Source organism: Streptomyces sp. M2CJ-2, assembly GCF_016757295.1.
GTDB lineage: Bacteria > Actinomycetota > Actinomycetes > Streptomycetales > Streptomycetaceae > Streptomyces.
The window spans coordinates 113,726-170,232 of sequence record NZ_JAESIF010000008.1; the positions used below are offsets into that span (position 1 = coordinate 113,726).

General features: G+C 71.1%; 50 protein-coding genes and 4 pseudogenes (1 of these 54 cut by a window edge). 30 read left to right on the plus strand and 24 right to left on the minus strand.

Going from position 1 to position 56,507, the window contains the following annotated elements:
- The first annotated feature begins 101 nt into the window (after positions 1–101).
- The 9 genes from JL475_RS09985 to pssA all read left to right on the plus strand — a co-directional run bounded on the left by JL475_RS09985 (position 102) and on the right by pssA (position 11,089).
- A complete protein-coding gene (locus tag JL475_RS09985; protein ID WP_202277087.1) occupies positions 102–1,916 on the plus strand; it encodes a 3-hydroxyacyl-CoA dehydrogenase family protein in 1,815 nt (604 codons plus the stop codon).
- 166 nt (positions 1,917–2,082) lie between these two features.
- Entirely contained in the window at positions 2,083–2,895 is an 813-nt protein-coding gene (locus JL475_RS09990) for a TetR family transcriptional regulator (RefSeq protein WP_202277198.1), read from the plus strand.
- A gap of 440 nt (positions 2,896–3,335) precedes the next feature.
- A complete protein-coding gene (gene ccrA / locus JL475_RS09995; RefSeq protein ID WP_202277088.1) occupies positions 3,336–4,679 on the plus strand; it encodes a crotonyl-CoA carboxylase/reductase in 1,344 nt (447 codons plus the stop codon).
- A gap of 10 nt (positions 4,680–4,689) precedes the next feature.
- Positions 4,690–6,741 carry a protein meaA gene (locus tag JL475_RS10000; protein ID WP_202277089.1) on the plus strand — a complete coding sequence of 684 codons (2,052 nt, stop codon included), beginning with the start codon at positions 4,690–4,692 and terminating at the stop codon, positions 6,739–6,741.
- Entirely contained in the window at positions 6,738–7,700 is a 963-nt protein-coding gene (locus tag JL475_RS10005; protein ID WP_202277090.1) for a CoA ester lyase, read from the plus strand. Before JL475_RS10000 ends, JL475_RS10005 begins: the two co-directional genes overlap by 4 nt.
- A 5-nt stretch (positions 7,701–7,705) precedes the next feature.
- Entirely contained in the window at positions 7,706–8,218 is a 513-nt protein-coding gene (locus JL475_RS10010) for a MaoC family dehydratase (RefSeq protein ID WP_202277091.1), read from the plus strand.
- Positions 8,219–9,424: an acyl-CoA dehydrogenase family protein gene (locus JL475_RS10015; protein WP_202277092.1), complete on the plus strand. Its 1,206-nt coding sequence runs from the start codon at positions 8,219–8,221 to the stop codon at positions 9,422–9,424.
- Positions 9,425–9,594: 170 nt separating this feature from the next.
- Positions 9,595–10,251 (plus strand): phosphatidylserine decarboxylase, encoded by a 657-nt coding sequence (locus JL475_RS10020; RefSeq protein WP_109376283.1) that lies wholly within the window; start codon positions 9,595–9,597, stop codon positions 10,249–10,251.
- A 22-nt stretch (positions 10,252–10,273) separates the two neighbouring features.
- Positions 10,274–11,089 (plus strand): CDP-diacylglycerol--serine O-phosphatidyltransferase, encoded by an 816-nt coding sequence (gene pssA, locus JL475_RS10025; protein WP_202277200.1) that lies wholly within the window; start codon positions 10,274–10,276, stop codon positions 11,087–11,089.
- 128 nt (positions 11,090–11,217) lie between these two features.
- On the opposite strand, the gene JL475_RS10030 is transcribed toward pssA, so the two are convergent.
- Positions 11,218–12,390 carry a glycerate kinase gene (locus JL475_RS10030; protein ID WP_202277093.1) on the minus strand — a complete coding sequence of 391 codons (1,173 nt, stop codon included), beginning with the start codon at positions 12,388–12,390 and terminating at the stop codon, positions 11,218–11,220.
- Positions 12,391–12,558: 168 nt separating this feature from the next.
- On the opposite strand from JL475_RS10030, the gene JL475_RS10035 reads away from it, so the two are divergent.
- The 3 genes from JL475_RS10035 (at position 12,559) to JL475_RS10045 (ending at position 15,094) form a co-directional block, all read left to right on the plus strand.
- Entirely contained in the window at positions 12,559–13,632 is a 1,074-nt protein-coding gene (locus JL475_RS10035) for an ADP-ribosylglycohydrolase family protein (RefSeq protein ID WP_202277094.1), read from the plus strand.
- Positions 13,633–13,790: 158 nt separating this feature from the next.
- Positions 13,791–14,294 carry an NUDIX hydrolase gene (locus JL475_RS10040; RefSeq protein ID WP_202277095.1) on the plus strand — a complete coding sequence of 168 codons (504 nt, stop codon included), beginning with the start codon at positions 13,791–13,793 and terminating at the stop codon, positions 14,292–14,294.
- Positions 14,295–14,368: 74 nt separating this feature from the next.
- Complete coding sequence (locus tag JL475_RS10045; RefSeq protein ID WP_202277096.1) at positions 14,369–15,094, plus strand: Sir2 family NAD-dependent protein deacetylase; 726 nt, start codon at positions 14,369–14,371, stop codon at positions 15,092–15,094.
- Positions 15,095–15,124: 30 nt separating this feature from the next.
- Here the strand turns inward: JL475_RS10045 and JL475_RS10050 are convergent, their stop codons facing one another.
- The 3 genes and pseudogenes from JL475_RS10050 to JL475_RS10060 form a co-directional block, all read right to left on the minus strand.
- Positions 15,125–15,607 (minus strand): methylated-DNA--[protein]-cysteine S-methyltransferase, encoded by a 483-nt coding sequence (locus JL475_RS10050; RefSeq protein ID WP_202277097.1) that lies wholly within the window; start codon positions 15,605–15,607, stop codon positions 15,125–15,127.
- Positions 15,608–15,628: 21 nt separating this feature from the next.
- Entirely contained in the window at positions 15,629–17,125 is a 1,497-nt protein-coding gene (locus tag JL475_RS10055; protein ID WP_272932914.1) for an AlkA N-terminal domain-containing protein, read from the minus strand.
- A gap of 65 nt (positions 17,126–17,190) precedes the next feature.
- Positions 17,191–19,166: pseudogene (locus JL475_RS10060) on the minus strand (heavy metal translocating P-type ATPase).
- Between the two features lie 56 nt (positions 19,167–19,222).
- On the opposite strand from JL475_RS10060, the gene JL475_RS10065 reads away from it, so the two are divergent.
- On the plus strand, positions 19,223–19,585 hold the full coding sequence (locus JL475_RS10065; RefSeq protein WP_202277098.1) for a metalloregulator ArsR/SmtB family transcription factor: 363 nt from the start codon (positions 19,223–19,225) through the stop codon (positions 19,583–19,585).
- Positions 19,586–19,685: 100 nt separating this feature from the next.
- Here JL475_RS10065 and JL475_RS10070 read toward each other — a convergent pair.
- The 4 genes and pseudogenes from JL475_RS10070 to JL475_RS39900 all read right to left on the minus strand — a co-directional run.
- Positions 19,686–20,222, minus strand: a pseudogene (locus JL475_RS10070) (cytosine permease); the annotation flags it as partial.
- 19 nt (positions 20,223–20,241) lie between these two features.
- Positions 20,242–21,451: pseudogene (locus JL475_RS10075) on the minus strand (RNA-guided endonuclease InsQ/TnpB family protein).
- Complete coding sequence (locus JL475_RS10080) at positions 21,448–21,609, minus strand: toxin-antitoxin system HicB family antitoxin (RefSeq protein ID WP_202277099.1); 162 nt, start codon at positions 21,607–21,609, stop codon at positions 21,448–21,450. Before JL475_RS10080 ends, JL475_RS10075 begins: the two are co-directional and overlap by 4 nt.
- Positions 21,610–21,645: 36 nt before the next feature.
- A complete protein-coding gene (locus JL475_RS39900) occupies positions 21,646–21,900 on the minus strand; it encodes a hypothetical protein (RefSeq protein ID WP_237406771.1) in 255 nt (84 codons plus the stop codon).
- A gap of 11 nt (positions 21,901–21,911) precedes the next feature.
- Here JL475_RS39900 and JL475_RS10085 point away from each other — a divergent pair, with 11 nt between their 5' ends.
- Entirely contained in the window at positions 21,912–22,637 is a 726-nt protein-coding gene (locus JL475_RS10085) for a helix-turn-helix domain-containing protein (protein WP_307825009.1), read from the plus strand.
- Between the two features lie 63 nt (positions 22,638–22,700).
- On the opposite strand, the gene JL475_RS10090 is transcribed toward JL475_RS10085, so the two are convergent.
- Complete coding sequence (locus tag JL475_RS10090) at positions 22,701–23,468, minus strand: HAD family phosphatase (protein WP_202277100.1); 768 nt, start codon at positions 23,466–23,468, stop codon at positions 22,701–22,703.
- A 518-nt stretch (positions 23,469–23,986) separates the two neighbouring features.
- Here JL475_RS10090 and JL475_RS10095 point away from each other — a divergent pair.
- Positions 23,987–24,622, plus strand: coding sequence for a ScbR family autoregulator-binding transcription factor (locus JL475_RS10095; protein WP_202277101.1), 636 nt, complete (start codon positions 23,987–23,989; stop codon positions 24,620–24,622).
- Here the strand turns inward: JL475_RS10095 and JL475_RS39905 are convergent.
- Positions 24,534–25,061: an ATP-binding protein gene (locus JL475_RS39905; protein ID WP_237406729.1), complete on the minus strand. Its 528-nt coding sequence runs from the start codon at positions 25,059–25,061 to the stop codon at positions 24,534–24,536. The two genes, JL475_RS10095 and JL475_RS39905, sit on opposite strands and share 89 nt — an antisense overlap.
- Positions 25,062–25,269: 208 nt before the next feature.
- On the opposite strand from JL475_RS39905, the gene JL475_RS10105 reads away from it, so the two are divergent.
- Together JL475_RS10105 and JL475_RS10110 are read left to right on the plus strand one after the other, a co-directional pair.
- Positions 25,270–26,124 (plus strand): helix-turn-helix transcriptional regulator, encoded by an 855-nt coding sequence (locus JL475_RS10105; RefSeq protein WP_202277103.1) that lies wholly within the window; start codon positions 25,270–25,272, stop codon positions 26,122–26,124.
- A complete protein-coding gene (locus JL475_RS10110) occupies positions 26,121–26,312 on the plus strand; it encodes a DUF397 domain-containing protein (RefSeq protein WP_202277104.1) in 192 nt (63 codons plus the stop codon). Before JL475_RS10105 ends, JL475_RS10110 begins: the two co-directional genes overlap by 4 nt.
- 136 nt (positions 26,313–26,448) lie before the next feature.
- Here the strand turns inward: JL475_RS10110 and JL475_RS10115 are convergent, their stop codons facing one another.
- Positions 26,449–26,724, minus strand: coding sequence for a hypothetical protein (locus tag JL475_RS10115; RefSeq protein WP_202277105.1), 276 nt, complete (start codon positions 26,722–26,724; stop codon positions 26,449–26,451).
- A 264-nt stretch (positions 26,725–26,988) separates the two neighbouring features.
- Between JL475_RS10115 and JL475_RS10120 the strand changes: the two genes are divergently transcribed.
- Together JL475_RS10120 and JL475_RS10125 are read left to right on the plus strand one after the other, a co-directional pair.
- Complete coding sequence (locus JL475_RS10120; RefSeq protein WP_202277107.1) at positions 26,989–27,888, plus strand: aminoglycoside phosphotransferase family protein; 900 nt, start codon at positions 26,989–26,991, stop codon at positions 27,886–27,888.
- Positions 27,889–28,410: 522 nt separating this feature from the next.
- The gene (locus JL475_RS10125; protein ID WP_202277109.1) at positions 28,411–29,754 is read left to right on the plus strand and encodes a globin domain-containing protein; all 1,344 of its coding nucleotides are present in this window, start codon (positions 28,411–28,413) and stop codon (positions 29,752–29,754) included.
- Positions 29,755–29,776: 22 nt separating this feature from the next.
- Here JL475_RS10125 and JL475_RS10130 read toward each other — a convergent pair whose 3' ends face one another.
- The 4 genes from JL475_RS10130 to JL475_RS10145 all read right to left on the minus strand — a co-directional run bounded on the left by JL475_RS10130 (position 29,777) and on the right by JL475_RS10145 (position 33,435).
- Positions 29,777–30,295 carry an O-acetyl-ADP-ribose deacetylase gene (locus tag JL475_RS10130; protein WP_202277111.1) on the minus strand — a complete coding sequence of 173 codons (519 nt, stop codon included), beginning with the start codon at positions 30,293–30,295 and terminating at the stop codon, positions 29,777–29,779.
- Entirely contained in the window at positions 30,292–31,701 is a 1,410-nt protein-coding gene (locus JL475_RS10135) for an NAD(P)/FAD-dependent oxidoreductase (RefSeq protein ID WP_202277112.1), read from the minus strand. The genes JL475_RS10130 and JL475_RS10135 overlap by 4 nt, the downstream gene beginning before the upstream one ends.
- Positions 31,702–31,847: 146 nt before the next feature.
- A complete protein-coding gene (locus JL475_RS10140; RefSeq protein WP_202277113.1) occupies positions 31,848–32,693 on the minus strand; it encodes an inositol monophosphatase family protein in 846 nt (281 codons plus the stop codon).
- 244 nt (positions 32,694–32,937) lie between these two features.
- Positions 32,938–33,435 (minus strand): MarR family winged helix-turn-helix transcriptional regulator, encoded by a 498-nt coding sequence (locus JL475_RS10145; protein ID WP_237406730.1) that lies wholly within the window; start codon positions 33,433–33,435, stop codon positions 32,938–32,940.
- Positions 33,436–33,509: 74 nt separating this feature from the next.
- Between JL475_RS10145 and JL475_RS10150 the strand changes: the two genes are divergently transcribed.
- From JL475_RS10150 to JL475_RS10170, 5 genes are all read left to right on the plus strand, one after another.
- Positions 33,510–35,633 carry an MMPL family transporter gene (locus tag JL475_RS10150; RefSeq protein ID WP_202277114.1) on the plus strand — a complete coding sequence of 708 codons (2,124 nt, stop codon included), beginning with the start codon at positions 33,510–33,512 and terminating at the stop codon, positions 35,631–35,633.
- Between the two features lie 92 nt (positions 35,634–35,725).
- Positions 35,726–36,520 carry a sulfite exporter TauE/SafE family protein gene (locus JL475_RS10155; protein ID WP_237406732.1) on the plus strand — a complete coding sequence of 265 codons (795 nt, stop codon included), beginning with the start codon at positions 35,726–35,728 and terminating at the stop codon, positions 36,518–36,520.
- Positions 36,521–36,673: 153 nt separating this feature from the next.
- On the plus strand, positions 36,674–37,489 hold the full coding sequence (locus JL475_RS10160) for an SAM-dependent methyltransferase (RefSeq protein ID WP_202277115.1): 816 nt from the start codon (positions 36,674–36,676) through the stop codon (positions 37,487–37,489).
- Positions 37,490–37,740: 251 nt separating this feature from the next.
- Positions 37,741–38,406 carry a hypothetical protein gene (locus JL475_RS10165; protein WP_202277116.1) on the plus strand — a complete coding sequence of 222 codons (666 nt, stop codon included), beginning with the start codon at positions 37,741–37,743 and terminating at the stop codon, positions 38,404–38,406.
- A gap of 406 nt (positions 38,407–38,812) precedes the next feature.
- Positions 38,813–39,676 carry a CAP domain-containing protein gene (locus JL475_RS10170; protein WP_202277117.1) on the plus strand — a complete coding sequence of 288 codons (864 nt, stop codon included), beginning with the start codon at positions 38,813–38,815 and terminating at the stop codon, positions 39,674–39,676.
- 25 nt (positions 39,677–39,701) lie between these two features.
- Here the strand turns inward: JL475_RS10170 and JL475_RS10175 are convergent.
- A pseudogene (locus tag JL475_RS10175) lies at positions 39,702–40,445 on the minus strand (TIGR03842 family LLM class F420-dependent oxidoreductase); the annotation flags it as partial.
- A gap of 87 nt (positions 40,446–40,532) precedes the next feature.
- On the opposite strand from JL475_RS10175, the gene JL475_RS10180 reads away from it, so the two are divergent.
- Complete coding sequence (locus tag JL475_RS10180; protein WP_202277118.1) at positions 40,533–40,703, plus strand: hypothetical protein; 171 nt, start codon at positions 40,533–40,535, stop codon at positions 40,701–40,703.
- A gap of 43 nt (positions 40,704–40,746) precedes the next feature.
- Here the strand turns inward: JL475_RS10180 and JL475_RS10185 are convergent, their stop codons facing one another.
- The 3 genes from JL475_RS10185 to JL475_RS10195 form a co-directional block, all read right to left on the minus strand.
- Complete coding sequence (locus tag JL475_RS10185) at positions 40,747–41,514, minus strand: S9 family peptidase (RefSeq protein WP_202277119.1); 768 nt, start codon at positions 41,512–41,514, stop codon at positions 40,747–40,749.
- A 7-nt stretch (positions 41,515–41,521) separates the two neighbouring features.
- Positions 41,522–43,066 carry an FMN-binding glutamate synthase family protein gene (locus JL475_RS10190; protein ID WP_202277120.1) on the minus strand — a complete coding sequence of 515 codons (1,545 nt, stop codon included), beginning with the start codon at positions 43,064–43,066 and terminating at the stop codon, positions 41,522–41,524.
- A gap of 797 nt (positions 43,067–43,863) precedes the next feature.
- The gene (locus JL475_RS10195; RefSeq protein WP_202277122.1) at positions 43,864–44,274 is read right to left on the minus strand and encodes a hypothetical protein; all 411 of its coding nucleotides are present in this window, start codon (positions 44,272–44,274) and stop codon (positions 43,864–43,866) included.
- A gap of 594 nt (positions 44,275–44,868) precedes the next feature.
- Here JL475_RS10195 and wrbA point away from each other — a divergent pair.
- The 3 genes from wrbA (at position 44,869) to JL475_RS10210 (ending at position 48,506) form a co-directional block, all read left to right on the plus strand.
- The gene (gene wrbA / locus JL475_RS10200) at positions 44,869–45,489 is read left to right on the plus strand and encodes an NAD(P)H:quinone oxidoreductase (protein WP_202277215.1); all 621 of its coding nucleotides are present in this window, start codon (positions 44,869–44,871) and stop codon (positions 45,487–45,489) included.
- Between the two features lie 702 nt (positions 45,490–46,191).
- Positions 46,192–46,707 (plus strand): VOC family protein, encoded by a 516-nt coding sequence (locus tag JL475_RS10205; RefSeq protein WP_202277124.1) that lies wholly within the window; start codon positions 46,192–46,194, stop codon positions 46,705–46,707.
- Positions 46,708–47,561: 854 nt separating this feature from the next.
- Positions 47,562–48,506, plus strand: coding sequence for an AraC family transcriptional regulator (locus JL475_RS10210; RefSeq protein ID WP_202277125.1), 945 nt, complete (start codon positions 47,562–47,564; stop codon positions 48,504–48,506).
- A gap of 57 nt (positions 48,507–48,563) precedes the next feature.
- Here the strand turns inward: JL475_RS10210 and JL475_RS10215 are convergent, their stop codons facing one another.
- From JL475_RS10215 to JL475_RS10225, 3 genes are read right to left on the minus strand one after another with little or no spacing between them, the layout of a single operon-like run.
- A complete protein-coding gene (locus tag JL475_RS10215; RefSeq protein ID WP_202277127.1) occupies positions 48,564–49,469 on the minus strand; it encodes an intradiol ring-cleavage dioxygenase in 906 nt (301 codons plus the stop codon).
- Entirely contained in the window at positions 49,466–50,521 is a 1,056-nt protein-coding gene (locus JL475_RS10220) for a maleylacetate reductase (RefSeq protein ID WP_202277129.1), read from the minus strand. Before JL475_RS10220 ends, JL475_RS10215 begins: the two co-directional genes overlap by 4 nt.
- A 6-nt stretch (positions 50,522–50,527) precedes the next feature.
- Positions 50,528–52,267: an FAD-dependent monooxygenase gene (locus JL475_RS10225; RefSeq protein ID WP_307825010.1), complete on the minus strand. Its 1,740-nt coding sequence runs from the start codon at positions 52,265–52,267 to the stop codon at positions 50,528–50,530.
- Between the two features lie 762 nt (positions 52,268–53,029).
- Here JL475_RS10225 and JL475_RS10230 point away from each other — a divergent pair.
- Together JL475_RS10230 and JL475_RS10235 are read left to right on the plus strand one after the other, a co-directional pair.
- Complete coding sequence (locus JL475_RS10230) at positions 53,030–53,983, plus strand: pirin family protein (RefSeq protein ID WP_202277133.1); 954 nt, start codon at positions 53,030–53,032, stop codon at positions 53,981–53,983.
- Between the two features lie 1,153 nt (positions 53,984–55,136).
- On the plus strand, positions 55,137–55,316 hold the full coding sequence (locus JL475_RS10235; RefSeq protein WP_202277135.1) for a hypothetical protein: 180 nt from the start codon (positions 55,137–55,139) through the stop codon (positions 55,314–55,316).
- Positions 55,317–55,533: 217 nt separating this feature from the next.
- Here JL475_RS10235 and JL475_RS10240 read toward each other — a convergent pair whose 3' ends face one another.
- Together JL475_RS10240 and JL475_RS10245 are read right to left on the minus strand one after the other, a co-directional pair.
- Entirely contained in the window at positions 55,534–55,953 is a 420-nt protein-coding gene (locus JL475_RS10240; protein ID WP_202277137.1) for an ATP-binding protein, read from the minus strand.
- A gap of 160 nt (positions 55,954–56,113) precedes the next feature.
- Positions 56,114–56,507, minus strand: the 3' portion of a protein-coding gene (locus JL475_RS10245) for a hypothetical protein (RefSeq protein ID WP_202277139.1). Its footprint extends 752 nt past the window's final position; the window shows 394 of its 1,146 coding nt (coding positions 753–1,146); the start codon falls outside the window, past its right edge; its stop codon occupies positions 56,114–56,116.

The following is a 56,507-nucleotide window of genomic DNA, read 5'->3' on the forward strand; positions in this document are numbered from 1 at the left end:
CGCTCGCAGCCCGGCATCACCCGCACTCCGCTCGCACCCCGTGCGCCCTCGGCGCATCCGGGCGCGGTTTCCGTCGTCACCCTCATTCCTGGAGTCCCTCGATGGCCACTCCCCTGTCCCCCCAGTCCGGCGCTCCCGCGTCCCCGTTCAGGACCATCGCCGTCGTCGGCCTCGGAACCATGGGCACCGGCATCGCCGAGGTCCTGGCCAAGGCCGGCCGCGAGGTCGTCGGCGTCGACATCAGCGCGGCCCAGGCCGCGCGGTGCGTCGCCACCCTGGAGTCCTCGACCGCCCGTGCCGTGGAGCGCGGACGGCTCACCGCGCAGGAGCGCACGGCCCTCCTCGCCCGCGTGACCACCTCGACCGACCTCACCGCGGCGGCCGACGCCGACCTGGTGATCGAGGTGGCGCCGGAGTCGTACGGGATCAAGCAGCAGATCTTCCGTGAACTCGACGCCGTCGTGCGGCCGGAGACGATTCTGGCGACCGGCACCAACGCCCTGTCGGTCACCCGCCTCGCCGCCGAATCGGCCCGCCCCGAGCGCGTGCTGGGCCTGCACTTCTTCAACCCCGCCCCGGCGATGAGGCTGGTGGAGGTCGTCTCCTCGGTGCTGACCGCGCCGGAGGCCGTCACCGCGGTCACCGACCTCGCCCTGGACCTGGGCAAGGAGCCGGTCGCGGTGGGCGACCGGCCCGGATTCGTCGCCGACGGGCTGCTGTTCGGCTACCTCAACCAGGCCGCCACGATGTACGAGGCGCACTACGCCTCCCGCGAGGACATCGACGCGGCGATGCGGCTGGGCTGCGGTCTGCCCATGGGGCCGCTGGCGCTGCTCGACCTGATCGGCGTGGACACCGCGCGTACGGTCCTGGAGGCCATGTACGCGGAGTCCCACGACCGGTTGCACGCGCCGGCCCCGATCCTCAGGCAGCTGAGCGAGGCGGGGCTGACGGGCCGCAAGGCCGGACGTGGTTTCTACACGTACGAGGAACCGGGCAGTGCCGTGGTCGTGCGGGACGCGCTGACCCCCCTGGCGGGCGGTTCCCCCGTCGCGGGCCGGCCGGTCCGCTCGGTGGGGGTGGCGGGCTCGGGCACCATGGCCTCCGGTATCGCCGAGGTGTTCGCGAAGGCCGGCTACGAGGTGGTCCTGGCCGCCCGCAGCGACGAGAAGGCACAGGGTGCCAAGGCGCGTATCGGCAAGTCCCTGGCGCGCTCCGTCGACAAGGGGCGGATGACCGCCGAGGCCGCCGCCCAGACCCTCGAGCGCGTCCGGCCGACGGGCACCTACGACGACTTCGCCGACGTGGACCTGGCGGTCGAGGCGGTCGCCGAGGAACTGGAGGTCAAGCAGCAGCTGTTCGCCGCGCTGGACAAGGTCTGCAAGCCGGGCGCGGTGCTCGCCACCACCACCTCGTCCCTGCCCGTGATCGCCTGTGCCCGGGCCACCTCGCGCCCGCAGGACGTGATCGGCATGCACTTCTTCAACCCGGCGCCGGCCATGAAGCTGGTCGAGGTGGTCCGCACGGTGCTGACCGCCGACGACGTCCACGCGACGGTACACGAGGTCTGCCGGGCGATCCGCAAGCACGCCGTGGACTGCGGCGACCGGGCCGGGTTCATCGTCAACGCGCTGCTGTTCCCGTATCTCAACAACGCGGTCAAGATGGTGCAGGAGCACTACGCCTCCCTCGACGAGATCGACGCCGCGATGAAGCTGGGCGGCGGCTACCCGATGGGCCCCTTCGAGCTGCTGGACGTCGTCGGGCTGGACGTCTCGCTCGCGATCGAGAAGGTCCTGCACCGCGAGTTCCGCGACCCGGGGCTCGCCCCGGCGCCGCTGCTGGAGCACCTGGTGGCCGCGGGCTGCCTCGGCCGCAAGACCGGCCGTGGCTTCCGCGAATATGTCAAGCGCTGAGCAGCACCGCCTGGACGACTGGTTCCGCGGCGCCGCCCAGTGGGGCGGGCTGCTGGATCCCGGCCGGTTCGCACAGCCCCCGGGCCGCACGGCTTCCCCGCCCCCGGAAGGCGGGGAAGCCGCAGGTCCCGCGCGCCGGGCCGCGCGCATGCAGTACGTTCGGGGCATGTCCCAGCCCGCCAAGTCCGCCCGTACACCAGCCACGACCGAGCCACCGGAGCGTTCCGCAGGCAGTCGCGCAGCCGCCCAGCGGCTCAAGATGCGCCGGGAACTGGCGGCCGCCGCGATGGAGCTGTTCGCGACCAAGGGGTACGAGGCCACCACCGTCGACGAGATCGCGGCCGCGGCCGGGGTCGCCCGCCGCACCTTCTTCCGGCACTTCCGCTCCAAGGAAGAGGCGATCTTCCCGGATCACGACGACACCCTGGTGCGCGCCGAGGCGGTGCTCAACGCCGCGCCGGCGCACGAGCATCCGCTCGACACGGTGTGCCGCGGCATCAAGGAGGTCATGCGGATGTACGCGGCGCAGCCGGAGATCTCCATCGCCCGCTACCGGCTGACGCGCGAGGTACCCACGCTGCGCGAGGCGGAGATCGCCTCGGTGGCCCGTTACGAGCGTCTCTTCACCCGTTATCTGCTCGGCCACTTCGACGAGCACGCGAACGACGAGGACACGGGCGACGAGCCGTTGCTGGCGGAGGTCGCGGCGTCCGCCGTGGTCACCGCGCACAACCATGTGCTCCGGCGCTGGCTCAGGGCGGACGGCCAGGGCGATGTGGAGGCGGAGCTCGACCACGCCTTCTCGATCGTCCGCAGGACCTTCGGGAGCGGGATCATGGCGGGCCGCCGCGCCGCGCCGCCGAAGCCGCCCGCCGCCTCGGTGTCCGACCGGGGTGAGGTGCTGGTGACGGTCGCCCGCACCGACGCCCCGCTCGACGAGGTGATGCGGACCATCGAACAGGCCCTCAAAGAGCGCTGAGAGAGCCCTGGCGCACGCTGAGCGCCTCTCCACCACTGTGACGACGGCCACCCCCCGGGGTGGCCGTTTTGCCATGCCGGGGCCCCTTTTGGCACCCCCTCCGGGCACCGTTCGATCGATCATCGCTCATTTGTCACGTAAAGATTTCATCTGAGACCGATTTCTGGCACCCAGTGCCTTGCGTACTGTCACGCCGTGCCATACGTTGAAGGAGTCCGGGCGGCCGGCGCGCAGAGACCATTCGTGCGCCGGCTGTCCCAGCAAGCCTCTCCAGGCCTGCCCGCCCGGACGCCTGCGTCACAGGCACCTCCCGCGCCACAAAGCGCTGCCGGAGCACCACCCCCGCCGAACCGACGGCACCCCCTCGAACCCTCAGCAGCACCGACGTAACCCTCAGCGCCCCTCCCTCATCAGGGCCGCTCATCGCCGGAGGCAACACCGTGACCGTCAAGGACATCCTGGCCGCGATCCAGTCGCCCGACTCCACGTCGGAGGACTTCGCCGCCCTGCCGCTGCCCGAGTCGTACCGTGCGATCACCGTGCACAAGGACGAGACGGAGATGTTCTCCGGACTCGCCACCCGCGACAAGGACCCCCGCAAGTCGATCCACCTCGACGACGTGCCCGTGCCCGAACTCGGCCCGGGTGAGGCCCTGGTGGCCGTCATGGCCTCCTCGGTCAACTACAACTCGGTGTGGACCTCGATCTTCGAGCCGCTGTCGACGTTCGGCTTCCTGGAGCGCTACGGCAAGGTCAGCGAGCTCACCAAGCGCCACGACCTGCCCTACCACATCATCGGCTCCGACCTCGCGGGCGTCGTCCTGCGCACCGGCCCCGGCGTCAACGCCTGGCAGCCCGGCGACGAGGTCGTCGCACACTGCCTCTCCGTCGAGCTGGAGTCCTCCGACGGACACAACGACACGATGCTCGACCCCGAGCAGCGCATCTGGGGCTTCGAGACCAACTTCGGCGGCCTCGCCGAGATCGCCCTGGTCAAGTCCAACCAGCTGATGCCCAAGCCGGGCCACCTCAGCTGGGAGGAGGCCGCCGCCCCGGGCCTGGTCAACTCCACCGCCTACCGCCAGCTGGTCTCCCGCAACGGCGCCCAGATGAAGCAGGGCGACAACGTGCTGATCTGGGGCGCCAGCGGCGGCCTGGGCTCGTACGCCACCCAGTTCGCGCTGGCCGGCGGCGCCACCCCGATCTGCGTGGTCTCCAGCGAGCAGAAGGCCGAGATCTGCCGGAGGATGGGCGCCGAGCTGATCATCGACCGCAGCGCCGAGGACTACAAGTTCTGGTCGGACGAGCACACCCAGAACCCGCGCGAGTGGAAGCGCCTCGGCAAGCGCATCCGCGAACTCACCGGCGGCGAGGACGTCGACATCGTCTTCGAGCACCCGGGCCGCGAGACCTTCGGCGCCTCGGTGTACGTCACGCGCAAGGGCGGCACCATCGTCACCTGCGCGTCGACCTCCGGCTACGACCACCAGTACGACAACCGCTACCTGTGGATGTCGCTGAAGCGGATCATCGGCTCCCACTTCGCCAACTACCGCGAGGCCTGGGAGGCCAACCGCCTGATCGCCAAGGGCAAGATCCACCCGACGCTGTCGAAGGTGTACTCCCTCGAGGACACCGGTCAGGCCGCGTACGACGTGCACCGCAACCTGCACCAGGGCAAGGTCGGCGTGCTGTGCCTGGCCCCCGAGGAGGGCCTGGGCGTGCGCGACGAGGAGATGCGCGCGCGGCACGTCGACGCCATCAACCGCTTCCGGAACATCTGAGGGCTGCCGGATGACTGAGCGTCAGACCGCGCCGCAGGCGCGAAGGGAACGGGACCGGCCGTGGCTCATGCGCACGTACGCCGGTCACTCCACGGCCGAGGCGTCCAACGAGCTGTACCGGCGCAACCTCGCCAAGGGCCAGACGGGCCTGTCGGTCGCCTTCGACCTGCCGACCCAGACCGGGTACGACTCCGACCACGTCCTCGCCCGCGGCGAGGTCGGCCGGGTCGGCGTGCCGGTCGCGCACCTCGGTGACATGCGCCGGCTGTTCCAGGACATCCCCCTGGAACAGATGAACACCTCGATGACGATCAACGCCACGGCCATGTGGCTGCTGGCGCTCTACCAGGTCGTCGCGGAGGAGCAGGGTGCGGACGTCACCGAGCTCCAGGGCACGACCCAGAACGACATCGTCAAGGAGTACCTGTCCCGGGGGACGCACGTCTTCCCTCCGGGGCCGTCGCTCCGCCTGACGACGGACATGATCGCGTACACGGTCTCCCACCTCCCCAAGTGGAACCCGATCAACATCTGCAGCTACCACCTGCAGGAGGCGGGCGCCACGCCGGTGCAGGAGATCGCGTACGCGATGTCCACCGCGATCGCCGTGCTGGACGCGGTGCGCGACAGCGGCCAGGTGCCGCAGGAGCGCATGGGCGACGTCGTCGGCCGCATCTCCTTCTTCGTGAACGCGGGCGTCCGCTTCATCGAGGAGATGTGCAAGATGCGCGCCTTCGGCCGGATCTGGGACCGCATCACCCGTGAGCGGTACGGCATCGAGAACCCCAAGCACCGCCGGTTCCGCTACGGCGTCCAGGTCAACTCCCTGGGCCTGACCGAGGCGCAGCCGGAGAACAACGTCCAGCGGATCGTGCTCGAGATGCTGGCCGTCACCCTCTCCAAGGACGCCCGCGCGCGTGCCGTGCAGCTGCCGGCCTGGAACGAGGCGCTGGGCCTGCCCCGGCCCTGGGACCAGCAGTGGTCGCTGCGCATCCAGCAGGTGCTGGCGCACGAGAGCGACCTGCTGGAGTACGAGGACATCTTCGAGGGCTCGAAGGTGATCGAGGCGAAGGTCGACGAGCTGGTCGAGTCGGCGTTCGCGGAGATCGAGCGCATCCAGGAGATGGGCGGCGCGATGGCCGCCGTCGAGTCCGGCTACCTGAAGTCGCAGCTGGTCGCCTCGCACGCCGAGCGCCGGGCCCGGATCGAGTCGGGCCAGGAGAAGATCATCGGCGTCAACGCCTTCGAGGGCACCGAGCCGAACCCGCTGACCGCCGACCTGGACACCGCGATCCAGACGGTCGACCCGGCGGTGGAGGCGCGCGTCGTCGCCGCGCTGCGGAACTGGCGCGACACCCGCTACCAGCCGCCCTTCAACCACCCGCGCCCCTGCAAGGCGCTGGAGAGGCTGAAGGAGGCCGCACGCGGCACCGAGAACCTGATGGAGGCCACCCTGGAGTGCGCCCGCGCCGGCGCCACGACCGGCGAGTGGGCCGGGGCCCTGCGCGAGGTGTTCGGCGAGTTCCGCGCGCCGACCGGCGTCTCGTCGGCGCCGGTCGCGGTCGCCGCCGAGGAGGGCTCGGCCCTGTCCGAGGTGCGCCGCAAGGTGGACCTGACGGCCAAGGACCTGGGCGTCGGCAAGCTGCGGTTCCTGGTCGGCAAGCCCGGCCTGGACGGCCACTCCAACGGCGCCGAGCAGATCGCCGTGCGGGCCCGCGACGCCGGGTTCGAGGTGGTCTACCAGGGCATCCGGCTCACCCCGGAGCAGATCGTGGACGCCGCCCTCGCCGAGGACGTGCACGCGGTGGGCCTGTCCATCCTCTCCGGCTCGCACGCCCAGCTCGTGCCGGACGTGCTGGAACGCCTCCATGTGGCCGGTGCCACAGATATACCGGTGATCGCCGGTGGCATCATCCCGAACGGTGACGCCGAAGAACTGCGGGCCGCGGGAGTCGCCGCGGTCTTCACCCCGAAGGACTTCGACATCACCGGCATCATCGGCCGGATCGTCGACGAGATCCGGAACGCGAACAAGCTCGACCCCCTGGAGGTCCCCGCATGACGACCGTCAATCGCCTTCGTCCCCGCCGCTCGTGTCTCGCGGTACCGGGCTCGAACCCGCGCTTCCTGGAGAAGGCGCAGGGCCTCCCGGCGGACCAGGTCTTCCTCGACCTGGAGGACGCCTGCGCACCGCTCGCCAAGCCCGAGGCGCGGCACACCATCGTCAAGTTCCTCAACGAGGGCGACTGGACCGGCAAGACCCGCGTCGTGCGCGTCAACGACTGGACGACCGAGTGGACGTACCGCGACGTCGTCACCGTGGTGGAGGGCGCCGGCCCGAACCTGGACTGCATCATGCTGCCGAAGGTCCAGGACGCGCGGCAGGTCGTGGCCCTGGACCTGCTGCTGACGCAGATCGAGAAGACGATGGGCTTCGAGGTCGGCCGGATCGGCATCGAGGCCCAGATCGAGAACGCCCAGGGCCTGAACAACGTCAACGAGATCGCGCAGGCGTCCCCGCGCGTCGAGACCATCATCTTCGGCCCGGCCGACTTCATGGCGTCCATCAACATGAAGTCCCTGGTCGTGGGCGAGCAGCCGCCCGGCTACCCGGCGGACGCCTACCACTACATCCTGATGAAGATCCTGATGGCCGCCCGCGCCAACAACCTCCAGGCGATCGACGGCCCCTACCTCCAGATCCGCAACGTCGACGGCTTCCGCGAGGTCGCCGGCCGCGCCGCCGCCCTCGGCTTCGACGGCAAGTGGGTGCTGCACCCCGGCCAGGTCGACGCCGCCAACGAGGTCTTCTCGCCCTCCCAGGAGGACTACGACCACGCCGAGCTGATCCTGGACGCGTACGAGTACTGCACCTCCGAGGCGGGCGGCAAGAAGGGCTCCGCGATGCTCGGCGACGAGATGATCGACGAGGCCAGCCGCAAGATGGCCCTGGTCATCGCGGGCAAGGGCCGCGCCGCCGGTATGCGGCGCACCAGCAAGTTCGAGATCCCGGAGGCGTGACGGCCATGCAGTTCGGACGCACCTACGAGGAGTTCGAGGTCGGGGCGGTGTACAAGCACTGGCCCGGCAAGACGGTCACCGAGTACGACGACCACCTGTTCTGCCTCCTCACCATGAACCACCACCCGCTCCACATGGACGCCCATTACGCCGAGAAGACGACGGACTTCGGCAAGAACGTGGTGGTCGGCAACTACATCTACTCGCTGCTGCTCGGCATGTCGGTGCCGGACGTCTCCGGCAAGGCGATCGCCAACCTGGAGATCGAGTCGCTCAAGCACGTGGCGCCGACCTTCCACGGCGACACGATCTACGGCGAGACGACCGTGCTCGACAAGTGGCCGTCGAAGTCGAAGAACGACCGGGGCATCGTCCACGTCGAGACCAGGGGCCACAAGCAGGACGGCACCCTCGTCTGCGTCTTCCGCCGCAAGGTGATGGTGCCGACCGAGACGTACATCAAGGAGCGCGGCGGCGAGCAGCCGGGCCGCCCCGAACCGAAGGAACAGGGGAAGTAGATGAGCCGTCTCGCCCAGACCCACGGCCTCACGGACATCCAGCAGGAGATCCTCTCCACCGTCCGGGACTTCGTGGACAAGGAGATCATCCCGGTCGCGACCGAGCTGGAGCACCGCGACGAGTACCCGCAGCAGATCGTCGACGGCCTGAAGGAGCTCGGCCTGTTCGGCCTGATGATCCCCGAGGAGTACGGGGGTCTGGGCGAGTCGCTGCTGACCTACGCGCTGTGCGTGGAGGAGATCGCCCGCGGCTGGATGTCGGTGTCCGGCATCATCAACACGCACTTCATCGTGGCGTACATGCTCAAGCAGCACGGCACGCAGGAGCAGAAGGACCACTTCCTGCCGCGCATGGCGGCCGGCGACATCCGCGGCGCCTTCTCCATGTCGGAGCCGGCCCTGGGCTCGGACGTGTCGGCGATCACCTCGAAGGCGGTGAAGGACGGCGACAGCTACGTCCTGAACGGCCAGAAGATGTGGCTGACGAACGGCGGTACGTCGTCCCTGGTGGCCGTTCTGGTCCGCAGTGACGAAGGACACCCGGAGGGAACGGCACCCCACAGGTCGATGACGACCTTCCTGGTGGAGAAGGAGCCCGGCTTCGGCGAGGTCCGCCCCGGTCTCACCATCCCCGGCAAGATCGACAAGATGGGCTACAAGGGGGTCGACACCACCGAGCTCATCATGGACGGCCTGCGGATTCCGGCCGACCGGGTGCTCGGCGGGGTCACCGGCCGCGGTTTTTACCAAATGATGGACGGCGTGGAGGTCGGCCGCGTCAATGTGGCGGCGCGTGGCTGCGGCGTCGCCCAGCGTGCGTTCGAACTCGGTGTCCAGTACGCCCAGCAGCGTCACACTTTCGGCAAGCAGATCGCCCACCACCAGGCCATTCAGTTCAAACTCGCGGAGATGGCCACCAAGGTGGAGGCCGCGCATGCGATGATGGTGAACGCCGCACGCAAAAAGGACTCCGGCGAACGAAACGACCTGGAAGCGGGGATGGCCAAGTACCTCGCGTCCGAGTACTGCAAGGAGGTCGTCGAGGACGCCTTCCGGATCCACGGCGGGTACGGCTTCTCCAAGGAGTACGAGATCGAGCGCCTCTACCGGGAGGCCCCGATGCTGCTGATCGGAGAGGGCACCGCCGAGATCCAGAAAATGATCATCGGTCGCAGACTGCTCGAAGAGTATCGATTCCAGGGCTGAATGTCCGGATACGGGGTGTTTTCTCGGAATAGCGGATCACACCCCGTCAACACTCTCCGGCCTTCGACTCGACTGCCTGGCTTACCCAGTTGTCACCTGGAGCCGCTACGATCGCCGGAAAGCCGCCGTCCCCCGTCAGTGCGCGGCACTATCCGCTACGAAGGTCATCCATGCCCCACAGCAAAACCTCTGCATCTCGCGACAGCCTCGCCGGTGTACGCCTCGCGCGCGGAGCATCGCCGTGGCTTCTGCCGACCGTCGCCACCGCAGCCGTCAGCCTGGTCCGTGCCCGCCGCTCGGGTGCCGCCAAGGCCGTAGCCGTCCCCGCCACCGCTCTCGCGGCGGGGATGCTGTGGTTCTTCCGCGACCCCGAGCGCGAGATCGCCCGGGGCCGGGTCATCTCGCCCGCCGACGGTGTGGTGCAGAGCATCATGCCGTGGAAGGACGGCCGGACCCGTGTCGCGATCTTCATGAGCCCGCTCAACGTCCACGTCAACCGGGCGCCGCTGGCCGGCACGGTGACGTCGGTCGAGCACGTCCCCGGTGGCTTCGTTCCCGCCTTCAACAAGGAGAGCGAGAACAACGAGCGCGTGGTCTGGCACTTCGACACCGAGCTCGGTGACATCGAGATGATCCAGATCGCCGGCGCGGTGGCCCGCCGCATCGTCCCCTACGTGCCCCAGGGCACCAAGGTCGAGCAGGGCGACCGGATCGGCCTCATCCGGTTCGGCTCCCGGGTGGATCTCTACCTGCCCGAGGGCGTCGAGATCGACGTCGAGGTGGGGCAGAAGACCGTGGCAGGGGTGACTCGAATTGACCGTGATTGATCCTGAGACACAGGCCGGCTGGGTGCCCGACGCCGACGAGGAGGACGACGAGGAGGAGATGCCTCTCTCGCTCCGCCTGTCGATAGCGGACACCCTCACCCTCGGCAACGCCACCTGCGGCTTCATGGCCGTGTACTTCACCACCACCGGCATCCTGATCCCGCACCTCACGGGCAGCCAGGAGTCCGGCATGGCTCGTCACAGCGCGGCCACCGCCGTGATCCTGATGCTGTGCGCGGCCGTCTTCGACCTGTTCGACGGCCTGGTGGCCCGGAAGCTGCGCTCCTCCCCGATGGGCGCGGAACTGGACAACCTCTCGGACCTGATCAGCTTCGGCCTGGCACCGGCGTACTTCGTCCTCGTGTACGGCATGGTCGCGGACGACGCGCACCAGAGAGTGGCCGCGGTCAGCGCGATCGTGGTGCTGCTGGCGGTGGTGCTGAGGCTGGCGAGGTTCTCCTGCGTCACGGTCAAGGACGGCACCTTCCAGGGCATGCCGTCACCGTTCGGCGCGCTGACCGTCGTCTCGATCGTGCTGCTGGAGCTGCCGTTCGTGGCGACGGTGCTGGCGGTCCTGGGCACCGCCTGGCTGATGGTGAGCCGGGTCGAGTACCCGAAGCCGCGGGGCCCCCTCGCGGTGGCGATGCTGGCCTGGATCGTGCTGAGCATGGGGATGCTGACGGCGTGGGCCTTCGACGCCCCCAGCGGCCAGCTGCTGCTGCAGACGGGGTGCGCGCTGCAGCTGGTGATGGGCGCGGTGATCCCGCTGTTCGCCACGGCCCGCCGGGTGAACAACTTCCGCGACAACCGCCGCGAGGCGCGGGCGGCACAGTCGTAACGGCACTGCGAAGGGCCCCGAACCGTTCTTGGGTTCGGGGCCCTTCGCTTTTCGGCGGCCTTCTCACCTGCCGATGCCGGTCGGGTGGCGGGTGGCGGAGCCCCCTGGCACGGCGCGACCGGGCGGCCTCAGCTCAGGAAGTCCCGGGCGATCCGCTCCGCGGTCCGCTCCAGGATCGGTCCCGCCTGCGCGATGCACGCCGCCACGTCCGGCTCGAGATCCGTCAGCGCGTACGCCTGCCGGATCCCCGCCCGCCCCAGCGCCTCCGGCGACAGGGTGAGCCGCCCGCACACCGCGACGACCTCCTTGCCGGCGGCGCGTGCCGCGGCGGCGACCCCCGCCGGGGCCTTGCCGTGCAGGGTCTGCTCGTCCAGCGAGCCCTCACCGGTGATCACGAGGTCGGCCCGCTCCAGTGCGGGCGCGAATCCGAGGACGTCCAGCATCACCTCGATACCGGGCCGGAACCCGGCCCCGAGGAGCAGCGCGCCGAGCCCGATGCCGCCGGCCGCACCCGCGCCCGCCGAGCCGGCGAGCTCCGCGGCGGCCCTCACCCCGGCCGACTCCTCCAGCACCCGCACGAAGTGCCCGAGCGCCGCGTCCAGCCGCTCCACGTCCTGCGGCGAGGCACCCTTCTGCGGCCCGTAGACCGCCGGGGCGCCCTTCGGGCCGGTCAGCGGGTTGTCGACGTCGCTGGCGAGCACGAACTCGACCCGGCCCAGACGCGGGTCCAGGCCCGACAGATCGGCCGAGGCCAGCTCGGCGAGACCGCCGCCGCCCGGCGCCACCGGCTCACCGTCGGCTTTCAGGAAGCGGGCGCCCAGCGCGGCCAGCATGCCGGCGCCGCCGTCCGTGGTGGCGCTGCCGCCGACCCCGAACACCAGGGTGCGCGCACCCGCGTCCAGCGCGGCCCGCAGCAGCTCGCCGGAACCGTACGTGGACGCCGTCAGCGGTGCCGGTACGCCGTCCGGAAGCCGCTGGAGCCCGCTGGCCTCCGCCATCTCCACCACGGCGGTGTCGCCGCGCAGCGCGAAGACCGCCGTCACCTCGTCGCCGACGGGGCCGGTGACCCGTACCTCCCGCCGGTCGAAGCCGGCCGCGACCGCCGCCGCCACCGTGCCGTCACCGCCGTCGGCCACGGGCAGCGCCTCGACCTCGAGGTCCTGCACCACCCGACGCAGCCCGGCCGTCACCCGCTCGGCGACCTGCACGGCCGTCAGCGACCCCTTGAACTTGTCCGCGGCGACGAGCACCCGCTGTGCCGACCGTGCTGACCGAGTACCGCTCACTGCAGCGTCCGCCACTTTCGCAATCCCCTTGTTCTCCGGGTTCTCCGGGTCCCGTACGCGTGTCGAGGCCGGTCGCGCGCCCCTGCGACCCTAACCGGCGGGCACCCGCGGCGTCGCCCCCCGGACCGGCGGACGCCCGGTCGGGAGGGCGCGGTCGCGGCCGGAATCGGGTAGACCGGACCCATGACCGCTGTGGAGACGGGACCGGGGCTCGCCGACCGCGTCCTCGGGGGCTGGCTGGGCCGGATCGCGGGCAACATGCTGGGCAAGCCGGTGGAGCAGGGCGAGGTGTGGACCCGTGAGCGCATCGACCGCTACCTGCGCCGTGCGGCGGCCCTCCCCCTCGACGACTACCTGCCCGAACCGCTCGCCGAGAGCGACCGCCGCGACCTGCGCCCCGAGTGGCGGTCCTGCGTCCGCGGCCGCGTCCACGGCAGCTGCCGGGACGACGACGTCGACTACGCGATCCTCGGCCTGCACCTGCTGGAGACCCACGGCTTCGGCTTCAGCACCGAGCAGGTGGGCGACCTGTGGCTGCTGCGGCTGCCGTACCTGCAGACGTTCACCGCGGAACGCGCGGCGTACCGGAACCTCGCGAACGGCCGCAGGCCGCCGCTGACGGCCACCTACGACAACCCGTACCAGGAGTGGATCGGCGCCCTGATCCGCGCCGACATCCACGGCTGGACGTCCCCCGGCGCCCCGCGCCGCGCGGCCTCGCTGGCCCGCCGGGACGCGGTGCTGTCGCACACCGGCAACGGGGTCTACGGCGCGATGTGGGCGGCGGCGCTGATCTCGGCGGCGTTCACGGCGTCCACGGTGCGCCACGCCGTGGACGAGGCGCTGACGGTGATCCCGGCGGGCTGCCGCCTGGCCCGCACCGTGCGCAGGGTATGCGCCCTGCACGACACCGGGCTGGCCTGGGAGGACACGCTCGCCACCGTCGAGGAGGAGACGGCGGGCCTCGGCTGGATCCACACCGTCCCGAACGCCGCCGTCCTCACCGCCGGTCTGCTGTACGGCGACGGTGACTTCACCCGCACCGTCGCCCTGACCGTGCGCGGTGGCCTGGACACCGACTCCAACGGGGCGACGGCGGGCTCGGTGGCCGGCGTCCTGTGCGGCGCGTCGGCCGTTCCGAACCAATGGAAGGACCCCCTTCAGGACACGGTACGCAGCGCGGTCTTCGGCTTCGACGGGGTACGCATCAGCGAGCTGGCGGAGCGGACGCTGCGGCTGGCACGGGCAGCGTCCTGATCCCGGCTCCGGATACGGGCGGTGCAGCCGGCGGCTCGTGCGCCCCGGCGCGTGCGCCGTCCGGTGTCGAGCCCGGGACCGGGGTGTGCTGCCGTGCGCCCTGGTCGGGCCGCTCCGGTCGCCACGGTGGCGTTCCCCGGCGCCACTACCCTGCCTGTATGACCACCACGCAGGACGTTCAGGACTTCGCCGCCTACCTCGCCTCGCTCCCCCGGATCTTCGCCGGCGCGGCCGCCCTCTTCCGGGACGACGAGGGCCGGGTGCTGCTCGTCGAGCCGAACTACCGGGAGGGGTGGACGCTGCCCGGCGGCACGATCGAGTCGGACGACGGGGAGACCCCGCGGCAGGGTGCGCGGCGCGAGACGGCCGAGGAGATCGGGCTCGACCGGCCGCTCGGGCGGCTGCTCGCGGTGGACTGGGTGCGGTGGCCCGGACGCCCCCCGATGGTGGCGTACCTGTACGACGGCGGGGTGCTCGGCGCGGACGACCTCGCGGCGATCCGGTTGCAGGAGGAGGAGCTGCTGTCCTGGCGGCTCGTACCGCGCGAGGAGCTGGCCGGGTACCTCCAGGGTTCCCTGGGGCGCCGGGTGCTGGTCGCCCTGGACGTCCTCGCCGACGGCTCGGACACCGCCGAGCTGGAGAACGGGCACCGGGTGCACTGACCCGTGCCCGCCCGGTGCCCCGCCCGTGGATATCGGCTCGCCGCGACGGTCGGCGTCCGCCTACCCTCGGCTGCATGAGCAAGCCTCTCGTCGCCCTTCTCAGCGGTGCCGGCGTCAGCACCGACTCCGGCATCCCCGACTACCGGGGCCCGAACGGGCTGTGGCGGCGGGACCCGGAGGCCGAGAAGCTCGTGACGTACGAGTACTACATGGGCGACCCGGACATCCGGCGCCGGTCCTGGCAGATGCGGCGCAAGAACCGCGCGCTCGCGGCGGAGCCGAACGCCGCGCACCGGGCCGTGGCCGAGCTGGAGCGGTCCGGGGTGCCGGTGCGGGTGATCACGCAGAACGTGGACGGGCTGCACCAGCTCGCCGGGATGCCCGCCCGCAAGGTGCTCGAGCTGCACGGCACGGTACGCGGTGTGGTGTGCACGGGCTGCCGGGCCCGAAGCCCCATGGAGGACGCGCTCGCCCGGGTCGAGGCCGGGGAGGAGGACCCGCCGTGCCTGGTGTGCGGCGGGATCCTCAAGTCGGCGACGGTGATGTTCGGCGAGCGGCTCGACCCTGTGGTGCTCGGCGACGCGCTCGCGATCAGCAAGGCCTGCACCGTCTTCATCGCCGTCGGCACCAGCCTCCAGGTCCATCCCGCCGCCGGCCTCGCGGGCGTCGCCGCCGACCACGGTGCCCGGCTCGTCATCGTCAACGCCGAGCCGACGCCGTACGACGACCGCGCCGACGAGATCATCCGGGAGCCGATCGGCACGGCCCTGCCCGCGCTGCTCGGCCGGATCGCGACCTAGCCCGGATCGTGGGACAGCCCGGATCGCCGCTCAGAACAGGGCCGTTCCCCGCTCGAAGTCCAGCAGGCGCTGCTTGCGGGCCAGGCCGCCGCCGTAGCCGGTGAGGCCGCCGCTCGCGCCGATGACACGGTGGCAGGGGACGATGATGCCGATCGGGTTGCGGCCGTTGGCGAGGCCGACCGCGCGGGAGGCCTTGGGGTTGCCGAGGACGTCGGCGAGTTGGCCGTAGGAGCGGGTCTCGCCGTACGGGATGCGCGTCAGCTGGTCCCAGACGCGACGCTGGAACGGGGTGCCGTGCAGGCGCAGTTCGAGGGTGAACTCCTTCAACTCGCCCGCGAAGTAGGCCTTCAGCTGTTCCTTCGCCGCGGGGCAGACGGTGTCGTCGCGGTCTCCGAAGGTCTCCTCCTGGGGGCGGTGGCGCTGGTCGGTCATGTAGAGGCCGCACAGGACGCCGTCGTCGGCGACGAGCGTCAGCAGGCCGTAGGGGCTGTCGATCACGGTGTGCTGTTTCATCGGCTGTGACTCTCTGTTTCGTTACGCCGGCAGGAAGTTGATCGGGTGGCTGTCCGTCGCCCACAGGTACTGGACCGCGTACGCCCGCCAGGGCCGCCAGGCCGCCGCGCGTGCGGTGAGCGCGGCCGGGGTGGACGGCAGACCGAGTTCGCGGGCGGCGCGGCGGATGCCGAGGTCGGTGGGGAGGAAGGCGTCGGGGTCGCCCAGGGCGCGCATGGCGATGACGTCGGCCGTCCAGGGGCCGAAGCCGGGGAGGGCGAGGAGCTTCTCGCGGGTCTCGGGCCAGTCGCTCCCGACGCCCAGCCGGAGGCCGCCGTCGGCGAGTTCGCGGACCAGGGTGGTGAAGGTGGTCCGGCGGGTGCGGGGCATGGCCAGGGTCTCGGGGTCCAGGGCGGCCAGTGCCTCGGGCGAAGGGAAGAGGTGGGTGAGGCCTCCTTCGGGGTCCGGGTCGTCCACCGGCTCGCCGTGCGCGGTGACCAGGCGGGCCGCGTGGGTGCGGGCGGCGGCCGTGGAGACCTGCTGGCCGAGCACGGCCCGGACGGCGAACTCCGCCTCGTCGACCGTACGCGGGACCCGGCGGCCGGGCGCCTTGTCGACCAGGGGTGCGAGCACCGGGTCGGTGCGCAGCCGGTCGTCGACGGCCACCGGGTCGGCGTCCAGGTCGAGGAGCCGGCGGCAGCGGCTGATGGCGACGGTGAGGTCGCGCGGGTCGGTGAGGGTGAGGCGGCAGGCGATGTGGTCGGGCCGCGGGGCCAGGGCCACGACGCCGTGCCCGTACGGCAGCCGCAGCGTGCGCCGGTAGGCGCCGTCCTTCCACTCCTCCACGCCGGGTACGGCGGTCGCGGCGAGGTGGCCGAAGAGGTTGTCGGGGTTGAGCGGCGCGCGGAACGGCAGGCGCAGGGACAGCGCGCCGGGGGTGCTCGTGGGGTTGCCGGAAGTCCGCTGCGGCGCGCGGGCGCGCAGGTCGCTCGGGGCGAGGGCGAAGACCTCGCGCACCGTGTCGTTGAAGGAGCGGACGGAGGAGAACCCGGCGGCGAAGGCGATCTCCGTCATCGGCAGGGCCGTCGTCTCGATGAGCAGCCGCGCGGTCTGGGCGCGCTGGGCCCGGGCGAGGGCGAGGGGGCCCGCGCCCAGTTCGGCGAGCAGTTGGCGTTCCACCTGCCGGGTGCTGTAGCCGAGCCGGGCGGCGAGGCCGGGCACGCCCTCCCGGTCCACGGTCCCGTCGGCGATCAGCCGCATGGCACGGGCCACGGCGTCGGCACGCCGGTTCCACTCCGGGGATCCGGGGCTGGTGTCGGGCCGGCACCGCTTGCAGGCCCGGAACCCCGCCTGCTGGCAGGCCGCCGCGCTCGGCTGGAAGACCATGTTCTCGGGCTTGGGCGGTACCGCCGGGCAGCTGGGCCGGCAGTAGATGCCGGTGGTCAGGACGGCGGTGAAGAACCAGCCGTCGAACCGCGCGTCCTTGGACCGGACGGCCCGCACGCAGCGTTCGGTGTCGGTGTGCATCCCCTTCTGCATGGGTCCAGCATCGGGGACGGGGCGGGCGGGGGCTCGCAGGAATCCGACATGAACCTCCGTGAACCTCAGTCGGTCTGCGCCGCCCCGGTTCGCCATGCCGACTCGCGCAGCAGCCGCAGTCCGTTGAGGCCGACCAGTACGGTCGAGCCCTCGTGGCCGGCGACGCCGAGCGGGAGCGGAAGGTGGCCGATCAGGTCCCACAGGACCAGGACGGTGATGGCCGTGCCCGCGATGACGAGGTTCTGCACGACCAGGCGGCGGGCGGTCCGGGACAGCCGTACGACCGCGGGCACGGCCGCGAGCTCGTCCCGCACGACGACCGCGTCCGCCGTCTCCAGGGCCAGGTCGGACCCCGCGCGTCCCATGGCGACGCCCGTGTGGGCGGCGGCGAGGGCGGGCGCGTCGTTGACGCCGTCACCGACGAAGAGGACCTTGCGGCCGGCGTCCTGGAGACCCCGGACGGCGTTCACCTTGTCCTCGGGCAGGAGTCCGGCGCGGACGTCGGTGAGACCGGTCGCGCCGGCCACGTGTGCGGCGGCCCGCGCGTTGTCGCCGGTGAGGAGGGCGGGCGCGGTTCCGGTGAGCGCGGTCAGTGCGGCGGCTGCCCCGGGGGCGTCGGGGCGGAGGCGGTCGGTGAGGACGAGGGTGCCCACGGGGGTGCCGTCACGGGTGACGCGGACGACGGTCCCGCCGTCGGCCACCGCCTCCCCCTCTGCCGCCTCTGCCCCCTTTGCCGCCTCTGCTGCTTCTGCCGCCTCTGCGCGCCCGACGGTCACCACGGCGCCCGCCACCGTGGCGGTGACGCCGCGGCCGGGCACGGCGGTGAAGTCCGCGGCGGGGGTGAGGGGCAGCTCGCGGGCGTGGGCGGCGGCCACCACGGCGCGGGCCAGCGGGTGCTCGCTGGAGTGCTCGGCGGACGCGGCCAGGGCGAGCAGGGCGTCCTCGTCGAGGCCGGAACCGGGCAGCGGGCGTATCGCCGTCACCTCGGGGGCGCCCTCGGTGAGGGTGCCGGTCTTGTCGAGGGCCGCCGCGTCGATCTCGCCGAGACGTTCCATGGCGACGGCCGACTTCACCAGTACGCCGTGCCGTCCGGCGTTGGCGATGGCGGACAGCAGGGGCGGCATCGTGGCGAGCACGATCGCGCACGGCGAGGCGACGATCATGAAGGTCATCGCGCGCAGCAGGGCGTCGGTGAGGTTCTCGCCGAAGGCGAGCGGGATGCCGAAGACGGCGAGGGTGGCCACGACCACGCCGACCGAGTACCGCTGCTCGACCTTCTCGATGAAGAGCTGGGTCGGCGCCTTGGTGCGGGACGCCTCCTCGACCAGGGCGACGATGCGGGCGATCACGGAGTCGGCCGGGTCGCGCTCGACGCGGACCTTCAGGGCGCCGGTGCCGTTGAGGGTGCCGGCGAAGACCTCGTCGCCGGGCGCTTGACGACCGGCAGCGACTCGCCGGTGATGGTGGCCTGGTCGGCCTCGCTGACGCCGTCCAGGACGGTGCCGTCGGCGCCGATGCGCTCTCCGGGGCGGACCAGCAGGACGTCGCCGGGGGTGAGTTCGGCGGTGGGTACGGACTCCTCGCCGGTGCCGGTCAGCCGGGTCGCCGTGGTGGGCGCGAGGTCGAGCAGGCCGCGCACGGAGTCGGCGGTGCGGGCGGTGGCCAGGGCCTCCAGGGCGCCCGAGGTGGCGAAGATGACGATCAGCAGGGCGCCGTCGAAGACCTGGCCGATCGCGGCGGCACCCAGCGCGGCGACGATCATCAGCAGGTCGACGTCGAGGGTCTTCTCACGCAGCGCCCGGAGTCCTTCGAGGGCCGGTTCCCAGCCGCCGCACCCGTAGGCGACCGCGTACAGGAGCCCCCACGCCCAGACCGGCGCACCGCCGAGATCGAGCGCGAGACCGAGCAGGAAGGCGACGAGCGCGGCCAGGGCCCAGCGCGCCTCCGGCAGGGCGAGGGCGCGGGTGCGGCGCCGCGCCACCGGGGCACCGGCGGACGACGGGGACGTGGGAGCGAGAGTCACGGACACGCGCAGCACCATACAGGAACACATGAAGACTCGTTCATGCCTACATGCGCACTGAGTAGGATGTCCGCATGGGTCATGGAGCCGTCATCCCCGCGCAGGGCGACGCCGAGCGCGTCCGTCTGGACGCGGACAACGTCGCGAAGGTCGCCACCACGCTTCAGGCCCTGTCCACCCCGTCCCGGCTGCTGATCCTGGCCCGGCTGCGCGAAGGACCGCTGCCGGCCACGGAGTTGGCCGCGGAGGTGGGCATGGAGCAGTCGGCGTGCTCGCACCAGCTGCGGCTGTTGCGCAACCTCGGCCTGGTGGTGGGCGAACGCCGGGGCCGCTCCGTCGTGTACGCGCTGCACGACCACCATGTCGCCAGCCTGCTCGACCAGGCCGTGTACCACGTGGAGCATCTGCGACTCGGGATCACCGACGCGGCCGAGTGACCGCGCCGCCCCGTCCGCCGGGGAAAGCCGACGGGGCGGGCCCGCGGTTGCGCGGGCCCGCCCCGTGGTCCACGGCGCGCGGTTCGGCCGTCCGGACGGGTCAACCGACCGGTGCCGGCTCCGCCGGTGCCTCCTGCGCCTCCTGCGGGCCGCCGCTGATCGGCAGGACCTCGGCGTCGGAGGCCCGCACGAGGCGGGGTCCCGCCGGTCCGTACACCCCGCGCGGCTCGGGGAACAGGGCGAGGAGGACCAGGTAGAGCACCGCCGCGAGGACCAGACCGACCGGCAGCGAGATGTCCATGCCGTCGGCCAGGTTGCCGAGCGGTCCGACGAACTGGCCGGGCAGGTTGGTGAAGAGCAGGGCCACCGCGGCGGAGACCAGCCAGGTGGCCAGGCCGCGCCAGTTCCAGCCGTGGCTGAACCAGTAGCGCCCGCCCGTGCGGCGCTGGTTGAAGACCTGGAGCGCCTCCGGGTCGTACCAGCCCCGGCGGGTGACGTAGCCGAGGGCCATCACGATCATCCACGGCGCGGTGCAGGTGATGATCAGGGTGGCGAAGGTGGAGATCGACTGCGTGAGGTTCAGCCAGAACCGGCCGACGAAGATGAACACGGTGACTCCACCCACCGCCAAAGCGGCGGGCTTCCTGTGTCAGTGGCTAGGCCGCCGCACAGAGGGCCAGCCCGGCCCTGTTGAGGATGTTCACCGCGCCGACGTGGTCCGCGTTCGAGGTGAACCCACACGCCGTGCACTGGAACTTTGCCTGAGTGGTGCGGTTCTCCGCTGCGACATGCCCGCACTCGGGGCAGGTGCGGGAGGTGTTGCGGGGCTCCACGGCAATGACGGTCCGACCGGCGCTTTCAGCCTTGTGGGTGAGGATCGCGAGGAACACCCCCCCAACCCGCGTCGAGGATGGATCGGTTGAGTCCGGCCTTCGCGGCCCGCTGGTTGGGCAGGAACACGCCGGGCCGGTCCGGGTCGGGCTTCGGTTTCGGAGCGCGGGTCATGCCCGCGGTGTTGAGTCTTTCGTGGGCGATCGTGTCGTGCCCGGCCACGAGGTGGCGGGCGGTCTTGTGGGTGTGGTCGAGGCGTTGGCGGCGAATCTTCGCGTGGATCTTCGCGACACGGCGGGCGGCGGCCCGGTGCTTCTTCGTGCGCTGCCGGGTGCGTTTCGGGAACGTCGCGAGATGCCGCTGTGCTTCGGTCAGGTCCTCCGCCGCCGCTTTGAGGAAGCGGGGGTTGGGGACGTGTTCGCCGTCGGAGGTGGTGAGGAAGTATGTGACGCCCATGTCGATGCCGATGGCCGCGCCCGTGGCTGGAAGAGGGCCGGCGGGCACGTTGTCGCAGGCGAGGACCACGTACCAGTTCTTGCCTTCGCGCTTTACGGAGACGGTCTTGACGCGGCCCTCGACCGGCCGGTGCTGGTGGACACGGACGTGCCCGACGTCCTGGAGGCGGACACGGGTGTGCCGGTCGTTGGGGGTGGAGTCCCAGCGGCAGCCGTCGCCGTCCTTCGGAAAGACGACGGTGTCGAAGTGCCCGACGCCCTTGAACCGGGGGTACCCCGGCGTCTGCCGGGCCTTGATCCGGCGGAAGAACGCCTGGAATGCCTTGTCGAGGCGGCGCAGGGTGGCCTGCTGGGAGGAGAACGACCAGCGGCCCTGACGCTCCGGGTCGAACGCCCTGATCTCCTTCAGCTGTGCCGACTGCTCCCCGTATCGGACTGTGGTCTTCGAGGCGTGCCGGTAGGCGTCCCGCCGCTCCTGGAGTGCGGCGTTGTACAGCGAGCAGTGATCCCGCAGCATTTCGCCCAGCGCGACCGACTGACGGGCTGTGGGTCGCAGGAGGAACTTGTACGCGCGGATCACGACCGGCGCCTCCGCTCAAGGCGCAGGGCGTCGGCCAGGAGGACACACGCGGCGGCGTTGATCGAGATGCCCGCCCGGTGGGCGTACTCCTCGACCTGCCGCTTCAGCTCCGGGGGGACACGCAGGTTCAGCGACTCCCGGGCATCTCCTCCAGCCACAACCAAAACGCTACCACTTCTGACGGACACTCATATTTATGATCCACCGCCGCGCGACTCCATGGCGCGGCGACGGATTCGATCCCTCACCGGCTGGAGTCGGTGGTCCCCCGAAAGGACACTGATGGCCAGGACGCCGATGAGGATCGCCACCTGGACGCGGCTGAAGCGGGTGAAGACGCTGCAGAAGTCCAGCCCGGTGCCGTACAGCGCGGTCGTGCCGGTGGACAGGCACCGATCAGCGCGATGAGGCAGGGCGCCCAGCCCGCCGGTCTGGCGGTCGTCCAGCACACATCGCCACGGTGGCGGCGCTGCAAGTGGCGATGGTGCGCAACGAGCGCGAGACACTGCGCCGCGAGGGCGCCGAGACCCTGGCGGAGCTGCTTCAGGAGGTGCTCGACCCGGCGGCCGCCCGCCGCAGGCTCGCCCGGCACTCCATCGAGGGCGACGCCGTCCTGTTCGTGGTCCGGCACGCTCCCGACGAGGCGCTGCTGCACTGCCTCGAGGACCATCCCCACCTGCTGCTCACCCGCGGCGGCGACCGTTATGTGCTCGGCGCCCCGGAACTGGCCGACGCCATCGGCGGGCTGCCGGCCGTGGCGGCCGGGATGAGCCGCCCCTTCCGTCCGGGCGCGGCCCTGAAGGTCGCCCAGCGCGAAGCCCTGTGGGCGGTCTCGAAGGCGGTCGAGTCGGCCCGCCCACTGGTCCGTTACGGTGCCGACGCGACGGGCCGCTGGCTGCCCGAGGACCCCGCGGTGCTGACCGCGCTGGTCGACCACGTGCTCGGCGAGGTGTTGCGCTACGACGCGGCCCACGACTCCCAGCTGCTCCTCTCCGTCCGCACCTGGATGGAGCGCGACCGCCGCACCGAGACCGCCGCGGCGGCGCTGCACATCCACCCGAACACGCTCGCCTACCGCCTGCGCCGCTTCGGCGCCCTCTCCGGCCGCGACCTGTCCTCCACCGGTGCCCTGACGGAGGTGTGGCTCGCCATCCAGGCGGCGGGCGCCCTGGGCCTCACCGACTGACGCCCTCCGCCGGAGGCCCTCGCCGGACGTCGCGGGCCGGACGGGCCCTTCACGAGGGGCCCCTCACGACGGGTCCTGTCCCCTTCCGCCGCCCGGGGCCGGACCGGGCACCCGGGTCCGGGCCCACGCCAGGAGCTCGGGAGCGTCCAGGGAGGTCACCCACAGGTCGGCCCCTCCCCCGTCCTCGCCGTCCGGCCGGGGGCCGACGCCGAGCACCCGCAGTCCGGCCCGGCGGGCCGACTCCACACCGGTCAGGGAGTCCTCGACCGCCAGCGCCCGCCCGGGACGGACACCGCACAGCCGGGCCGCCTCGGCGTAGACGTCGGGCCACGGCTTGGGCCGTACCGCTTCCGCCGCGGGCGCTCCGGCCGGGCCGTCCGCCTCCCGCGGTGCCTCGGACGGAACGACGACGTGCTGGAAGCGTTCCCGCAGTCCGGCCCGGGCGAGGCTCTCCTCGACCACCTCCAGCGGGCAGTTGCTGGCCACCGCCAGGGGCAGCCGGCCGGAGAGCAGCCGCACCAGTTCGACGGCGCCCGGCATCGTCACCGGGTCGTCGGCGACGAGGGACAGGAAGTGGCCGAGGAGCGAGGCGGTCAGGTCGGCCGTCAGTTCGGGCTTGCGCACCGACTCCGCCATCAGCCGCCCGCAGTGGGCGTAGTGCACGCCCTTGGCCTGCTCCGCGAACCCCGGCGGAGCCTTGAACCCGAAGCTCCGGAAGGCCCGGCGACGCGCTTCCTGCCAGTGGCGTTCGCTGTCCATCAACGTGCCGTCGCAGTCGAAGACGACTGCCTCGGGGGACCAGTCGAGCAAAGGGCGTACCGGAGTGGTCACAGCGGCCTCCTGAAGGGGCGGGCGGTCACACGCGGCGTGACCGCGGTCCAGGTCTGGCGGCATCTCGTGCCGGGCGCGCCGCAGGCCGGCGCGTGTCAGGGCTCAACCGGAGCGCGGAATTGCGCGCATTCCTGACTTTCGACAGCAACCGGAAACATCACGCCCGTTACGTTATTTCCGCTCCGGAGAGTGCGGCAATGACCGCAAGGAGTTATCGACGGTGAGGGTGGCCCGGGTGTATGGGCCCCTGGGCGCCGACCGGGCCGGCCAGAAACGCGAGCCTTCAACGCGACTGCCCGTCAGTCCAGTTGGGGCATATTCACCAGGCAACCCGCACCAGCGGCGCCGGGCCCTGCGGCGGCCGAGCGAAGCCGGAAAAACAGCGGACCGGCCCCATTACCACTCGCCCGCGTTCACCCTCGAAAGAAATACGCAATTACCGCGTGAGCGTGACCCTTATTTGCTCCCGGCGTACGCGGGCGCACTACATTCGTCGCTGTCGGAGAAATTGAGCGAAGGTGGACAGGACGTTGCAGGAACGGGCCAGAGCAACCCGCAGAGCACTCCTGGAAGCGGCAGCCTTCCTCTTCGCCGAACGCGGCTACGCGGGCACCAGCGTCAACGACATAAGCACCAGGTCGGGGCGGACCAGCGGCTCCGTCTACTTCCACTACGCCAGCAAGGAGGGCGTCGCCCTCGCCGTGGTCCAGGACCGCTTCGCCACCTGGCCGGACCTCGCCGCACTGTACACGGACGAGACGGTCCCGCCGCTGGACCGCCTCGTCGCCCTGAGCTACGACATCGCCCATGCCCTCGCCGGGGACCCCGTCACGCGCGCGGGCGCACGCCTGTGGGCCGAACGCGACACCATCAACACCGCGCTCCCCGACCCTTTCCCCCTGTGGACCGCCGCCGCCACCCGCCTCCTCGCCCAGGCGCGCAGCGCGGGCCACCTGGCGCCCCACGTCCGCCCCGCCCGCACCGCCCGCACCCTGGTCCGCGCGTTCTTCGGTCTCTGCTCCCTGACCGAGGCGCTCGAAGGCGCGGCCACCGTCCCCGACCGCCTCACCGACTGGTGGCACCTGACCCTGCCCTCGCTCCAGCCGCCCCCCTTTCCGACGGCAGCCCCGGGCGAAGCACCGAGGGGCACGTGAGGTTCCGGGGCGCCGTCGCGCACTCGGCCCATACGGTCTTGCCGGGGCCCGGGCGGTCGCGTACGCCCCAGTCGACGGCAAGCGCGTCGACGAGGACCAACCCACGGCCCCCGTCCTCGTCCGCGCCGGGAGCCTTGCACGTCGGCAGGGCGGGGTGGGTGTCGGACACCTCGATCCGGATCAGGCCCTTGCCGTCGTCGTGGACGAGACGGAGGGCGAAGTCCCGCCCTGGAACAAGGCCGTGAAGAACCGCGTTCGCAGTGAACTCCCCGACGACGAGGACGACGGTGTCGTGCGCTTCGGTGCCGTGCGGGTGCCCCCACTCGGTGAGTTGGTGCGCGGCGAGCAGCCGGGCTAGGCGCGCACCGCGCCGGGTGGCGGAGAAGCGCTGCACGAAGGAGCGGACCGGAGCCGGTGTTGAGGCATAGGGGGCTGACATGGGGCTCAGCCTGCTGGGCGTTGACGCCCCGTTGGCAGGTCCGCCACCGATACAGATCACGCTGTACTGGCGCATCCGCTGGACCGGGTCGGTCGCTGTACGTGACGATGAACGTGCCGAGCGTGGCGCAGCGCGCCCGGCACACAGTACGGCACGCGTTCGGGCCCGGCACGGACACGGCCCGGCGGCACAGGGGAAGGCGACTGCGATGGCGACGGACAACGGCGGCGGGGCGGCAGGCGGGAACTGCGAGCCGGAACTCTCGGAGAGCCTGAAGACCTTCGGCGCGGTCCTCAAGGCCCTACGGGAAGAAGCCCGCCTGACGCAGGAGCAGTTCGCGCCGCTGGTGCGGTACTCGACCGCGTACATCGCCAAGATCGAACAGGGGAAGCGCTTCCCGCCCAGGGACCTGTTGGACCGCTCGGAGGAGGTCCTGGGCGCGACCGCGGCACGCGTACTGGCAGCGGCGGCACGAAGCCTCACCCGCAAGGCGGGGCTGGCGTCCTGGTTCCGGCAGTGGGCGGGGATCGAGGAGGAGGCGATCTCGCTGTATGCGTATGAGTGCGCTGTGATTCCGGGCTTGCTCCAGCCCGAGCCGTACATTCGCACCCTCTTCGACCGGCGCCTACCGCCCCTGTCGGAAGAACAGTTCGAGCAGCAGGTCACGGCTCGGCTCGAACGCCAGCGCCTCCTGACGGAGCGGCCGAACAGCACGTTCAGCTTCGTCGTCGAACAAGCACTGCTGGACCGCCGCATGGCGGGCGCCGAGGTCACGCACGCACTGCTCAGCAACCTCCTGGATGCGGGCCGTCTCCGAAACGTGGAGATTCAGCTCATGCCTCGGATCCAGGAGGATCACTCCGGCTTCGAGGGCCCTCTCTACCTCGCTGAGACGGCGGAGAACCGATGGGTGGGCTACGTCGAAGCGCATGACTGCAGCATGCTCGTCACCGACGCAAAAGCCGCAAGCGCCATGCTTCAGCGCTATGGCAAGATGCGCTCGCAGGCTCTGAGTCATCAAGCCACCGCGAGCCTGCTGGAGCAGATGCGAGGAGCGCTATGAGCACCACCGAACTTGCTTGGTTCAAGAGCAGCTACAGCGGCGGTGGGGGCGGCAACTGCGTGGAGGTCGCTCTGTGTCCTGAGTCCGTTTTCGTCCGGGACTCGAAGGACACCCAGAGGCAGTCCCTGACCATCTCCTTCGACGCCTGGGCGGCGTTCACAACGCTGGCAGCCGAATCGCGCGTCTGAACCTCCGGTGGGCCAGCGCCCCTCGTTGCCCCACCGAACCTCTCACGACTACTCGACATCCAGCGCGAACTGCTTCGCTGCCTCGCCCCGAGCCGAGCCCCGCTCCGGCACTCGCCGTCTCGCCCTCCCGCGGGTTTCAGTTGGTGCGGAGGTCGGTGCGGGTGCCTCGGCGTGCGCGGATTTCGCGCAGTGACAGCACGAGGGCGGCAAGGTTGAGGGGGAACGCGACGGCGTTGGCGATCTGTGGAATGTCGAAGGCACGCAGCAGGCTGGCGGTGGTCGCGATAAGGAAGAGGGTCAAGGGGAGATATCTACGCCATGTGGGGAGGTCTCGCATCCGGGCGACGGTGACCGAGCACCAGAGGGTGAGGCAGAAGATCGTGATGCCCAGGGCAGCGATTGCGATCAACATAGGGAGGTCGTCTCTCTAACGAGCTCGTGCATGGTGGTGCCCATGTGCGTCCTCCCTGCGGGCGCCGCTACGGGCATGTCGCCCGTACCCCTCCGAAACACTTACCAGAACCCTGACCATGGCAAAAGTTCAGGGGGCCACTTCCGGGACCAGCCCCCGACCTCGGCGCGCCAGGCGTTCCGGAGCCGGCTGCCACGCGGGCCGTGTTCATCGGCCGGAAAAGCGTTTGACGCTCACCGGCGTTCGGCGATCGGATGGTGCCCCATGCGCACAGGGCAGATGCATCCCGGCCAACATCCCGTCGACGACGACCTCGTACGGCGGCTGATCGTCGGGCAGTTCCCGCAGTGGGCCGGGCTGCCGCTGGAGCGCCACCCCTCCGGCGGCACGGTCAACGCCATGTACCGGCTGGGCGCTGCCATGGTTGTGCGGCTGCCGCTGGTGCAGGGCGGAGCCAAGGACGTGGCGATGGAGCAGGAGTGGCTGCCCCGCCTCGCGCCCCTGCTGCCCACGGCCATCCCGGAGGTGCTCGGGGCCGGGGAGCCCGCCGAGGGGTATCCGTGGCGGTGGTCGGTGTACCGGTGGCTGGCGGGGGAGCTTCCCGAAGCCGGGGCACTGAGCGAGCCGGTGCTGTTGGCCAAGGATCTGGCCGAGTTCGTGGCGGCGATGCGGAGCATCAGCCTGCCGGAGGCACCGCGGGCTCACCGCGGCGGGCCGGTCGCCTCGCTCGACGTGGAGACCCGGGCGGCGATCGAGGAACTGCGTGGGATCCCGCAGGAGGACGTCGACTGCGACGCCGCGTCCGCCGTGTGGGAGGACGCGCTGCGGGCCCCCGGCTGGGACGGGCCGCCGGTGTGGCTGCACGCCGATCTGATGCCGGGCAACCTGCTGGTCGACGGCGGCAGGCTGACCTCGGTGATCGACTTCGGGTGCGTGGGAGTGGGAGATCCGGCCTGCGATCTGTTCCCGGCGTGGAATCTGCTGCCGCCCGATGCGCGGGAGGTCTTCCACGAGGCGCTGGGTGTGGACGACGCGACCTGGGTCCGCGGTCAGGGGCGGACGCTGTCGCAGGCGCTGATCGCGCTGCCGTACTACCGAAGGACGAACCCGGCGATGGCGCACAACGCCCGGCACGTGATCCGGGCGGTGCTGGGAGACGGCTGAGGCCTCCCGAGGTTCCGCCCGCAACGCTTCGAGTCCGAGCCGCCGGCGTCGCCGCCCCGAGGTTGACAAACCGGATGCCGCAGAATCGCCTGCCCCCTGCACGACCGTGACCTCCAGCGCAAGATCCAAGAAGGGCTGAACGCTGTCGAGAGCTGGAACGGCGGGGACTCTCCGCCTGCGCGCGTACAGGCAGGTGTGCACACCTGCTCCCCTTCTGCCAGGGCCCAAGGTCCCTGTCCCCCAGGGACCTTGGGGCATATACCCCTGATGCCATACTGACCTGCGATTTCTCCCGTCAGAAACCGGCGGTTCGGCGTCCGTTCGCCGTCGAGCCGCCCTCGCACCCTCGACACGTCGCTCAAGGAGCCCAGCCATGTCCCGACTCTTCCGCCCGCTTCCGGCGAGGGCCTCGCGCCGACCGGACCGGCGGGCTCCCGTTCCGGCCGCCGACCGGGGCTGGACCGGGCCCGGCTCCGTACAGGTACCCGTCGTCGGACCCGAGTCGGGAAGGACCCGCTGACCATGAGCGCGGAAGACAGGACGTACCACACACTCCTCGCCCGGCACGACGCGATGCGGCTGCGTCAGCAGTTGCTCTCCCCCGGGAATGCCCCGGGCACCGGCCGCGGCGTCCGGCCCCCGGCCGAAGAGGCGTACGACACGGCCGCGGACCAGCAGATCATCCTGCGTGACCTGGACCTGGTGGCTCCGCTCGACGAGCTGATCGACGACCTGTACCGGGCGCTGTTCGCACGGCATCCCTCCCTGCGGTCGCTCTTCCCCGACACGATGGCATTCCAACAGGCGCACCTGGCGCGGGCGTTCTGGTACCTGATCGATCACCTGCACCGCCCCGAGGAGATCACCGGGACCTTCACCCAGCTCGGCCGCGACCACCGCAAACTCGGCGTGCGCCCTGCGCAGTACACGGCGTTCAAGGACGCGTTGTGCGAAGCGCTGCGGGGCCGTGCGGGCGAGTACTGGAGCCCCGGGCTCGAGCGGGCCTGGATGCGGATGCTGCAGCTCGGTGTCACCGCCATGGTCCGGGGCGCGGAGGCCGCGCTGCACGAACCACCGTGCTGGCGCGCCACGGTGACGGACCACCGGCTGTACGGGCCCGACCTGGCGGTGCTCCGTCTCCTGCCGCACGAGACGTTCCGGTACCGGGCCGGCCAGTACACCACGCTGGAGTCCGCCCGGCTGCCGCACACCTGGCGTCCGTACTACCTGGCCGACGGGCCCGGCCCGGACGGGGAGCTCGAGTTGCACGTCCGGCGCAGTGGCCCCGGCGGGGTCAGCGAGATGCTGGTGCGCCACACCGCACCCGGGGACGAGGTACGGCTCGGACCGCCGAAGGGCAACCTGACGCTCGACGCGGAGCCCCCGGGCACCTTGCGGTTGGTCGTCCGGGACACCGGCTGGGCCGCGGTGAAGGCGCTGCTGCAGGAGCTGGACAGCGGTGTGCGGCGGTCGTCCGCACACCGTGTGCGCCGCCGTGTACAGCTCTTCCTGGGCGCCGACTCGCTGTCCGACCTGTACGACATCGGGTATCCGACGGGCCTCGCACAACGCCACTCATGGCTGACCGTGGTCCCGGTGACGGGCGGTGCGCCGGCCGGGGGCAGGTACGACCGGTTGGTCCACGCGGTGACCCGGAGCACCCCCCTCACCGAGGGGCGCACCCTGATCGCCGGGCCGTCGGACATGGTCCGTTCGGTGGCGGCCGGGCTCGTCCACGCCGGGCATCCCGCCGAACGCATCGGCCACGACCTGTTGCCGGCCGGTCCGCACGTCCTGCCACGGTCCACGGAGGGGCACGGGGCGGCCGGGGACTTCACGCCCCCGGGGCAGCAGGTCCCCGCCTGAACCGGCCGCCGCGACAGGCGGCTCATGAGGGTCGGCGGACCTGCGCGGCGAACGCCTCGTGGGCCTGGTCGTCGAAGAGGACGAACCGCACTTCCTCCACCGACGTCTCCGCCGCCCGCACCGTCTCCACGGCGATCCGGGCGGCGTCCTCCATGGGCCACCCGTAGATGCCCGCGGAGACCGCCGGGAAGGCGACCGTACGGGCCCCGAGTTCGTCCGCCACCCGCAACGACTCCCGGTAGCACGAGGCCAGCAGCTCCGACCGGTCCTCCTCCCGGGTGTACCGCGGGCCCACCGTGTGGATCACCCAGCGGGCGTCCAGGTCGCCCGAGGTGGTGGCGACGGCCTGACCGGTGGGCAGGCCCTTGCCGTAGGAGGAGGCGCGCAGGCGGCGGCACTCCTCGAGGATCGCGGGGCCGCCGCGGCGGTGGATCGCGCCGTCGACGCCGCCTCCGCCGAGCAGGGAGGAGTTGGCCGCGTTGACGAGGGCGTCGACGTGCTGGCGGGTGATGTCGCCCTGGACGAGGGTGATGGTGGTCATGTCTGGCGCAGCCTCCTCCAGACGGCCTTCGCCGCGTTGTGCCCCGACATGCCGTGCACGCCGGGGCCGGGCGGGGTGGCCGACGAGCAGATGAACACGGCCGGGTGCGGGGTGGAGTACGGGAAGAGGGACAGTTTGGGGCGCAGCAGGAGCTGGAGGCCGCTGGCCGCGCCGGAGGCGATGTCGCCACCGACGTAGTTGGCGTTGCGGGCGGCGAGTTGGGGCGGGCCGGCGGTGGCGCGGGCCAGGACGCGGTCGCGGAACCCCGGGGCGAAGCGCTCCAGTTGGCGTTCGATGGTGTCGGTGAGGTCGCCGGTCCAGCCGTTGGGGACGTGGCCGTAGGCCCAGAAGGTGTGCTTGCCGGCCGGGGCCCGGGTGGGGTCGGCGACGCTGGGCTGGACGGTGATGAGGAACGGCCGGTCAGGGGCGCGGCCCTCGCGGGAGGCGGCGCGCAGCGCGGTGCCGATCTCGGCGCTGTCCGCGCCGATCTGCACGGTGGAGGCCCGGCGGGCCTCGGGCGCGGTCCACGGCACCGGGCCGTCCAGCGCGTAGTCGATCTTGAAGACGCCGGGGCCGTAGCGGTAGTTCGCGTAGTGGTCGCCGAAGCCGGCGATGCGGGCCAGGGCGGTGGGCGAGGTGTCGAAGACGTACGCGCGGGCCGGGGGCAGGTCGTCCAGGCGCTTGACCTCGTAGTCGGTGTGGATCGCGCCGCCGAGGTCCTTCAGGTATCCGGCGAGGGCGTCCGAGACGGCTTGGGAGCCGCCGCGGGCGACGGGCCAGCCGCGGGCGTGCGCGGCGAGGGCGAAGACCAGGCCGATGGCGCCGGTGGCCAGACCGCCGAGGGGGGCGATCACATGGGCGACGAGGCCGGCGAACAGGGTCCTGGCCCGCTCGTCGCGGAAGCGACGCATCAGCCAGGTGGAGGGCGGCAGTCCGACGAGGCCGAAGCGGGCGAGGGTGACCGGGTCGCGGGGCAGCGCGGTGAGCGGCAGGGACATGAAGTCGCGGGCCAGGGTGTCCCATCGGGGCAGGAAGGGTGCGACCAGGCGGCGGTACGAGCCGGCGTCGCGCGGGCCGAAGGAGGCGGCCGTCTCGCCGACCGACCGGGACAGCACGGCCGCCGTGCCGTCCCGGAAGGGGTGGGCCATGGGCAGGTCCGCGTGCAGCCACTCGAGCCCGTAGCGCTCCAGCGGGAGGGCGCGGAAGGCGGGTGAGTTGATGCCCAGCGGGTGCGCCGCGGAGCACGGGTCGTGCCGGAAGCCGGGCAGGGTCAGCTCCTCGGTGCGGGCGCCGCCGCCGACGGTGCCCTTCGCTTCGAACAGCGCGACGGAGAAGCCGCGCCGGGCCAGCTCCGCGGCGGCGGTCAGTCCGTTCGGCCCCGCCCCCACCACGACCACATCGAGCATCGACACCACCTTCGGGCTCCTTCGTCAGCCGACGGCAACCGGAGGATCAGGATATGCCGGTGCGCCGACACCGCCCCGGGTTCGGGGCAACTCCCGCGGGGCCCGGGGCGACGGCGTCCCGGCCGACCGCGCCGCCGGCCGGGAGGTCAGGCCCCGGCCGAGAGCAGTCCCACCACCCGGCGGGCCGTGGCCTCGTCGCGGGCCGCGGTGAACGGGAGGTCGTTGCCGCCCGTGATGCGGAAGGGCTCGCCGGAGCGGGTCAGGTGGGTGCCGCCCGCCTCCTCGACGAGGAGCAGGCCCGCCGCGTGGTCCCAGGCGGCCTCCCAGCAGAACGCGGTCGCGTCCGACTCGCCGCGGGCGACGGCCAGGTACTCCAGTCCGGCCGAGCCGCAGGAACGGGGCGCCACACCGTCCGTTCGCAGGCCGAGGAGGGAACGTTTCTGTTCCTCCGTGGTGAAGTCCGGGTGGGAGGTGGCCACCCGCAGGTCGCGGCCGGGTTCCGGGGAGCCCGCGCGCAGCCGCGTCCCGTCCAGGAAGGCGCCCTGTCCGCGGACGGCGGTGGCGAGTTCCTCGCGGGCGGGGGCGTAGGTCCACGACGCGTGGATCACTCCCCCCTGGGCGAGCGCGACCAGGGTGCAGAATCCGGTGTCGCCCTGCACGAACTGCCGGGTGCCGTCGACGGGGTCGACGATCCACACCGGCGCCTCCCCGCGTATCCCGTCGTACGACGCCGGGTTGGCGTGCACCGCCTCCTCGCCCACCACGACGGAGCCGGGCAGCAGGGCGAGCAGCGCCTCGGTCAGGTACAGCTCGGACTGCCGGTCGGCGTCGGTCACCAGGTCGTGCGGGCCGGACTTGCGGTCGATCTCGTGCTCGGCGAGCCGGCGCCAGCGCGGCATGATCTCCTGTGCGGCCGCCTTGCGGACGGCCTCCTCGACGTCGACGGCGTGCTGGGTGAGAAACTCTTCGATGGTTTCGTTGTCCTCGATCATGTCCCCCATCAGAACATGCCCCACTGACAAACCCCACCCGTCTGGTGCACTCCAGGTGGTATCCGCATGAATATGGGTCCTCGGCCCGGGGGAGTATGGGCTCGGCGGCCCACCGCGCGGCCCTGCGTGCCGCGCGGGTCGAAGGAGCCGGGGGCACTGCCGTTGCGCCGGGTCGGGCGTCGAGTCGGCCGGGAGGCTTCCGCATCAGTCGTGATCAGCCGAGATCGGTCGTGATCAGCCGTGATCAGTCGCGGCGCAGCAGGACGAGCTCCCGGTTCATCTCCGCGAGGAACCGGACGACCACGGTGAGCTCCTCGGGCGTGAAGCGCCCCCGCGCAGTGTCCGTGCTCCGCGCGAGCGGCCGGAAGTAGTCCCTGATCAGCTCTCTGGCCGTCTCCGCGAAGTGCAGGTGGACCACGCGGCGGTCGTCGGCGGCCCTGACCCGCTGGATGTGCCCCGCCCTCTCCAGGCGGTCGACGCACGCGGTGACGGCGCCGGAGGTGAGGTTGAGCTGTCTGCGCAGCCGACCGGGCGTCATGGGCTCGTCCGAGCCGTCCTGGCCGGCGTCCAGGACCGCGATCAGGGCCTGGACGTCGGTGAGATGCAGGCCGTGCGCCTGGGCGAACTCGTCGGCGATGCGGTTGAACTCGCCGTTCATCCGGCGCAGCAGGACGGCGAACGACTGCAACCCCGTGGGGTCGTCACCGAGAAGAGGTGCCGAAGGGGCACCTGAGTCATTCATGACCCCAGTATAAGATCACTCGACGATCGAGATACTCATTCATCGACTTACTTCTTCCACTGTGGGGAATGCTCATGAGAACCGCACCGCGCCGGGCCCGGTGGCTCGTACCTCTCGTCCTCCTGCTGGTCTGGCTGGGTGTGGGCGGAACGCTCGGGCCGTACGCGGGCAAGCTGGGCGAGGTGGCCACCAACGACCAGGCGTCGTTCCTGCCGCAGAGCGCCGAGTCCACCAAGGTCCTCGAGGCCCGTGAGGCGTTCGCCCAGTCCGAGACGCTCCCGGCCGTCGTGGTCTGGACGGCGGACGGGGCCCGGGTCACCGAGGCCCAGCAGGCAGCCGCCACCGAATCCGTGGGCGCGCTCGCCGGAAGCACCGGTGTCGTCGGCAGGCCGTCGCCCGCCCTGCTCTCCGACGACGGCCAGGCCCTGCAGGCCGTCGTCCAACTCCAGCCCGACCTGGGCGAGGAGTTGCCCACGGTCCTCGCCGGGGTGCGCGCGGCGGCGCAGAAGGTACCGGGTGCCGAGGCGCAGATCGCCGGCCCGGCAGCGAGCCAGGCCGACCTGTCGGACGCGTTCGCGGGTATCGACGGACTGCTGCTGGGCGTGGCGCTCGCCGCCGTGCTGGTGATCCTTCTGCTCGTCTACCGCAGCGTCCTGCTGCCGTTCGTGATCATCCTCGGCTCCGTCTTCGCCCTGGGACTGGCCTGTGCCGTGGTGTACGCGCTGGCGCAGCGGGACGTGGTCCAGGTCGACGGGCAGGTGCAGGGCATCCTGTCCATCCTGGTGATCGGCGCCGCGACCGACTACGCCCTGCTCCTGACCGCGCGCTTCCGCGAGGAACTCGCCGTGCGCGGGGACCGGGCCGCGGCCGCCCTGGTGGCGGTGCGGCGCTCGTTCGGTGCGATCACCGCCAGTGCCGCCACGGTGGCGCTCGGGCTGCTGGCCCTGCTGGCGAGCGACCTCACGAACAACCGCGCTCTCGGACCGGTGGGCGCCATCGGCATCGTGTGCGCCGTACTCACCACGCTCACCTTCCTGCCTGCCGTGCTGGCCCTGCTGGGCCGTACCGCCTACTGGCCCTCCCGCCCGAAGGAGTCGGACGCGTCCGCGGAGGGCCACACGGTGTGGCTCCGGGTCGCCGCGCGGGTGAACGCGCGTCCGCGCTTCGTCTGGCTCGTGACCGGACTCGTCCTCACCGCCCTGGCGGCCTTCTCGCCCACGCTGTCCGCCAAGGGCGTGCCGCTCGACGAGATCTTCGTGAACGACGCCCCCTCCGTCGCCGCCCAGGAGACGGTCGGCAGGCACTTCCCCGGCGGCTCGGGCAATCCGGCCGTCATCATCGCCGACGCCGACCGTGCCGACGCGGTGACGGCCGCCGCCGAGGGCACCGAGGGCGTGGCATCGGCAGGCGCGGTCTCCGCCTCGGGGCGGCCCGGGGCCGGTGAGCCGCAGGTCGTCGACGGACGTGTCCGCATCGACGCCACGCTCGACGCGGCAGCGGACAGCGATGCGGCCAAGGAGACCGTCGAGCGGCTGCGTGAGAACGTGCACGCGGTCCCGGGAGCCGACGCGCTGGTCGGCGGGTACACGGCGCAGCAGTACGACACCCAGCAGACCGCCGCGCACGACCGCACGGTGATCGTTCCCGTCGTGCTCGGCATCATCCTGCTGATCCTGATCGTCCTGCTGCGCTCGCTGCTCGTACCGGTGCTGCTGGTGGCGACCGTCGCGCTCAACTTCCTGGCGACGCTGGGGGTCTCGTCCCTCGTCTTCGAGCATCTCCTCGGGTTCGGCGGCACGGACGCCTCCGTCCCGCTGTACGGATTCGTGTTCCTGGTGGCCCTCGGCGTCGACTACAACATCTTCCTGATGTCCCGGGTACGCGAGGAGGCGCTCGCGCACGGCTCGCGGCAGGGTGTGCTGCGCGGGCTGACCACGACCGGCGGGGTGATCACCTCGGCGGGTGTGGTGCTCGCCGCGACGTTCGCGGCCCTGATGGTCATCCCGTTGGCGTTCCTCGTGCAGATCGCCTTCATCGTGGCCTTCGGTGTACTGCTCGACACGCTCGTGGTCCGCTCGCTGCTGGTGCCCGCGCTCGTGATCGACATCGGACCCCGGGCGTGGTGGCCCAGCGCCTTGGCCCGCGGCGACAGTCGTCCGGAGGCGGCGGCACACACGGCGGACCGGCAGTCGGCTTAGCGACGGCCGAGCTCGTGGTCCGTCCCCGTGCGGGGTCTCCCCGTGTGACGTCCGTTCCCTGACGCGCCGGTCTCCGGCATGCTCCAGGCGGAATGCTCCAGGCGGAGGTGGGGGACGGCATGTCGGTGTCGGTGTCGGCGTCGGTGGTGGTGGCGCTGGGGTTGCTGGGGCTGGTGGGAGGCATCGGTATCACCGCCGTCGGCCCCGGTGGGGTGCTGCCCACGATCGGGCTGTTCACCCTGACCGGCCTGTCCCCCGCCGAGGTGGCCGGCACCGCCATCGTCACCCATGTCGCCACCGGTGTGCTGGGCACCGCGGCCTACACCCGTTCCGGCCAGTTGCGCGAGCCGGGAACACGCCGCACCGCCGGGATCCTGGCCGGCACGGCCGTGCTCGGGACTCCCGTCGGGGTACTGCTCAACACCCTTGTGTCCGCACGTTCGTTCGGGGTGGTGCTCGGTGTGCTCGTGGCCGTGGTGGCCGCCCTGGTGTGGCACCGCGAGCGCCACCGGCCCGCGGCCGCGCTCACCCACCCGCCCGCCCCCGTGGTGGCCGGACTCGGGTTCGTCGTCGCCGTCGTCTCCGGCGTCGTCGGCATCGGGGGCCCGATGCTCACCGTCCCGCTGCTGGTCGCGCTCGGCGTGCCCGTGCTGGAGTCCCTGGCCTCCGCCCAGGCCCAGTCGATCGTCATCGCCGGGGTGGGCACCGTGGGCTATCTCGCCCACGGTGCCGTCGACTGGCCCCTGGCCGCCCTGGTCGGCGTCCCGGAACTGGCCGGCGTGCTCCTGGGCTGGCGGATCGCCCACGCCCTGCCTGCCCGCAGCCTCAAGTACGCGCTCGTCATCACGTTGTTCGCGCTGGCGCCCTACCTCGCCCTGCACGGCTGAGAGGGCGCGTCCCGGCGCCGAGCGGCAAGCGTCCGCACGCATCGCACCGGAGATACGAACTGAAGTGCGTGACAGCACTGTTGGGACGTAAGTTGTGCGGAACACACCTGTTGGCTGAACACACCTGCCTCGGCTGAGAGACGGACCGCACCCATGAGCGACCCTGCGACGACGCCCGGACCCGCTGCGCACCAGAAGATCGACACCTCGGTGCCGCATTCGGCCCGGATCTGGAACTACTGGCTGGGCGGGAAGGACAACTACCCCGTCGACGAGGAGGCGGGCGACGCGTACACCGCCGTCTTCCCCGGCATCGTCACCATCGCCCGCAGCAGCCGGGCCTTCCTGCGCCGCAACATCACGTATCTGGTCTCCGAGGCCGGCATCCGGCAGTTCCTGGACATCGGGACCGGCCTGCCGACCGCCGACAACACCCATGAGGTCGCCCAGCGCATCGCGCCGGAGAGCAGGATCGTCTACGTCGACAACGACCCGATGGTCCTGGCGCACGCCCGCGCGCTGCTCTACTCCACCCCCGAGGGTGCGACCGCCTACGTCGACTCCAGCGTGCTGGACCCGGAGCGCGTCCTGGCCGCCGCCGCGAAGACGCTGGACTTCAGCCGCCCCACCGCCCTCATCCTCAGCAACATCCTGGGGCACATCGCCGACCACGACCAGGCCCGTTCCATCGTCACGCGGCTGATGGACGCGCTGCCGTCCGGCAGCTACCTCTCCGTCAACGACGGTTCCCGGGGCGTCGACCCGGGCTTCGAGCAGGCCCAGGACGGCTACAACAAGAGCGGCGCCATCCCGTACAACCTGCGCACCGTCGACGAGATCACGTCGTTCTTCGACGGCCTGGAGCTCCTGGAGCCCGGCGTCGTCTCGGTCCCCCTGTGGCGTCCGGAGGCCGAGACCCCCGACTCCGCGCCCGTCGCCGAGCACGGCGGTCTCGCCCGCAAGCCGTGACCCGTTGACGCCCCGCGCGGTCGCGGTGGGAACACCGCGACCGCCCTCGGCCCGCGCCCGACGGCCCCGCGCTGCCGCAATTCGCCTGAACGCAGGGGAAGTACGGCAAAACCCCGCCCTCGCCGGTACGTCCCTGTCACCCTCCGCCCACGGAGCGAGTTCGCACTTCCGCCCCACCCGGAAGCGTGTGACACTGGCGTCCCGTCCTCTGTGCGGGCCCCTTCCGCACCGACCCCCACGAGAAGTGCGACGTGCGTTCTTTCCCTCTGCCGATAGCGCTGGCCGCGCGCCTGTCCCCGGTGGTCGTCCTCGCCGCGGCGGGCTGGGCACTGTCCTCCGGACCGTCCTCCGAGCCGCAGGCGGCGGAGAAGAGAACGGCCGAGGGGACGCCGACCCGATCCGCCTCCGCTCCGTCGACGACGACGGTGCCCATGACGTACACCACCGCTCCCGCCCCCTGCGACAGCGTCGCCGAGAAGACCGTCAAGTCCCTCGTGCCGGGGGCCAAGACGTCCGGCAAGGAGATCAAGTCCACCGACTCCAAGCTGCGCAGGACCTGTTCCTGGAACGCGCTCGAGGGCTACGAGTACCGCTGGCTCGACGTCTCCTTCGAGATTCTGCAGTCGGACGACGCGGCCGGGCAGTCCTACGGGAGACGACTGAAGGACAAGAGCGGCGGCGGCCCGGTCCCCGGGCTCGGTGACGCGGCGTACTCCGTCGTGAACCTCGCCACCGAGGACAAGCAGGAGACCCGTGAGGGCGTGGTGGTGGCCCGCGCCGCCAACGCGGTGGTGGTCGTGACGTACAACGGCAGCGACTTCGAGTCGAAGAAGGCGCCCTCCACGGACGAGATCAACAAGGGCGCCATCAAGGCCGCCAAGGAGGCGATGGCGGCGCTGCTGGAGGGACGGGGCTGACCCGGCCGCCCCCGAAGCGCGCCGGGCGCTCCCCGGCCTCCGGCAGCAGGCCGGAATTCATGATTCCGTGACATCCCTCACGCACGTCCTCGATCTACGCAGGCCGCTTAGTAGGACCCGCTCCGGCGACATGGGGGATTTATCCGTCTTGCCACGAAAAAGGGGCGAGCCGAGGCGGATGATGATCCGGCGGGGAGCCGAGATCCACGGTTCTCGCGCCGAGCGACGGCTCCTGACGAGGCGGCAGGCCTCCCGAGGGGCCCGCCGCGAGCGGGTCGGCACGCTCTTCCGCTCGCCGCAAGGGCCCCGCAGACCTACGAAGCGCAGTAGTGCGACGGCCCTTTGCGCCCCGTGCCGGGCCGTCCCAAGAATGACCAATCTCCGGACAACAGGGGTGAGGTCACTCATGGGAAAGCATCGTCGTCAGCAGCGGTACCGGCGGACGGTCGTCACCGCAGTCGCCATGGGCGTCGTAGGGATACCCTCGGTCGCCATGGCCTGTGCCGACTGGCCCGGCAGCGGACAACGGCAGCAGGACACCGCCGCCCCCGCCGCGGCCCAGGACAAGTGGGGCGACACCGACCGGTACCACCGGTGGGGCGGCAAGCAGCACGGTGAGTCCACGGCGGCGCCGTCGCACACACCGACCGCCACCGCGGGCGCTTCGAAGGCCGGGGCACCGCGGCACAGCGGCGCCGAGCCGACGCACAAGCCGAAGACGCACAAGCCGAAGAAGACGGTCCGCGAGGCTTCCGTCGCCAAGCCCACCACGGCTCCGAAGCCCACCACGGCCGCTCCGAAGCCCACCGCCGCGGCTCCCGAGCCCACCACCGCGGCCCCGAAGCCCACCACCGCGGCTCCGAGCCCCGCCCCGACGGGCGGCGCCGAGGCCTCCGGAGCCGTCGCCGAGGTCGTGGAACTCGTCAACGCCGAGCGCGGCAAGGCCGGTTGCTCCCCGGTGAAGGTGAACGCCACCCTGACCGAGGCCGCGCAGAACCACAGCGAGGACATGGCGGCGAGCCGCAACATGTCGCACACCGGCTCGGACGGCTCCTCGCCCGCCGACCGCATCACCCGCGCCGGCTACAGCTGGAGCACCTACGGCGAGAACGTCGCCTACGGCTACTCCACTCCCGAGCAGGTGATGGCCGGCTGGATGTCCAGCCCCGGCCACAAGGAGAACATCCTCAACTGCGCGTTCGAGGAGATCGGTGTCGGTCTCGCGCAGCCCGGCGACTACTGGACCCAGAACTTCGGCACGGCCCGGTAGCCGCCACAGGGACCGCAGGGACCGGTCAGCGGTCGAGTGCCGGGATGATCTCCGCGCCGTACGCGTCGATCGTCGCTTCCTGCGCGTCGTGCATGTCGTACACGGCGAACTGGTCCACACCCAGCCCGCGCAGCGCCTCCAGCTTCTCGACGTGCGCCTCGGCCGGGCCGAGCAGGCAGAACCGGTCGACGATCTCGTCGGTGACGAAGTCCGTGGACGGGTTGCCGGCCCGTCCGTGGTGGCTGTAGTCGTAGCCGTGCCGTTCCTTGATGTACGACGTCAGCGCCTCGGGGACCATGCCCGAGTGCTCGCCGTAGCGGGCGACCAGGTCCGCGACGTGGTTGCCGACCATGCCGCCGAACCAGCGGCACTGGTCGCGGGCGTGCGCCAGATCGTCGCCGACGTACGCCGGGGCGGCGACGCAGATGGTCACGGAGGCGGGGTCGCGCCCCGCCTCCGCGGCCGCGGCCCGTACGGCCTTCACCATCCACTCGGTCAGATACGGGTCGGCCAGCTGGAGGATGAAGCCGTCGGCCTTCTGCCCGGCGAGGGCCAGCGCCTTCGGCCCGTACCCCGCCATCCAGACGGGCAGCCTGCCGTTCCTCACCCACGGGATCCGCAGCGGCTGCCCGTCGACCTCGGTCTCCCGGCCCTCGGCGAGGTCGCGGATGACCTCGATGGCCTCGCCGAGCCGGGCCAGGGTGTCGGGCTTGCGGCCGGCGACCCGCATCGCGGAGTCGCCGCGGCCGATGCCGCAGACGGTGCGGTTGTCGTCACATGCCGTGCTCAGCAGGCAAACCGCCCACCTCGCCACTTCTCAAAGACCCTGTGGCGGGAGCGGGCCCTGGTCGCCGTGATGCACAAACTTGCCATCGCCATCTGGCACGTCCTGCACGACAAGACCCACTACCGGGAACTCGGCGCCGACCACTTCACCCGACGAGATCCCGAACGCGCTATGCGGCGCATGCTCAAGGAAGCCAACAGCCTGGGTCTGACCATCCGCTTCGAGCCCATCACGGCCTGACCGACCGACTCACCCACGAGTCATTTTCGTGTCAGTCCCTGATTCATGACACTCCCGCGTGGATGTACTGGTCGGCCCAGGCGCTGATGATGTGGGCGGCTCGCTGCGCCTGCCCTCGGGCGGTCAAGAGGTGGTCTGCCCCTTCGAGCGAGACGAAGCTTCGCGGGTGCCGCGCCTTGCGGAAGATCTCCCCGGCGTTGGCGATGTCGACGGTGTCGTCGGTGGGCGAGTGCATCACGAGCAGCGGCCGGTCCAACTCACGGACCTGATCGTGCAGACGGGCACGGCGGACGTCCTCGACGAAGGCGCGCTTGAGGACCAGGGTCCGCCCGCCGACGAACCACTCGTGCTGCCCCTCGCTGAGCACGCGGTCCACGACCGCGTCGTACTGGTGCTCCACGTGGCTGGGGTCGGCGGGCGCCCCGATCGTGGCGACCGCGCGGACGCCGGTCGCCTCGGCCGCCGCGGCGATGGCGGCGGCGCCTCCCCACGAGTGCCCCACCAGCAGATCCGCCGGAGTCCCTCGCTCCGCCATCAGGTTTGCCGCGCGGACGCTGTCCTGGACCTTGACGGTGAAGGAGCCGTCACCCCAGTCGCCGTCGGAATCTCCGATCCCGAGGTTGTCGTAGCGCAGCATGCCGATCCCCTCGCGGGCCAGTTGCTTGCTGACCCGCGAGGCGGCCGGCGAGTTCTTGCCGAGCGTGAATCCGTGGACGAAGATCCCCCAGCCCCGGACCTCGCCGTCCGGCAGGTCAATTACTCCGGCCAGCTCGGGGCCGACCGTGCTCTTGAATCTCACTTCTTCGGACACGTTGCGATCACTCCGGCCGGCTGTTCGTGGAGGTCGACGTGCCGACGAGCAGCTCGGTGATCTCCTTGGCGAGGTGCGGGCCGAGCTCGCCCCAGCCGTCCTTGTAGCCGTAGACGCCGGCCAGGGTGCGGGCCTCGTAGTCGCCGTTCATGATCTCGATGTCGGTGGCGGTGATGAGTGCCGGGTGGGCGACGCCGATGGCCGACGAGACCTTCATCAGCTCCTTGCGCAGGGTGCGCAGGTAGGCGGCGGTCCGGGTGGCCTTCGAGGCCGGGTCGAGGCCGCGGACCAGCCACGGGTTCTGGGTGGCGACGCCGGTGGGGCACCTGTCGGTGTGGCACTTCTGCGCCTGGATGCAGCCGATCGACAGCATCGCCTCACGACCCACGTTGATCATGTCGGCGCCCAGGGCGAAGGCGACCGCGGCGTTCTCGGGCAGGCCGAGCTTGCCGGAGCCGATGAAGGTCAGGTCGTCGGTCAGCCCCAGCTCGGCGAAGGTGCCATAGACCCGGGAGAAGCCCATCCGGAACGGCAGCGACACCGAGTCGGTGAAGATCAGCGGCGCCGCCCCGGTGCCGCCCTCGCCGCCGTCGATGGTCACGAAGTCGACACCACGGTCACCACGCGCCATCAGCGTGGCCAGCTCCTGCCAGAAGTCCATCTCTCCCACTGCGCTCTTGACTCCGACCGGCAGACCGGTCTCGGTGGCGAGCAGCTCGACGAAGTCGAGCATGGAGTCGACGTCGCTGAACGCGGTGTGCCGCGACGGGGAGGCGGCGTCCTTGCCGACGGGGATGCCGCGGATCTCGGCGATCTCCGGGGTCACCTTGGCGCCCGGCAGCATCCCGCCCAGCCCCGGCTTGGCACCCTGGGAGAGCTTGATCTCTATCGCCTTGACCGGGGCGCCGGCGACCACGTCCTTGAGCTTGTCGAGGTCGAAGGTGCCGTCCTCGTTGCGGCAGCCGAAGTACGCCGTACCGAGCTGAAGGACGAGGTCGCCGCCGTTGCGGTGGTACGGCGACAGGCCGCCCTCGCCCGTATTCTGCATCGTGCCCGCCAGCGCCGCCCCCTTGTTGAGCGCCGTGATCGCCGCGCCGGAGAGCGAGCCGAAGCTCATCGCCGAGATGTTCACCACGCTCGCCGGCCGGAAGGCCTTGGCGCGCCCGCGCGGCCCGCCCAGCACCTTGGCTGAGGGGAGTGGGGCCTGCGGGTCCTGCGCGTCGGGCAGCGTGTCGGCGAAGGTGCGCTGTTTCAGGTATACGTGCCCCTGCACGTGCTCGACGTCGACGTCGGTGCCGAACCCGAAGTAGTTGTTCTCCTCCTTCGCCGACGCGTAGATCCAGGTGCGCTGGTTACGGCTGAACGGGCGCTCCGCCTCGTTGGAGGTCACGATGTACTGCCGCAGCTCCGGCCCGATCGTCTCCAGCAGGTACCGGGCGTGCCCGATCACCGGGAAGTTCCGGAGCAGTGCGTGCTTCTTCTGGAAGAGGTCGCGGGCGGCCATCAGTGCCAATCCTGTTGCGGTGGCCGTGCCGATACTCCGGGCTTTCATGAACGTTCCTCTCCTCGGTGCTCGACTCCACCGGCTGTGCGGTGGACGTCGACGTGTCGTGTCGGGCGTTGGGCGACGGGCACGGCCCAGCGGGGGGAAGGAGGCGGGGATGCCGGCGCCGCCGTTCTCGCCCGCGTAGGACGCGGCCACGCGGGAGATCTGGCCGGCGGCCGGCAGGATGCCGAGTCCCCCGTCGTCCACGCCGAGACGATCCGTAGCTGCGAGACGCCGGTGTGCAGCAGTGCGGTGCTGAGAACACCGGGGATCCCGCTCAGGCCGAATCCGTCCACCACGAGCGATGCTCCTGAGCCGAGGTCGGCGACTGCCTCCGCGGCAGAATCGACTGTGGCTCTGTGTGCGTTCGGGGGCCGGGGTGGTGTCGGGTCCGGGCAGTGGGATCACTGGGCGGGTCCGACATCGACGCGGTCCGCGTGGGCAACGGAAGACGCGGTCTGTCCGGCGAGCACGGTGACCGTCCCCGAGGTGGTCTCCATGCGCGGCAGTGCTCACGGAGCGGGCAGCGGCAACGGCGGTGCTGTCGGCCGTGGTTCATGCTCTGTCTCCTGGAATTGCGGGCGCCCGGGCCGTGGCAGCGGTGGCTGTGGAACCTTCGCTTGGGGTGCGGGGGCGGCATTCGGTGTCATGGCCACTGCTGTCCCTTAAGCGGCCATGACACCGAATGCCGTCCCCGCCGTCCTGTGACACCCGCCCGCATACGCAGGGAGGTGGCTCGGACCGCGTCACTTGCCCACCGGCGTACGGCAGTCCAGGCAGTGGCGGCCTCGGTGCCCGCGGCCTCAGCCGTGTGAACGGTCGTGGTGCTGCGGGCTGCCCTGGTGGGCGTGTCCGTGGTCCGCGGCCCAGCGGAGCTGGTCAAGGACCCACTGGCGACGGCCTTCGTCGATCCGCGCCTGGTAACCGTCGCGGTCGTCGTGCCGGATCCAGTGGCGGCCTCCGTCGTGGTCCCGCTTCCCGTAGCCGTGATCGTCGCCGCCCCGGCCGTCGAATGCGCTGTGTCGGTCCCCGCTGTGGTGGTGCCGGTATCCGTTGTGATGGTCGGAGATTCGGACGGCGGACGCGACGCCCGAGTGGCTGCCGCTCGGGTACGCCGCCGCCGAGGCGGAGCCGCCGCCGGCGAGAAGGCCGGCTGCCGCGACGACAGTAGAAGCGATCGCGACGGCGGCCCGGCGCACAGTCCTGTTTGGCATGATTCCTTCTCCCTGCTCGCCCGGCGGTGCGAATAGATTGCTTCGCGGATATTTGCCTGCCTTCAGACACTTGAGACAGTAGCCCATTTAGTTGAGTGTTGAACTATCTGAGGCGTGAGGTCCGCCACCTGGCAAAAAGTCGTTGCGCCGGAATGTTCCTCCGGTGCCCGCCGTTGGGGGCCGACTCTCGAGCGGCAAGTCAGGGCGTCCGCCCTCCTTGCCTCACCTCGCGGGAAGCAACCCGGCCGACCTGCAGTCGCGCTGAACGAAGCCGCATCTCGGGCGCGTGTGTCGGCAGCGGCGAGGGCGAGCTACGGGCCGTCGGTGACGGCGATTCAGCCATCCCGATGGCGCCGGCTCCCTGAACGGTGGCTGCAGAGTGGCAGGCGAGCCGGGCTGCACGAGGGGCCCAGCCGACCTGCATTGCGATCATGCGCTGACCTGCCACCCACCCCTGGAAGCACGGACGCCCCCACAATGGTTTACCGTTCAACTAACACCCGGCAGTGGGTGTTCAGCACCGGAACGAAAGCTGTCATGGGCATCTTCAGCCGTCACCGCACCCCCGACACCAACCGAACGGAGACCGCAGCCGTGCGCACCCAGACCAAGCTCGCCGTCGTCTACTACTCCTCCACCGGCATCGTCGCCGAGATCGGTAAGGAGATCGCCCAGGCGGCGGAGAAGGCCGGCGCCGAGGTCCGCCTGCTCAAGGCCGCCGAGCTGGCCCCGCAGGCCGCGATCGACTCCAACCCGGCCTGGGCCGCCAACGCCGCCGCCACCGCCGACATCCCCGTCGCCACCCCGGCCGACATCGAGTGGGCCGACGCCGTGATCTTCGGCTCGCCCACCCGCTTCGGCAACATCGCCTCGCAGCTCAAGCAGTTCATCGACACCCTCGGCGGCCTGTGGGCCCAGGGCAAGCTGGCCGACAAGGTCTACAGCGGCTTCACCGCCTCCTCCACCGCCCACGGCGGCCAGGAGTCCACCCTGCTCGCGCTGTACAACTCCGTCCACCACTTCGGCGGCATCCTCGTGGCCCCCGGCTACACCGACCCCGCCAAGTTCGCCGACGGCAACCCCTACGGCACCTCCCACGTCGACGCCCAGGGCAACAACCCGGTCGACGACACCACCCGCACCGCCGCCCGCGTCCAGGCCGAGCGCGTCGTCAAGATCGCTTCCGGTCTCAAGGCCGGCCTCGCCGCCGCCTGACCCCCACCTCCCGAGCGGCCCCCGGGCCGGCCCGCAGTGCCAGCGAGGCCCTCGCCTCCTGCACCACCTTCGCCAGGTGAACGAGCAGACTTCGCGGTTCACCTCATCGGCTTCTGGCCGTGACAGCGCAGTTCGTGCAGCTGAGCAGGGGCGGACGGTGGCACGTGCGTGGGCGGCTGCCCACGGCGGAATGGGTGCTCCCCCGCCCAACGCCGTGGGCGGGGGCTGTTTTCCGTGCGGAGTCGGGCCAGGAGCCGGCCGCGGCGCGGCGAACGCCACAGCACGATGTGCCGCGGCCAGAAAACTTGTTCTGCGCCGGGGAACTGCAGCAGAGCAGAGCCGCCCGGAGGCGTTCGACCTGGCTGCTGCCCGCCGGGACGGGGCGCGTCGTCCGAAAGCGCGGCTTCCGCATCTCTTCCGCCCCCGTACGGTCAGGCGAGACACTGCCGGTGACCGCGGGCGAAGCCGTCGCCCCGAACGAGAATCCGGCGCACGGGTCGCTGCGCAGGGGCCGGGCCGGGACGAGCTCCCCACATGGGCTTGCCTCCTCAACCCCGGGTTCCGTGCTGCTCAGGGCTGCCGGCCTGCTGCTGGGGCACCGGGACACGGGAAGGCACGCCTTCGAGGCGGCCACTCGGCTTCCACTCCTGCAGCAGCGCCGAGCGGCACACGCCACTGTGGTGTCCGGTGGGAAGGGAAACGATGACCAGTACGCACGAAAACGCGCAGCCGGACCGGTCAGCCCGAGAAGCGGAGCGAACCCGTATCCGGGACCGGTACCTGCGGCCGAGCGGGCAACGGCCCGCCTCGTCCGCTCGAGGCCTGCACCACACCGCCCTGATCAGCAGCGACGTCGAGCGGACGATCCGCTTCTACCAGGAAGTGCTGGAGTTCCCGCTGACCGAACTGATCGAGAACCGAGATTACCCCGGTTCGTCGCACTTCTTCTTCGACATCGGTAACGGCAACCTGCTTGCCTTCTTCGACTTCCCCGGACTCGACGTGGGACCGTACGCCGAGGTCCTGGGCGGCCTGCACCACGTGGCGATCTCGGTGGAAGCAGACCGCTGGCGTCACCTGTGCGACAACCTCGCCCGGGCCGGCGTCGACCACGCAGTGCACAGCGAGGTGTCGGTGTACTTCCGGGACCCCGACGGTGCCCGCATCGAGCTCATCGCCGATCCACTCGGTGAGATGTACGGCAACAAGGTGCTGTGATCAGCGTGCTCAGGGCTGTCCTGCCCTCACGGCGCAGGCCTGCCTCGGTCACTGGCTGCCGCGCGATCACCGCTTCGCGGTTGCCGGGAAGGTTGTCCGGCCGGTGCGGCCAGGCAGGCCAGGTCAGGCTGAGGCGTACACCGTCACACCCGCCGCCCGCGGTATGAGCGCCTCGGGCATGGGCTGACCGGCGAGCGCGCCGATTTCCCGCCGTCGATACGCCTCCTTCACCGTCGGCGCCCGCGGCAGCGTGACAGGCGCAGCTCCGCGCGGGCGCCGGCCTGTCGAAGCGACGCCAGGCTGCTCCGATGTCACACCGACGTTCCAGGACCCCGACGGAAGACCGCGCTGCCGAAGTAGAAGTAGGGGGTGCGGCCTGTCCGAAGGACGACGAACACACCCAGCAGCCCTCAGAGGCCCATGGCTGACCGGGTTCGTGCCCGCGCCGGAGGCGCCATGCGACCTCTCCGGTCATCCTGGCGGGCACTGGCACCCCTGGCGTGTCGAGCCGCGCATGTGCACGGGCGCGAGCGATGGGGGCGACCCCCGGTGCCGCGCAGTCCGCAGGAACCCCCGCTTGATGAGTTCGGTCCCGCCCCCCCCCGGACGAGGGCACTCCCCGGAGGGAGAACGAGCTGGATCGGGGGTGCTGCGTTGCCTGCAGACGGACACTGACCTGCCAGGGCGCGCAGCTTTCGGTCGTCGTGTCCGAGGCGGGGGACCGCGTTGGTGAGGGAACCGCTTCAGGCGGAGGCCGGCCCTGGTGCCGTCGCGGTGATCGCCTTCTCGGACGATGCGAAGTCGGACGGGAACGCACAGCGGGCAGTCAGCCGCACAAGCATTACCCTGCTGAAATGACGATCGGGATGATGGCGGGTCCGGTGCGCTTCAGCACGTTGGGCCTCCCCGAGGCCCAACGCATTCCCCTGTGGGAGGAGCACAATGCCGAAGCCCTGATCGGGTTGCGGTGTCGCTCGCTTCACGACCGTGCCCTGGATGCGACGGAGATCAACCTGCAGCTCCCGAGGGTCCATGTCGCCCGGGTGACCGGAAGCCCGCACGTCGTGGAGCGGACGCGGACGGTGATCCGCCGCATGCCGTCGGAGGCGGTTGCCTGCTACCTGACCCTGGCCGGGGACGCCTTCTTCTACCACGATGACGGTGTCCGGTTGCTGCGTCCGGGACAGTTGATCGTTTGTGATGCGGACCAGCCCTTCATGCGCGGCTTCTCCCAAGGTATGGAGGAGCTGGCGGTCAAGGTGCCCCGGTCGGTGTGGCGGGACCTCGGAGGACCGGAGTCGTTGACGCAGCCGCTGGTCTTCGATGTCGACGACGGTGCCGTCCAGGCCAGGACCCTCGCGCAGCTGGCCGGTCGGGCAGTGCGCCAGGAGTCCCCCGGGGACGCGGACGAGGGCACACTGCTGGAGTTGCTCGGCAGTGTGGTGACCGGCCGCAAGCCGACCTACTCCGCCGTTCACCTGGCGATCGCCAAGGCTTACATCGAGGAGCATCTGTTCGATCCGAGGCTTTCCGCGGCCCGCGTCACCCAAGGCATCGGCATCAGCGAGCGCCATCTGTCGCGGGTGTTCGCCTCTGGTGGCCCGAACGTTCCCCGGTACCTGCTCGGCCGCCGCCTCGAGCGCGCCCGCTCGTTGCTGGCCGAGGGAGGAGAGGCGACCGTGGCCGAGGTGGCTGTTCGCTGCGGATTCGGCTCGGCCGCCCACTTCTCCCACCGGTTCAAGGAGCGCTACGGGATGCGTGCCACGGATGTCCTGCGTGAGGCGCGGTCACGGGCATGACCCTTGCCCGGCCCCGTCGGCAGGCACGTTGTGTGCCGCGGGGCCGGGACCGGTGGGTTACGTGCCGTCCGGTGCGAGCACGATGTCGAAACGCACGCGGGACCAGGCCTGGTTCGCGAGGTCGCGTCCATCGGGGGACGGCGTGCCCGGCTGCTGGATTCGGAAATCCTTGACGAGCGACTCCTTGACTCCGAACACGGCGTCGCTTTCCAGGAGTTCGTCGCCACGGACGAAGATGTGGGTGACGAGGGTGCGCAGGGCGGGCGCGCTGACCATGAAGTGCAGGTGCGAGGCGCGCATGGGTGAGCGGCCGGTTGCCGCCAGCAGCCGCCCGACCGGACCGTCGTGCGGGATGGGGTACGGGGTCGGGGTCAGGCCCCAGAAGCAGTAGCGGCCTTCGGAGTCGGTGAACAGGTGAGCTCGCGCGGCGGTCCGGTCGTCGTCGTACTGGGTGTCGTAGAAGCCGTCCTCGTCGGCTTCCCACACCTCGATCCGTGCTCCGGGGACCGGCTGGCCGGCGCTGTCGGTGACGGTGCCCTCCACCCAGCAGGGCTGGCCGGCGGCGCCGAAGGCGATGTCGCCGCCGAGCGCGACCTCGGGGCTGTCCTCGACGAAGAACGGGCCGAAGACGGTGGCTTCGGTGGCGTCGCCGTACGCCTCGTTGTTGACGGCCACGGTCTGCATGGAGGCACCGAGCACGTCCGACAGCAGGATGAACTCCTGGCGCCGGTCGTCGGTGATGTGACCGGTCCGGGCGAGGAACTCGATCCCCTTGCTCCACTCCCGCTCGGTCAGGCGGACCTCCCGGATGAACGCGTGCAGGTGCCGGACCAGGGACTGCAGGACCTGCCGGAGCCTGGGGTCGGTGCAGTCGCCGAAGGAGTGCAGCACCTGGCGGGTGATCTCAGCTTCCCGTTCCTGCTGCTCGGGCGACACAGCGGTGGTGACGGCGGCGTCGGTCATCGCGGTTCCGTTCCTTCCCAGGCTGCCTGGACCAGCTCGCTGATCGTTTCGAGGGTGACGGCTCGTGGATTGTCGGCCGGGGCGGCGGTGACGACGGCCTCGGCCGCCGCTGCGACGCCCTCCTCGGGCATGCCGAGTCCACGCAGAGAGCGCGGGGCGTTCAGATGGTCGCGCAGCCGGGCCAGCCCCTCGTTGGCGGTGGGGGCGTCGAAGGCAGCCGCGAGGCGCCGCTCGGCTTCCGGGGCCTGCGGGCCGTTGAAGGCGAGGACGTGGGGGAGGACGACGGCATGGGTCTGGGCGTGCGGCAGATCGAACATGCCGCCAAGGACGTGGCAGATCTTGTGGTGAAGACCAGATCCGGCCGACGCGAACGCCACGGCGGACAGGTAGGCGCCGTACAGTGCCTGCTCCCGGCCCTGAAGCCCGTCGGGTTCCTTGACGACCAGGGGCAGTCCGGTGCGCAGTGCCCGGACGCCTTCGGCGGCGAAGGCCTGGTTGATGGGGTCGGTCCGCGGGGCCCACAGGGAGTCCACGCAGTGGGCCAGCGCGTTCAGTCCGGAAGCCGCACTCAGGGCGGCGGGCAGGGTGAGTGTCAGCGAGGCGTCGTAGACGACCGCGCGAGGCAGGGCCCGCGGGTCGGTGCCGGTCGTCTTGCGGGAGCCCTCGGTGAGCCCCCACACGGGAGTGGCCTCGGAGCCGGCGTAGGTGGTGGGTACCGCGACGATGGGCAGTCCGGTGGTCAGGGCGACTGCCTTGGCGAGCCCGGTGGTCGAGCCGCCCCCGATGCTGACGAGAACGTCGGTGCCGTGGGCGGCGGCCTCGGCACGGGCTCGTTCGGCCACCTCGACCGGGACGTGCATGACGACGTCGTCGTGCCGGTGGACGACGGGCAGCCCGTCGGTGATGCGGTGGGCGAGTTCCTGCTCGGCCGTGGCGGCGATCACCATCACTCGTCGGGCGCCGAGAGCGGCGACCTCGGCGGCGAGGTTCTCGGCCGCCGCGCCGGAGGCGAACCGTACGCGCTGGGGCAGGGTGTCGTGGTCGAAACGCATGGGGGTTCAGTCCCTTTCCAGGATCGTGGTCAAAGCGTGCCGCAGCTGGGCCTCCGGGTCCTCGGGGAGGGTCATCGCGCGCCAGGCGACGTGCTTGTCGGGGCGCACCAGCAGCACCCCGCTCTCCTCGACCTCGCGCAGCTTGGCCCAGTAGTAGTAGAGGTCGGTGACCTCACGGCCCGGGCCGATGACGACGGTCGCCAACGGTATGCCGAGTTCCTGGCCGACCTTCTCGGCGGCCTGTTCCCAGTCCTCGCCCGCTATGCCGGTGATGAGCGTCCACCGGGTGTAGGGGGCGAGGTCCATCATCGCCTGCTTGCGTGCGCGGTCACCGACCCAGGCATGCGGCAGGCGCGCGCCCGGCACGGTGGACATCTCGTAGTAGAGGTCGGGGTCCCGCGCCGGGACGGGGGGCGTGGTCCCGCCGGAGAGGATGGCCGAGGAGGTGTAGTGCTGGCCGAGTTCGACGCCGTGCGCGTTGAACTCGTAGTTCTTCAACTCCATCGCCCGCACCAGGGCGGCCCGCTTGGCGGCGCCGGCGGGGGTGTCGGCCTTGCGCTCCTCGATGGCGGCCGCCATCTCGGTCTCGGTCGTGGCGTCGAGGACACCCAGGGCCTTGAAGATGTCCACGAACTCGCGGCTGGACTTGTTGGCCCGCTTGACGATGCGCTCCGCGACGGGCGCCCGTTCGGTGCTGTAGGTGTCCAGCAGCGCGGGGGAGGCGTGTCCCCTCAGCACGGCGGCGAGCTTCCAGGCGAGGTTGTAGGAGTCCTGGACCGAGGTGTTGGAGCCCAGGCCGTTGCTCGGCGGGTGCCGGTGTACGGCGTCGCCCGCGCAGAACACCCGCCCGAGGTGCAGGCGCGTGGCGTACATCTCGTTGTTGCCCCACAGGCTGGTGCCGGTGATCTCGACGTCCAGGTCCGGCATGCCGAGGAGGTTTCGCACGATCTCGGTCGCGGCCTCCTCGTCGATGTGCGGGGGCTCCTCGGTGATGTCGTAGCCCCACACGATCAGCCACTCGTTCCAGGGGCGGACCATCCGGACCAGGCCGGCGCCGATGCCTCCCACGTTGGAACCCGGCTGGATGACCCAGTACAGGACGGAGGGCCGGTGGGATACGAAGGAGGCGATGTCGGCCTTGAAGGTGATGTTCATCGAGCCCGCGATGTCCATCGCGCCCGCGAAGGGCAGCCCGATGTCGGCGACCACCTTCGAGCGGGCCCCATCGGCACCGATCAGGTACTTGGCCCGGATGCTGTATCGCTGTCCGGTCAAGTGGTCAAGGACCTCCACGGTGACCCCGTCGGCGTCCTGGAAGTGGGAAAGGTACTCGGTGGAGAACTGCGTCTGGGTCCCGCGCTGCGTCGCGTTCCTGACCAGGATCGGCTCCAGGTAGGTCTGCGGGATGTCGACGGTCAGGCACGGGGAGGCGAGCCGGTAGTCGGCCTCCCGGTCGGGTCGGGTGCCCCAGGTGTGGATGCGGCCGATCTCCTCCCCGGCGATGCTCGTGCAGAACACGGTGTCGCCCACGAGGGCGTGCTCGGTGGCGTCCGCCAGCACCTGGTCCTCGATGCCGAGAGCGCGAAAGACCTCCATCGAACGCTGGTTGGTGATGTGCGCGCGAGGCGTGTTCGCCGTCCACCGATACTTGGTGATCATGATGTTGTCGACGCCGAGCGTCGAGAGCAGCAGGGCGGCGGTGGCACCCGCGGGACCGGAGCCCACGACCACGACCTCGGTGGTCACGGTCGAAACGGTCGGCAGCTCAGTCTCGGATGTCCCGTCGTCGAATTCCGGCATCCTGATGCACCTCTCTTCGGACCGGCGTCGTTGCCGGTGACGTCAGTGTCGGAAGGACCCGACGGACACGGAACCCGCCAGGACCGATGTTGGCGGTAACAGGAAGACGTGGCGGATCTGCAAAGGGCCGCGTGCACGGCTGCGGCCTACGCTCTCGTCGCTCCGGTGGACGACTTCACGACCACCGGTCCGTCTTCCGGGCCCGGTTCCAGGGCGAGCGCGCCGCCCCTCGCCAGCCCGGCAGTGGGAGCGAGACGGTCGCCCGGAGGACGCGCGCGGACGTCGTGCGACATAGTGCCGCTGCCGGATCCTCTCGGTTTCTGCGACCAGCAGCCAACGGCCGACAGCAGGGATCGTTCAGCGCTTCGCACACTGGTCGGCGAAGTCGTCGCGGGTCTTGGCAGCCTGACCCATCGCGAGCTGAACCCGGCCTTCGAACACCTGGGCATGCCCGGGTTCCGCGCCTCAACGGCACCGGCTGCTCGCACTCATCGCCGCCTCTGCCCTCTATGGGATCGTTCCGCCGCGCGCCGGAAGCGGGCCGCGCCATCTGGTGTTCCCGGTCACCGCGGCGTACACCCCCACCCCTGGTGCGCCGAGCCGCGCCCGCACCGGCACAAGGATGCGGAATGCCTCGGGGTGCCGCACGACCGCACGGAACCCATCCTTGATGTGCCCGGGGAGAGATACGAGGAAAGAGGTCTTGTGATGAGTGGACCGGTCAGCACGGTCGATGCGCCCGCCGATCAGGCCGACACCGGCCATCCCGCCCCGCCCTGCCTGGAGGTGAGCGACAGCCGGGAGGCGACCGTCGGCGCGGTCCGCGTGCGCCGGGCCCTGCCCCGTCGGGGCCGCCGCACGGTGGGTGCCTGGTGCTTCGCCGACCACATGGGGCCGGCCGACGTCACCGAGAACAGCGGCCTGGACATCGGCCCGCACCCTCACATCGGCCTGCAGACCATCACCTGGCTGACTGACGGCCAGGTCCTGCACCGCGACAGTCTCGGCTCCGAACAGGTCATCAAGCCCGGCCAGCTCAATTTGATGACCTCCGGCAGCGCCGTCTCCCACGCGGAGGAGGCCACCGGCCACTACCGCGGCACCCTGGAGGGCATCCAGATGTGGACCGCCCTTCCGGAGAGCACCCGGCACGGCCAACCGGCCTTCGAGCACCACGCGGAGCTGCCGCAGACCGACCTCGACGGTGGGGCCGGCGCCGCGACCGTCCTGATCGGCGACTTCGGCGGCCTGAGCAGCCCGGCCCGCCACGACACCCCGCTCGTCGGCGTCGAGCTGGAGCTGCGGGCGCCGGCCACGGTCCCCCTGCGTCCGGACTGGGAGTACGCGCTTGTCGTCCTCCAGGGTGCCGTCGCCGTCCGCGACCAGCCCCTGCGCCCCGGGCGTCTCGGCTACCTCGGCGAAGGACGCGACGAGCTCCCCCTGGAGGTCCGCGAGCCCACCCGGGTCATGCTCCTGGGCGGTGAGCCCTTCCCCGAACCGATCCTCATGTGGTGGAACTTCGTCGGCCGCGACCGGGAGGAGATCGACGCGGCCTATGCCTCCTGGGCCCGCCAGGACGACCGTTTCGGCCGCGTGGAATCCTCCCTGCCCCTCATCCCGGCCAAGGCCCCCTTCTGGCAGCAGGCCCCGGGAAACCGATAAGCACGGCGAGTACCGACGCCCAGGTATGGATGGTCGGCGCACACGTGAACGTGGTTCTGCAAGTTTTTCGTAGCCGGAGATCACCTCGGCGCGGTGGTCGGCCAGTCCGCGTAGTGGCAGTCTCTTACCGTGACCTGTTGAAACTACGTTATCCGTCACCACACTTGGCGGATGTGCGGATGGTCTCAGTCGATGTTTCCGACCCTCTCGTGGTGGTCCGGGCCCGCACGCGGTCTCGTGCTCCAGCGGGTGGTACGGGGCGCGGCACGCCGAGCGAGTGGAGCCACAGCCGCTATGTGCGGCATCTCACCGATGTCGCGTTCAGCGGAGGGCCGGTCCGGATCGACTTGAGCGTGCGCCGTCCGTACTGCGAGAACTCGGCCTGCCCGAAGGTGACCTTCGCCAAGCAGATGCCGGGATTGACCGTGCGCTACCAGCGGCGCACCTCGCTATTGCAGCACCTGGTCGAGGCGGTCGGGGTCCTGCTGGCCGGCTGGAGCGGGGCCCGGATGCTGCGCATCCTGAACGTCACGCTCTCGCGGTGCACCGTGCTCTCCCATCTGATGCGGGGGCCGCAGCCCCTACTGGTCACACCCCGAGTCCTGGGGGTGGATGACTTTGCGCTGTACGGCGACACCCGTGGCACCCTCCTGGTCGACGCCGAGACCAGGCTCCCGCTGACTTCTGGGAAGGCAGAGGCGCCGAACAGCTCAGCCGATGGCTGCGCGGACATCCGGGTGTTGAGATCGTCTGTCGGGACGGCTTGCTCGCCTACCGGCAGGGCATTGCCGACGGCGCCCCCGGCGCCCTCCAGGTCAGCGACCGTTCCACCTGTGGCAGGGCCTGTCCCGGCCGCTCACTGCAGCTGCCTGCCCGCAGCCCGCGAGCTGGACCGCCGCACGGTACGCAGGTGCGCCCGGGCCCGTACCTGGCCCGAGGTGGTCCGCCGGGCTTCGCGCCGCCCCCCACCCTCGACCTGTACCTCGACTATTGCGGCAACGCTGGGATGAGGGCGAACACAACGCCAAGATCCTTCACCAGGAACTCCTCACCAAGGGCTACCTGGGCCCCTATCAGCGGGTGAAGATAGCCCTCGCGCCCCTACGTCGCGGCCTGCCCTTGGATGAGCCGCGCGAGCTACCACCCTCCCCGCGTGAAGCCGCTCGTCGGTATCGCAACAGCCCTGCGTGAAGACCAGCGCGCCGTTGCCCAGGGAATCACCACCTGCTACAACTCCGGCGTCAACGAGGGCCGCATCACCGACATGAAGCTCCAGAAACGCATCATGGCAGGACGCGCCGCGTCCCACTCCTCTGCCACCGAGTCGTCCTGATCGCTCATCTACGCCGCCGCTGTGCGGGCCGGCCGACCACCGCATCAGGATGATCTCCGGCTACGAAAATCTTGCCAGAGCCACTTCAGCTCGTACGCCGACAGTGGGAGCCGGCCCGGGCAGGAGAGCGGGGCAGTCGGCGGCGCTCCCGGAGGGGCGGGGGCCGGCCGTCCGGCGGACGCGTGGTGCCTCCTTCGGCGTGTGCCGTGCTGCCGGGTCAGGAGGGACCGATCTGTGCCCAGCGGATGCATCCGCGCCGGTCGCGGCGGGGATCGGTACCCCACAGGGAGGCGAGGGCGGCCACGATGAGGTGTCCTCGGCCGTGTTCGTCGGGATCACGGTCGGTGCCGGCGGGGGCGGCGATGGGTCCGCCGTCGGTGACTTCCACGCGGACCGCGGGCTGTTCGGTGTCGCGGACGAGCCGCCAGGTGATGTGGATGTCGGGGCGGGAGTGGGTGAGGGCGTTGCTGACCAGTTCGGCGACGACAACCTCGGTGCGGCAGGTGTACTCGTCGGTCAGGCCCCAGTTGTGCAGGAGTCGGCGGGTGAGCCGCCGGGCCCGGGCGGGGGCGTCGGCGGTGCAGGGCAGCGACCAGGTGAGGGAGCGGGCCGGTGAGAGCGTCATGGCAGTGGTCATGGGGAGGGCCTTTCGCGAGGAGCGCCGCCCGCCGCGGCGGGCGGAACGGACAACCCGGGATATTTGTTCAATATTCAACATACTCGGCCGGCGGGGGTGGCGGCACTCGTGGGATGTGCCCGAGAAGGCGCTTGACGGCTCGGTGTGGAGGGCCGGGCGGTCAGAGACGGGGGAACCGGGTGGTGGGCACGCCCTTCGTCATCGGCGTCACCGGTGCCATCGGCTCCGATGTCCCGGCGCGGTCCAGGTCGGACAGGAGTCGTTCCGCGTCGGTGACTAGCGATCCGTAGATGTGCCAGGCTCCGGGTTCGGTCAGGGCGCCGCGTGCCACGAGTCCGGTCATGCGGTCATGCCAGCTCTGGGCCTGGTCGAGCGCGGTGCGCAGCCGTTTGCCGGCGTCGGCGTGCTCCGGATCGGCCGCCCGGTTCACTTCGGCGAAGTCCTGCACGGCCTGTCCGGCCAGCTCGAGCGTCCGGGCGTACTGGTCGGTAAACGACTGCCCCAGACGGAAGCCGTCCCGGGGCGCGTCCACGGTGTCGACCAGGGTCCGGGCG

What these genes read in the sequence shown, in the direction of transcription:
- JL475_RS10205 (WP_202277124.1), top strand. Translation starts at nt 46,192, where the DNA reads ATGACCAGTACGCACGAAAACGCGCAGCCGGACCGGTCAGCCCGAGAA.
- JL475_RS10180 (WP_202277118.1), top strand. Translation starts at nt 40,533, where the DNA reads ATGCACAAACTTGCCATCGCCATCTGGCACGTCCTGCACGACAAGACC.
- JL475_RS10145 (WP_237406730.1), bottom strand. Translation starts at nt 33,435, where the DNA reads ATGAATGACTCAGGTGCCCCTTCGGCACCTCTTCTCGGTGACGACCCC.
- JL475_RS10210 (WP_202277125.1), top strand. Translation starts at nt 47,562, where the DNA reads ATGACGATCGGGATGATGGCGGGTCCGGTGCGCTTCAGCACGTTGGGC.
- JL475_RS10150 (WP_202277114.1), top strand. Translation starts at nt 33,510, where the DNA reads ATGAGAACCGCACCGCGCCGGGCCCGGTGGCTCGTACCTCTCGTCCTC.
- JL475_RS09990 (WP_202277198.1), top strand. Translation starts at nt 2,083, where the DNA reads ATGTCCCAGCCCGCCAAGTCCGCCCGTACACCAGCCACGACCGAGCCA.
- JL475_RS10125 (WP_202277109.1), top strand. Translation starts at nt 28,411, where the DNA reads ATGAGCGCGGAAGACAGGACGTACCACACACTCCTCGCCCGGCACGAC.
- JL475_RS10115 (WP_202277105.1), bottom strand. Translation starts at nt 26,724, where the DNA reads ATGTTGATCGCAATCGCTGCCCTGGGCATCACGATCTTCTGCCTCACC.
- JL475_RS39905 (WP_237406729.1), bottom strand. Translation starts at nt 25,061, where the DNA reads ATGTCAGCCCCCTATGCCTCAACACCGGCTCCGGTCCGCTCCTTCGTG.
- JL475_RS10230 (WP_202277133.1), top strand. Translation starts at nt 53,030, where the DNA reads ATGAGTGGACCGGTCAGCACGGTCGATGCGCCCGCCGATCAGGCCGAC.
- JL475_RS10105 (WP_202277103.1), top strand. Translation starts at nt 25,270, where the DNA reads ATGGCGACGGACAACGGCGGCGGGGCGGCAGGCGGGAACTGCGAGCCG.
- JL475_RS10050 (WP_202277097.1), bottom strand. Translation starts at nt 15,607, where the DNA reads ATGAAACAGCACACCGTGATCGACAGCCCCTACGGCCTGCTGACGCTC.
- JL475_RS10055 (WP_272932914.1), bottom strand. Translation starts at nt 17,125, where the DNA reads ATGCAGAAGGGGATGCACACCGACACCGAACGCTGCGTGCGGGCCGTC.
- JL475_RS10240 (WP_202277137.1), bottom strand. Translation starts at nt 55,953, where the DNA reads ATGACCACTGCCATGACGCTCTCACCGGCCCGCTCCCTCACCTGGTCG.
- JL475_RS10155 (WP_237406732.1), top strand. Translation starts at nt 35,726, where the DNA reads ATGCTCCAGGCGGAGGTGGGGGACGGCATGTCGGTGTCGGTGTCGGCG.
- JL475_RS10010 (WP_202277091.1), top strand. Translation starts at nt 7,706, where the DNA reads ATGCAGTTCGGACGCACCTACGAGGAGTTCGAGGTCGGGGCGGTGTAC.
- JL475_RS10140 (WP_202277113.1), bottom strand. Translation starts at nt 32,693, where the DNA reads ATGATCGAGGACAACGAAACCATCGAAGAGTTTCTCACCCAGCACGCC.
- JL475_RS10220 (WP_202277129.1), bottom strand. Translation starts at nt 50,521, where the DNA reads ATGCGTTTCGACCACGACACCCTGCCCCAGCGCGTACGGTTCGCCTCC.
- JL475_RS10135 (WP_202277112.1), bottom strand. Translation starts at nt 31,701, where the DNA reads ATGCTCGATGTGGTCGTGGTGGGGGCGGGGCCGAACGGACTGACCGCC.
- JL475_RS10160 (WP_202277115.1), top strand. Translation starts at nt 36,674, where the DNA reads ATGAGCGACCCTGCGACGACGCCCGGACCCGCTGCGCACCAGAAGATC.
- JL475_RS10015 (WP_202277092.1), top strand. Translation starts at nt 8,219, where the DNA reads ATGAGCCGTCTCGCCCAGACCCACGGCCTCACGGACATCCAGCAGGAG.
- JL475_RS10130 (WP_202277111.1), bottom strand. Translation starts at nt 30,295, where the DNA reads ATGACCACCATCACCCTCGTCCAGGGCGACATCACCCGCCAGCACGTC.
- JL475_RS10195 (WP_202277122.1), bottom strand. Translation starts at nt 44,274, where the DNA reads ATGCCAAACAGGACTGTGCGCCGGGCCGCCGTCGCGATCGCTTCTACT.
- JL475_RS10110 (WP_202277104.1), top strand. Translation starts at nt 26,121, where the DNA reads ATGAGCACCACCGAACTTGCTTGGTTCAAGAGCAGCTACAGCGGCGGT.
- JL475_RS10215 (WP_202277127.1), bottom strand. Translation starts at nt 49,469, where the DNA reads ATGACCGACGCCGCCGTCACCACCGCTGTGTCGCCCGAGCAGCAGGAA.
- JL475_RS10035 (WP_202277094.1), top strand. Translation starts at nt 12,559, where the DNA reads ATGACCGCTGTGGAGACGGGACCGGGGCTCGCCGACCGCGTCCTCGGG.
- JL475_RS10065 (WP_202277098.1), top strand. Translation starts at nt 19,223, where the DNA reads ATGGGTCATGGAGCCGTCATCCCCGCGCAGGGCGACGCCGAGCGCGTC.
- JL475_RS10020 (WP_109376283.1), top strand. Translation starts at nt 9,595, where the DNA reads ATGCCCCACAGCAAAACCTCTGCATCTCGCGACAGCCTCGCCGGTGTA.
- JL475_RS10000 (WP_202277089.1), top strand. Translation starts at nt 4,690, where the DNA reads ATGACTGAGCGTCAGACCGCGCCGCAGGCGCGAAGGGAACGGGACCGG.
- JL475_RS09985 (WP_202277087.1), top strand. Translation starts at nt 102, where the DNA reads ATGGCCACTCCCCTGTCCCCCCAGTCCGGCGCTCCCGCGTCCCCGTTC.
- JL475_RS10170 (WP_202277117.1), top strand. Translation starts at nt 38,813, where the DNA reads ATGGGAAAGCATCGTCGTCAGCAGCGGTACCGGCGGACGGTCGTCACC.
- JL475_RS10045 (WP_202277096.1), top strand. Translation starts at nt 14,369, where the DNA reads ATGAGCAAGCCTCTCGTCGCCCTTCTCAGCGGTGCCGGCGTCAGCACC.
- JL475_RS10005 (WP_202277090.1), top strand. Translation starts at nt 6,738, where the DNA reads ATGACGACCGTCAATCGCCTTCGTCCCCGCCGCTCGTGTCTCGCGGTA.
- JL475_RS10040 (WP_202277095.1), top strand. Translation starts at nt 13,791, where the DNA reads ATGACCACCACGCAGGACGTTCAGGACTTCGCCGCCTACCTCGCCTCG.
- JL475_RS10190 (WP_202277120.1), bottom strand. Translation starts at nt 43,066, where the DNA reads ATGAAAGCCCGGAGTATCGGCACGGCCACCGCAACAGGATTGGCACTG.
- JL475_RS10120 (WP_202277107.1), top strand. Translation starts at nt 26,989, where the DNA reads ATGCGCACAGGGCAGATGCATCCCGGCCAACATCCCGTCGACGACGAC.